Below are 57,671 nucleotides of genomic sequence, written 5' to 3'. Positions count from 1 at the left end.
GCGTCAGCTGGATGTCACCGGTGCCCGGCGGCATATCCAGTACCAGATAATCAAGATCCGGCCATAAGGTTTCCTGCAACATCTGCAGCAGCGCTTTACTGGCCATCGGGCCGCGCCATACCATTGCGTTATCGTCAGTGACCAGATAACCAATGGAATTCGTTGCCAGACCATGAGACATGATCGGTGCCATGTGGGTACCATCTGGCGAGGTTGGACGCTGGTTTTCCGCGCCAAGCATTGTCGGGATAGACGGACCATAAATATCGGCGTCCAGAATCCCCACCTTCGCCCCTTCTGCAGCCAGCGCCAGCGCCAGGTTCACGGCGGTAGAGGATTTACCCACACCACCCTTACCTGAACTGACGGCGATGATGTTTTTCACACCATTAATACCCGGCTGGTTTTTCACGCGTTTCAGCGTCGCGATGTTATGCGACAGTTTCCAGTCGATCGCTTTCGCACCGGTAATACGCAGCAGATCGGCGCTACATTGCTCTTTTAAGTCCTCAAACGCGCTATGCCAGACAAACGGCATGACCAGCTCAACGTGCAACGTGTCATCCATCCAGGCGACGTGGTGCAACGCTTTAAGCGTCGTCAGATTATGCTTCAGGGTTGAATGCTGAAAATTCGCCAGCGTCCCGGCAACCATGGCGCGCAGGGTCTCTGGTGATTTGGCCTGGGATTGTGCGTTCATCCCGACTCCTTTTTGTTGTTCTGAATATACAATAGTCACCAGGTAGTTTACTCCAACCGCAACAATTATTCATTTACGGATAAATGCCCTTATCGCTTGGCGCAGTAATTACCATTTTGGTACTATCAAAGCCCTTTTCACTACAAAAGAAGTAATTGCCCACTATGACTCAAGTCGCGAAGAAAATTCTGGTAACGTGCGCGCTGCCGTACGCCAACGGCTCAATCCACCTCGGCCATATGCTGGAGCACATCCAGGCTGATGTCTGGGTCCGTTACCAGCGAATGCGCGGCCACCAGGTTAACTTCATCTGCGCGGACGACGCACACGGTACGCCAATCATGCTGAAAGCACAGCAGCTTGGGATCACGCCAGAGCAGATGATCGGTGAAATGAGTCAGGAGCATCAGACTGATTTTGCAGGTTTTGACATCAGCTATGACAACTACCACTCGACGCACAGCGAAGAGAATCGTGAGCTGTCTGAGCTGATTTATACGCGCCTGAAGGAGAACGGTTTTATTAAGAACCGTACAATCTCCCAGCTTTACGATCCGGAAAAAGGCATGTTCCTGCCGGACCGTTTCGTTAAAGGCACTTGCCCGAAATGTAAGTCTCCGGATCAATACGGCGATAACTGTGAAGTCTGCGGCGCAACCTACAGCCCGACCGAACTTATCGAGCCGAAATCCGTCGTGTCTGGCGCAACGCCAGTGATGCGTGACTCCGAACACTTCTTCTTTGATCTGCCGTCATTCAGCGAAATGCTGCAGGCGTGGACGCGCAGCGGCGCGTTACAGGAGCAGGTCGCCAACAAAATGCAGGAATGGTTCGAATCCGGCCTGCAACAGTGGGATATCTCTCGCGATTCCCCGTACTTCGGTTTTGAAATCCCGAATGCGCCTGGCAAGTACTTCTATGTCTGGCTGGACGCGCCAATTGGCTATATGGGTTCATTCAAAAACCTGTGCGATAAGCGCGGTGACACCACCAGTTTTGACGAATACTGGAAGAAAGATTCCGACGCCGAGCTATATCACTTCATCGGTAAAGATATCGTTTACTTCCACAGCCTGTTCTGGCCTGCCATGCTGGAAGGCAGCAACTTCCGTAAGCCGACCAACCTGTTTGTACACGGTTATGTGACGGTGAACGGCGCGAAGATGTCCAAATCTCGCGGCACCTTCATTAAGGCCAGCACCTGGCTGAAGCACTTCGATGCCGACAGCCTGCGCTACTACTACACCGCGAAGCTTTCTTCACGTATTGATGACATCGACCTAAACCTGGAAGACTTTGTCCAGCGCGTTAACGCCGATATCGTCAACAAAGTAGTCAACCTGGCATCCCGTAACGCCGGCTTTATTGCTAAGCGTTTTGACGGCGTTCTGGCGGCTGAGCTGGCCGACCCGGCGCTGTATAAAACCTTCACCGACGCCGCAGCGGTGATTGGCGAAGCATGGGAAAGCCGCGAATTTGGTAAAGCGATCCGTGAAATCATGGCGCTGGCCGACGTGGCAAACCGCTACGTTGACGAACAGGCACCGTGGGTCGTGGCCAAACAGGAAGGCCGCGATGCCGACCTGCAGGCGATCTGCTCTATGGGTATCAACCTGTTCCGCGTGCTGATGACCTACCTGAAACCGGTTCTGCCAACGCTTGCTGAACGTGTTGAAGCTTTCCTGAACAGCGAACTGAGCTGGGATGCCATTGAGCAGCCACTGCTCGGCCACAAGGTCAACACCTTTAAAGCGCTCTACAATCGTATCGACATGAAACAAGTTGAAGCGCTGGTTGAAGCGTCGAAAGAAGAAGTGAAAGCAGCTGCTGCACCGGTTACCGGCCCGCTGGCGGATGACCCGATTCAGGAAACCATCACCTTTGACGATTTCGCCAAAGTTGACCTGCGCGTAGCGCTGATTGAAAACGCCGAGTTCGTGGAAGGTTCCGACAAACTGCTGCGTCTGACGCTGGATCTCGGTGGTGAGAAACGTAACGTCTTCTCTGGTATTCGTTCTGCGTATCCAGATCCGCAGGTCCTGATTGGCCGCCAGACCATTATGGTTGCCAACCTGGCTCCTCGTAAGATGCGCTTCGGCATTTCCGAAGGGATGGTGATGGCCGCAGGTCCTGGCGGGAAAGATATCTTCCTGTTAAGCCCGGATGAAGGTGCAAAACCAGGCCAACAGGTGAAGTAAATCAAACATCTCAAGCGCTGCAACTGCAGCGCTTTTTTTTGCTACGCAAGTGCTTCCTCTAATCTCAACCCCTGCTCCATTTTCGGACTGCTTCGTTGTTAATATTAGATTTATTCTATACTGCTCTGGTATCAAGGTAGTCTGAGCTCACCAGATTCGTGGACGTTATTATTTAACATCCGATATTCATGAAATGGAGTTTTACATGAAAGCGTTACAAAAATTATTTTTTCTCGCCGTAGCATCGATTGTGGTTTTTTCCCTGGCGGGATGTGGTGATAAAGAAGAGACAAAAACATTCAATGCCAACCTTAATGGTTCTGATATCACCGTCTCTTACACCTATAAAGGTGATAAAGTCCTGAAGCAAATCTCCGAAAGTAAAATTAGCTATGCGTCAGTCGGTGCCAGCAATAAAGAGGAGGCAGCAAAAGTATTCGACGCATTAAGCGCCAAATATCAAAACATTACTGGCATAGAAGAAAAACTCACCTATTCAGATACCTACGCGCAAGAAAATGTCACTATCGATATGGAAAAAGTTGATATAAAAGCGTTGCAGGCTATTTCAGGGATGAAGCTATCTGAAAACGCCGATAAAAACTTCAGCATGAAGCAAATGCAAACGGTAATGGAATCGGCGGGTTTTAAAGAAGTGAAGTAAACCATCGGCGACCCGATGTTAATCGGCGTCGCCCATTTTTTCTTTATGGCTTCGCGTTATGTACCCGTGATGTCAAACCACGCAGAAAATAACGCAGGAACTGATCGCCGCATTCGCGATAGTTCTTATGATCAGGTGCACGCATCATGGCGGTAATTTCCGGCATCGACACACGGAATTTCTGCTCGGTCATAATAGCCAGAATATCGTCGGTTTTCAGCGAAAAAGCGATACGCAGCTTTTTCAGCACCGTATTGTTATTAACACGACGCTCCAGCGCCAGTTCCGGTGCAGAATCATCTTTACCACGCAGATGATAAATCAGGCCGTTTAAAAAACCGGAGAGAATGATATCCGGGCAACGAACAAACCCTGCTTCATCTTCTTTTGTCATCCAGGTATCGAAACCTGCGGAGGTGGATTCCATGTCAGCGAGCGCAAGAATACGCACCATGTCGTTATTGTTCGCTTTTAGGGTGTAGCGCAGGCTACGAAGAATATCGTTACTTAGCATAGAGCCTTCAACTGTCGGTGATGCAATGGCGCGCAGTGTATCAGTTTTACAGTCCAATCGCCTCTTTTAGACTTTTAAGATAACGACGACTCACCGGAACGGTCAGTCCGTTACGCAAAATCAGTTCCGCCTGACCGTTGTCTTCCAGACGGATCTCCTGCAATTGCGCCATATTCACCAGATATTGCCGATGACAACGCAGCAGAGGAGTACGGCTCTCCAGCGTCCTGAGCGTCAACTCAGTGAAGCCTTCTTTACCATCGCTGCTCGTCACATACACACCACTCATGCGACTGCTGATAAACGCCACATCATCCATTTGCAGCAAATAAATCCGACTATGGCCGCTGCACGGAATAAACTTCAGTGCCTGCTGATTTTCTGGTAGCAGTGATACATCCTGCTTGGTGCGCTCCTGACGCAAACGGATCAGCGTTTTTTCCAGCCGTGTTTCTTCAATCGGCTTGAGCAGATAATCAAACGCATGTTCTTCGAAGGCTTTCACCGCATACTCATCAAAGGCGGTCAGAAAAACAATGTATGGACGATGCTCAGGATCAAGCATACCAACCATTTCCAGGCCGCTGATTCGCGGCATCTGAATATCAAGGAACAGAACATCCGGACGCAATTTATGCACCGCGCCAATGGCTTCCACCGCATTCGAACATTCACCGACAATCTCGATGTCGCTTTGCTCTTGCAACAGGATCCGCAGATTCTCCCGGGCTAACGGTTCGTCATCGACAATCAGCACTTTGATCATGCCAGTTCCTCCAGAGGAAGTCGTAAAGTGATTCGGGTAAAGCGGTCAGGTTCACACGCTACGCTGATGCCAAAATCATCGCCAAACCGCTCGCGCAGTCGTTTATCGACCAGATTCATACCCAGTCCACTGGCTTCTGAGGTTGGCTGATACAGCCCAGCATTGTCTTCAATATCCAGCATCAGATATTGCCCTTCGCGACGGGCGGTAATCGATACTTCACCGGTATCCAGTAACTGAGAAGTGCCGTGTTTGATGGCATTCTCCACGATGGGCTGCAGAGTAAAGGCGGGTAATTGCTGATGCGAAAGTTCTTCTGGCACCGTCAAGGTCACCTGAAGACGCGACTGGAATCGTGCCTTTTCAATTTGCAGATAAGCATTAACGTGTTCAATTTCATCGGCCAGCGTCACAATTTCCGACGGGCGTTTTAAATTTTTACGAAAGAACGTCGACAGATACTGCACCAGTTGGCTGGCCTGCTCGCTATCGCGTCGGATCACAGCTTTGATGGTGTTAAGTGCATTAAACAGAAAATGGGGATTGACCTGGGCGTGCAGGAGTTTTATTTCCGACTGCGTGAGCATCGCTTTTTGCCGCTCATACTGCCCGGCCAGAATCTGTGCCGAAAGCAGTTGGGCGATCCCTTCCCCCAGCGTACGGTTGATCGAACTAAAGAGGCGGTTTTTGGCTTCATACAGTTTGATGGTCCCCATTACCCGCTGGTTTTCACCTCGCAGAGGGATCACCAGCGTCGAGCCTAATTTGCATTGCGGGTGCAAAGAGCAACGGTAAGGAACTTCATTCCCATCGGCATACACCACCTCTCCGGTTTCAATCGCGCGTTGGGTATATGACGATGAAATAGGTTTTCCGGGTAGATGGTGATCATCACCAATACCGGTAAATGCCAGCAGTTTCTCACGATCGGTAATCGCCACCGCACCGATATCCAGCTCTTCATACAGCACCTGAGCAACCTTCATGCTGTTAACCTCGTTGAACCCCTGGCGTAAAATACCTTCCGTTGAGGCGGCAACTTTGAGTGCTGTGGCGGAAAAAGCGGAGGTATATTTTTCAAACATCGCCCGTTTATCGAGCAAAATACGCATAAACAAGGCGGCGCCCACGGTATTGGTTACCATCATAGGTGCGGCAATATTGCTGACCAACCGAAACGCATCGTCAAACGGACGGGCAATTAATAAGATGATCAGCATCTGCACCAGTTCGGCGACAAAGGTAATCGCCCCCGCAGTCAGCGGACTAAAGACTTTATCGGTACGACCACGACGGGTGAGCACGCTGTGCACCAGCCCGCCGAGCAACCCTTCCACAATGGTCGAGATCATGCAGCTAAGCGCTGTCATCCCACCCATAGAATAACGATGCAAACCGCCGGTAAGACCAACTAAGCCACCGACCACCGGGCCGCCAAGCAGCCCGCCCATCACCGCGCCAATAGCGCGAGTGTTAGCAATAGAGTCATCGATATGCAGCCCGAAATAGGTGCCTAAAATGCAGAAAATGGAAAAAGTAACATAGCAAAGCAGTTTATGCGGGAGTCGGATAGTCACCTGCATCAGCGGGATAAACAAACGCGTTTTGCTCATGAGCCACGCGATAACGAGGAACACACACATCTGCTGAAGCAGCAGCAACACCAGATTAAACTCGTACATACCCGCCAACCACACATCACTTAAAAGCGCGTAACATACATGGGCTGCGTGTAACTTTCTTTGAAGTGTTGCAAAAAAAGACGAATTTGTGAGAACGATCACTCGAAAGCGCGAGCATGGTTACAAATTCACCCATTCATAGATCAAAAAACAGACAAAACTACCTGGTTCGCAAAAGAGCGTCTAAAGTAAAACTGGGACCTCGCGAGCAAGAGTGAGACGACGATGGCGCTTTACACAATAGGTGAAGTGGCTTTGCTTTGTGATATCAACCCTGTCACTTTACGCGCGTGGCAGAGGCGTTACGGATTACTTAAACCGCAGCGGACAGACGGCGGGCATCGCCTGTTTAACGATGCGGATATTGACCGGATCCGCGAGATAAAACGCTGGATAAACAACGGTGTCCAGGTAAGTAAGGTTAAAATGTTGCTCAGCAATGAGAGCATTGATGTGCATAACGGTTGGCGTGAACAACAAGAGACGCTGTTGAGCTATTTGCAAAGTAATAATCTGCATAGCCTCAGACTATGGATCAAAGAGCGTGGCCAGGATTATCCCGCACAAACGCTCAACACCCATTTGTTCATTCCGTTACGCCGACGTCTGCAATGCCAACAGCCGATCCTGCAGGCGTTACTGGGGATCCTCGACGGCGTACTGATCAACTACATCGCGATTTGTCTGGCCTCAGCACGTAAGAAACAGGGGAAAGATGCTCTGGTGGTTGGCTGGAACATTCAGGATACGACCCGCTTATGGCTGGAAGGTTGGGTCGCCAGCCAGCAGGGATGGCGCATTGACGTCCTTGCCCATTCGCTGAACCAACTGCGACCGGAGCTGTTTGAAGGTCGCACCTTGCTTGTCTGGTGCGGCGAAAACCAAACGTCCGCTCAGCAGCAACAGCTGAATGAATGGCGCGCGTTAGGTCACGATATTTATCCACTCGGTATTTAGAGCCTGGCCCATTAGGGCTATTTTGCTTGCCATTTCGAACCAGGGCAGTGCTCAGACAACACTCAGAGAGTTTTGAACGCCCTTTAGGGCGGCCCGGAGGGTGAGCGTAGCGAATAATCCTCACGTACTACGTGTACGCTCCGGTTCTTCCGCGCTGGCCGTGTTCAAACTGTCTGCGCCAATAACACCTACTGGTCCAGGCTCTTAATATTCTATTAACAAACGTGTACAATCCTTGAATTCACATAAGGAGTGCATAATGAGCGCAGCTAAAATCGGTGTCATTACCCTCTTCCTGCTGATGGCCATCGGCGGTATCGGCGGTGTCATGCTGGCAGGCTATACCTTTATTTTACGTGCCGGGTAAGATGTCTCGCTAATTTCTCAAACCCGCGGTCAACAATTACCGCCGCCAGCGCGACCAGCAGCGCCCCCTGAATCACATAGGCGGTATTGAACCCACTCAGCCCGATAATAATCGGCGTACCCAGCGTGTTCGCCCCAACGGTTGAGGCGATGGTTGCGGTGCCGATATTAATAATCACCGACGTGCGAATCCCGGCCAGAATCACCGGGGCCGCCAGCGGCAACTCGACTTTACGCAGCCGCTGCCCCTGACTCATGCCCATTCCGCTGGCAATATCCATCACGCTGGGTGAAATTCCGCCGAGTCCCGCCAGCGTTGCCTGCAAGATCGGTAATACGCCATACAGGATCAACGCGATAATTGCCGGTTCAGGACCAAATCCCATCACCGGTACGGCGATCGCCAGCACAGCAACTGGCGGAAAGGTCTGTCCCACGGCGGCGATGGTTTCCACCATCGGCCTGAATTCCGCGCCCCAGGGCCGGGTTACAGCTATACCGGCCCCGGTGCCAATAAGTACGGCAATCAGGCTTGAAATCCCCACCAGGCCAAAATGGCTCAGTGCCAGCACCGCAAAACTTTCCTGCTGATACACGGGACGCGGTAGCGCCGGAAATAGCGCACTGAACAAGGCCTGACTATGAGGCAACCCAACTAACAGGACCAGAAACAGGACAATAAGCCATAACAACGGATCAGCAAGACGTTTCACGGGTCGGCATCTCCGAAAGCAAATCACGAAAATGAAGCGTCCCGCAGGACACCCCCTGCGGGGTCACGACCGGCAAGACGTCGCAACCGCGCGCTACGAACACCGACAACGCATCACGCAGCGTCATTTCATCTACCAACGGTTCACCGGCGGTGTGTTCACCGCGACGGATAAAATCCCCTACCGTGCGAAGCGACAACAGACGTACGCCCAGTTCACTACGGCCAAAGAATGTTTGCACGAATTCGTTCGCCGGTGCAGTCAGCATCGACAGCGGCGTGCCTTGCTGTACTACCTTTCCTGCATCCATCAGAACCAGATGCTCCGCCAGCCTTAGCGCCTCGTCGATATCATGCGTCACCAGCACAATGGTACGCCCGAGCAGACGATGAATACGCGTCATCTCCTGCTGCAGCGCACCGCGGGTGACCGGATCCAGCGCGCCAAAAGGCTCATCCATCAGCAGTACCTGCGGATCTGCCGCCAAGGCACGCGCCACGCCGACCCGCTGCTGTTGCCCGCCAGACAGCTGATGCGGATAACGATGGCGCAAACTTTCCTCAAGACCCAGCAGCGCCATCAGTTCGTCTGTTCGGTCATCAATACGTGAACGCGACCACTTTTGTAGCTGCGGCACCGTGGCGATGTTCTGCGCGACGGTCCAGTGGGGAAACAAGCCAATAGACTGAATCGCGTATCCCATGCGCCGCCTTAACTCCAGCACCGGCAGGCTGCGGATCTCTTCCCCAGCAAAGCGAATCTGTCCGCTGTCATGTTCAACCAGCCGATTGATCATTTTCAGCGTGGTGGATTTCCCGGAACCTGACGTGCCAATTAACACCGAAAAGCTGCCCTCCCCCAACCGCAGATTAAGGTCGTCAACGGCTGTTTGCTGACCATAGGTTTTACTGACATGGCGAAATTCAATCATTGTTTGTTACCTTCAACAGCGCGAGCCCTAAATCAAACAGCGCATCAATCAATACCGCCAGTACCACAACCGGGATCACGCCCAGCAACACTAAATCGACGGCGCTACTGAGCAATCCCTGAAAGACCAGCGCGCCAAATCCCCCTGCGCCAATCAGCGCAGCGATTACCGCCATTCCCACCGTTTGCACCATCACCACCCGCAAACTGCGCAAGAAGACCGGCAGCGCCAGTGGAAACTGCACCGAGACAAATCGCTGGAAAGTGCTCATCCCCATCGCTCGGGCGCTTTCCAGCACATCGCGTGGAACCTGATGCAATCCAGCTACTACGCCGCGCACCAGCGGTAACAGCGCATACAGCACCAACGCAATAAGCGCAGGCGTCAGGCCGGTTCCGGCGACGCCGAGTGAACCCAGCAAGGGAAAATGCTTCACCAACCCGGCAAGGGGCGCAATCAACAGGCCAAACAGCGCGACGGAGGGGATGGTTTGGATGATATTCAGTACTGCAAAAACCGGTCCCTGACGGGCGACAGAGAAAGCACACCAGATGCCCAGTGGTACGCCAATCACGAGTGCGGGCACCACGGTAGCGAACAGAATTGTCAGATGTTGTGCCAGGGCGTCGTTAAAAACATCCTGGCGGTTGGCATACTCTTTAAGAAGGGAAAGATCGTTAAACGTGCCGGAGAACAAAAGCACCAGCGGAAAAATGAAAATTTGCGCGTGCAAAAGCCAGCGCCATGACGCCTGTTCGGTGATGCGACGAATGGCGTCACTGGCGGCCAGCAGCATCAGTCCTAGCCCCAACCAGAACCCGCTGCCCAGGCTGGTTCTGGCCAGTGGACTTCCCGTCTGGGCCAGATACGTTGCCGTTGTTCCTGCGGTTACCAGCGCTGCTATAACCAGCAACTGGCTAATAACAAGCGTCAATATATTGCCGGGCTTTCCCGGTACAAAGCACAGAAGAAACAGTAGCAAACAGGCTACTGCCAATCCCCACGCCATGTCGGGCCGGATATCCCAGAGTTGGCGCCCCTCACCAGAGACCAGGCGATTAGGCGCATAGCTAATGAAAGGCAGTGCTGCCGCCGCGAAGGTAAGAAGTACCAGTAACAACAGCACCCGATTAACTGAAATCTTTGACAAAACAACCACCCGCTGCAAATTCCGTTACTTCACCCATCCTTTTTGCTTCAGGTAGTCTGCTGCGACTTTTTTCGCATCCAGCCCCTCCACGGCAATACTGGCATTCAGCTGCTGCAGCGTTTTTTCATCCAGGCTGGCAAAAACCGGTTGTAGCCATTCTCCCATTTGCGGGTAGTCTTTCAGCACCGATTCACGCACGACGGGTGCTGGCGCATAAATAGGTTGGACACCTTTTGGGTCGCTTAAGGTTTGCAGACCGAGCGCCGCAACCGGGCCATCGGTGCCATAGGCCATCGCCGCATTGACGCCAGAAGTCTGCTGCGCCGCCGCTTTAATCGTCACTGCGGTATCCCCCCCTGCCAGCGACAACAGCTGATTTTGATTCAGTTTGAAATCATAAGCTTTTTCAAATGCAGGCAGCGCGTCAGCCCGCTCGATAAATTCAGCAGAGGCGGCAAGTTTGAACGTTCCCCCGTCTTTCAGGTAACGGCCTAAATCAGCAAGGGACTCAAGCTTGTTCTTTTGCGCGATATCCTGGCGTACTGCAATGGTCCAGGTATTGTTGGCAGGAGCAGGCGTTAGCCAGACCAGCTTATTTTGCTCTGCGTCCAGCTTTTTCACTTTCTCGAATCCGGCCTGCGCATTTTTCCACGCGGGATCATTTTCATCTTTAAAAAAGAATGCGCCATTACCGGTATATTCCGGATAAATATCCAGCTCACCGGAGGTGATTGCCCCACGCACCACTGGGGTGGTACCCAGCTGTACTTTATTGACGGTTTTCACGCCATGGCTTTCGAGCACCTGCAAAATAATGTTGCCGAGCAGCGCCCCTTCGGTATCGATTTTTGAACCGACCGTGACGGGTGACGCGGCCTGTAAGGGCAGGCTTATCGCGGCTAACAGCGCCAGCGAACCCACCGATACTTTTGAGATTATCATGCTGTACTCCTCATCCTTTTGCGGCCCTTTTCAGAGACTTGAGGAAAAAGCATAGTCGAAAAATCAAGCCTTAACCTGGCTATTGGGTGGTAACGCTGAGAGTTATTAGCGGTAAGGCGATAATAAAATAAAAAAATCCGGCAACCCCAATATGAATTTGCCGGATGATACGATTTAGTCGGCCTGATAAGCATTGCGCCATCAGGCCTGCTGCATGAATTTACTCGTCAATTAAAGCAGTTCGAATTCGCCCTGCTTCACTCTGGCGGAATCCACACCGATAAAGACGTTAAACTTGCCAGGCTCTGCATCGTATTTCATCTGCTGATTCCAGAATTTGAGCGCTTCAATATCAATCGGGAAGCTGACGGTCTGGGTTTCACCTGGCTTAAGATTCACTTTTTCAAAACCTTTCAGCTGTTTTACCGGACGACTCATGGAGGCGGTCACATCCTGTAAATACATCTGAATCACCGTTGCACCTTCGCGCTTGCCGGTGTTGGTCACCTGCACGCTGGCCGTCACGGTTCCGTCACGCTTCATCGTCGGAGAAGAGAGCTTCACATCAGAAACCGTAAACGTGGTGTAGCTCAGGCCATAACCAAAGGGATACAACGGACCATTGGCTTCATCAAAGTAGCGCGACGTGTACTTGTTCGGCTTATCGGCGTTATACGGACGACCGGTATTGAGATGGCTGTAATAGACCGGGATCTGTCCAACAGAGCGCGGGAAAGACATCGGCAGCTTGCCTGACGGATTGTAATCACCAAACAGCACATCGGCGATGGCGTTACCGCCTTCCGTCCCGGCAAACCAGGTTTCGAGGATCGCATCGGCTTGTTGATCTTCCTTAACCAGCGCCAGCGGACGACCGTTCATCAACACCAGAACCAGAGGTTTACCCGTGGCTTTCAGCGCAGCAATCAGGTCACGCTGACTTTGCGGAATGGTGATATCGGTGCGGCTGGATGCTTCATGCGCCATGCCCTGCGCTTCACCGACTACCGCGACAACCACATCTGATTGCTTCGCGGCGTTAACGGCTTCATCGATCATCGCCTGCGGCGAACGCGGGTCAACCTTCACCGCTTCTTCATACAGGTTGAGGAAATCGACAATGCCTTTATCGTTGGTGATATTCGCCCCTTTGGCGTACAGCACTTTGCCCTGATCGCCGACGGCATTTTTAATCCCCGTCAGTACCGTTACCGACTGATCGGCAACACCAGCGGCGGACCAACTGCCCATCACATCACGCTTGCTGTCGGCCAGCGGACCGACAACCGCCACGGTGGCGGATTTTTTCAGCGGCAACGTTTCCAGACGGTTTTTCAGCAGCACCAGGCTTTCGCGTGCCACTTCACGCGCCTCTTTGCGATGCAAACGGCTTTCTGCGTTGGTGTCCTGTGGGTCAGATTCTTTGGCTCCCAGATGGCTGTACGGATCGTTAAACAGCCCCATATCATATTTCACGTTCAGCACGTGGCGCGCGGCGTCGTCCAGCTCCGCCATCGTCACTTTACCGGATTTAATCAAGCCCGGCAGATATTTGCTGTAATACTCATCGCTCATACTCATGTTGATGCCGGACTTGATCGCCACACGCACCGCATCCTCAGGATCGGAGGCGGTACCGTGCTTAATCAGTTCCTTAATCGCGCCGTGATCGGAAACGGTAATCCCCTTAAAGCCCCATTCATCTCGCAGCACGTCTTTTAACAGCCAGGCGTCTGAGGTTGCAGGCGTACCGTTTAGCGAATTAAGCCCCACCATCACCGCACCGCTACCGGCGTCCAGCCCGGCTTTATACGGTGGCATATAGTCGTTGAACAGACGCTGTGGGCTCATATCGACGGTGTTATATTCCTTGCCACCTTCAACCGCGCCATAGGCGGCGAAGTGCTTGACGCTGGTCATCACCGAATAGCGATCCGCCGGGCTTTTCCCCTGCATCGCTTCCACCATGGTTTTACCCATCGTAGCCGTTAAATACGTGTCTTCACCAAAACCTTCTGAAGCACGGCCCCAGCGCGGATCGCGAGAGACATCGACCATTGGGGCCCAGGTCATATTCAGACCATCATCGGCAGCTTCATACGCGGAAATACGGCCAACGGTTCTGACCGCATCGAGATTAAAAGAGGATGCCAGGCCGAGACTTATCGGGAACACGGTACGCTGGCCGTGCAATACGTCGTAGGCAAAAAAGAGAGGAATTTTCAGGCGGCTGAGTTCCATCACCTGATCCTGCATTTTGCGGATATCCTGGCGCGTGACGGTGTTAAAAATTGCCCCAACCTGCCCGTCTTTGATCATCTCGCGGATGGCTTCTTTCGGGTTATCAGGCCCGACGCTTATCAAGCGTAGTTGCCCAATTTTCTCATCCACGGTCATCTGTTTAAGTAAATCGGTAACGAATGCATCCCGCGCTTCTGGCGTCAGAGGATGGTTACCAAACAGCGTGTCCGCCAGCGCTGGTTGCAACGCCAGACTCACCGCGACACCTACAGAACATAGCCATTTCATGTTGATTCTCTCTTTATTTTTTCCCGACCAGGCAGCGAAAATATAACAAAAACCGCAGTTTGCCGTAAGACTAAACGGGAGTGATAAAGAAAGCTAAGGTTATTCTCCTAATTTTCAAAACCAGCGCGAATCAGTAGAAGACGAACCAGAGACAATATGAATGAGAAAGCGTATTGTCATACAAAGCGCTATGCTTGTTCCTGATATTGAGTCCCACCACAAGGAGTGGAGAATGTCTTCCATTACAACAGATAATAAAGCTTTCCTGAATGAACTGACCCGTCTGGTAGGTCATTCACACCTGCTCACAGACCCTGCTAAAACCGCCCGCTATCGCAAGGGATTCCGCTCCGGTCAGGGCGATGCACTCGCCGTGGTGTTCCCTGGCTCGCTTTTAGAACTGTGGCGCGTCCTCAACGCTTGCGTCGCCGCAGATAAAATTATCCTGATGCAGGCCGCCAACACTGGCCTGACCGAAGGCTCTACGCCGAGCGGTAATGATTACGATCGCGAGATTGTCATTATCAGCACCCTGCGCCTTGATAAGCTGCACGTCATCGGCAAAGGCGAACAGGTGCTGGCCTATCCCGGCACCACGCTTTATTCACTGGAAAAAGCGCTCAAACCGTTTGGCCGCGAGCCGCATTCAGTGATCGGATCTTCCTGTATCGGCGCTTCAGTGATTGGCGGTATTTGTAACAACTCCGGCGGCTCGCTGGTTCAGCGCGGTCCGGCATACACGGAGATGTCGCTGTTTGCGCGTATTGACGAGCAGGGTAAATTACAGCTGGTTAACCATCTGGGTATCGAACTGGGCCAGACCCCGGAACAGATCCTTAGCAAACTTGATGACGACCGTATCAAAGATGACGATGTGCGCCACGATGGACGTCATGCACACGATCACGACTACGTTACCCGCGTCAGAGATATTGAGGCGGACACGCCCGCTCGCTATAACGCCGATCCGGATCGGTTGTTTGAATCATCCGGTTGTGCAGGCAAGCTCGCGGTTTTTGCGGTGCGTCTGGACACCTTCGAAGCCGAAAAAAACCAGCAGGTCTTTTACATCGGTACCAACCAGCCAGAGGTGCTGACGGAGATCCGCCGTCATATTTTGGCAAAATTTGAGCATCTGCCGGTCGCCGGTGAATATATGCACCGCGATATTTATGACATCGCTGAGCAATACGGCAAAGATACGTTTCTGATGATCGACAAGCTCGGCACCGACAAAATGCCGTTCTTCTTCACCCTGAAAGGTCGCACCGATGCGATGCTGGAAAAAGTGAAAATTTTCCGTCCGCATTTCACCGATCGGGCAATGCAGAAATTTGGCCATTTGTTCCCCAGCCACTTACCCGCGCGCATGAAAAGCTGGCGCGATAAGTATGAACATCACCTGCTGTTAAAAATGGCCGGTGGCGGCGTGGCTGAAGCGCAAAACTGGCTAAGCGAGTTTTTCAAAACCGCTGAAGGCGACTTCTTTGCCTGTACGCCGGAAGAAGGCAGCAAGGCGTTTTTGCATCGCTTTGCGGCGGCTGGCGCGGCTATACGTTATCAGGCCGTGCATGCCGATGAAGTGGAAGATATTCTGGCGCTGGATATCGCGCTACGCCGTAACGATACCGAATGGTACGAGCATCTGCCTGCAGAGATCGACAGCCAACTGGTGCACAAACTCTATTACGGTCACTTTATGTGCTACGTCTTCCATCAGGATTACATTGTGAAAAAAGGCGTGGACGCGCATGCGCTGAAAGAGCAGATGCTGGAACTCCTGCGCGAGCGTGGGGCGCAGTATCCGGCAGAGCACAACGTCGGGCATCTGTATCAGGCGCCGGAAACCTTGACCCGTTTTTACCGTGAGAACGATCCCACCAACAGTATGAATCCGGGTATTGGGAAAACGAGTAAGCAGAAGTTCTGGAAAGAGTCGTAAACCAAAAAAAAGATAAGCGCCACCGGGCATGTTGCCGGGGGCGCTTCGCTTGCCCGGCCTACAGCCACATTAGTTTTGTGCAGGCCGGATAAGACGTCTTGTTTAATCGTTCTGTGCGGTTTGCTCGCCCGTCGCCGAACCTGCCGCCGCCATCTGCGCGGCTTTTTGCTTTTTATAGCTCAGCGCCGCCGCCGGAACCGGCATCACCTTGCCCGTTTCGATCCAGGTACGTAAACGGCTGGCATCGGCAAAGTGGGTATATTTACCGAACGCATCCATCACCACCAGCGCCACCGGTTTGTTATTGATCACCGTGCGCATCACCAGACAGTGTCCTGCCGCATTGGTAAACCCGGTTTTGGTTAACTGAATATTCCAGTTATCGCGGTATACCAGATGGTTGGTGTTACGGAATGGCAGCGTATAAGCCGGGTTGGCAAAGGTCGCCATATCTTCACGCGTGGTGCTTAACTGGCCAATCAGCGGATACTGCTTGCTGGCGATCAGCAGCTTAGTTAAATCACGAGCGGTCGATACGTTATGAATCGATAAGCCAGTTGGTTCCACAAAGCGAGTCTGAGTCATGCCGAGCGCTTTCGCTTTGGCATTCATGGCCTTAATAAACGCGTTATAACCGCCAGGGTAATGATGCGCCAGGCTCGCCGCCGCACGGTTTTCTGATGACATCAGCGCCAGCAACAGCATGTCTTTACGGCTAATTTCACTGTTCAGTCGCACACGAGAGTAGATGCCTTTCATTTCCGGCGTCTGACTGATATCAACTTTCAGTTTCTCATCCAACGGCAGTCGTGCATCAAGCACCACCATCGCGGTCATTAATTTGGTAATCGACGCAATCGGACGCACAAGGTCCGGGTGGTTCGAATAGATAACTTTGTTGGTATTCAGATCAACAATCATCGCGCTACCGGACGCTATCTCAGGTTGAGAAGCCGCTGCGGTAGTTGCCGTTTTAGCCACGGCTTGGGGTGCAAAAGGAACGGCCAGCACCAGGGCAAGGCTTAATAATGAAACTCGGAATTTCAGCATGATGAGATTTCTGATAATGGTTCACGCACGTCACAACGCACACCGCCAGAGACTAAGTATTATCTCAAGCTAGCTCAGGCATCATAGCGATCCAGCAGGTTTGCCGCCACAGGAGAATCGTCTCGAAATGCTGCGTTGCTGACTTTTACGTCAACAACGCAGCGCAGACAGGTTTATCCGTCAGAATAACCGATAGCCGTAACCCCACAGGATTACCGTAATCGCCAGCAGAACTTCCAGTACCAGCACACCGATCGCCAGCGTCGAACTGGAAAAGCTCAGGCCTTCCTCTTTAGAGATATTCAGGAACGTCGGTATGCCGAGATAAAGTAAATAGCCGGTGTAAAATAGCGCGATCGTTCCTACTAATGCACACAGCCAGACCAGCGGATAAAGTGCGACCAATCCGCTTAAAAACAGCGGCGTCGCGACATATCCTGCAAAGACCATACAGTGGGCCAACGACGGACGCTGCGGGTAATTACGTGCCATCCACCAGATAACCCGGCCCATGACAGCGACGCCTGCCAGCATGACCCCGTAAAACAGAATTGCCATCGCAAATCCGGTCAACAGAGATAACTTCAGGATATTGCCATCGCCAAAATTCCAACCGATTTGCGTTGTACCGATAAACGCGCAAACAACCGGGATTGCCGCCATCAGCAGTACATGGTGGGTATAGTGATGCGAAACACTTTCGTTTTCGCTGTTGATCACGTGCATTTCACGATCGGGATGGGAAAACAGCCCCCAGACATGGTTCATACCGCCCCCTTCTTGTCAGCTCCGGACCTCAACACTTCAAGTATAATTCAGCTTTTGATTATTTTATGTACACATGAAAAATACCGAAGCGCCGGGTTGTGCTTTTCCGGCATCAAATATTCATTGGGTGTATGCTATGACCAGTGGAGGTCATACAACGTATGGATATAACGCATTATGTTGCGCAATACGGCTATGCTGCGTTAATCATCGGCAGCCTGGCAGAAGGTGAAACCATTACCCTGTTAGGCGGCGTCGTGGCGCATCAGGGAGTCCTGAAATTCCCGCTGGTGGTGCTCTCGGTCGCGCTGGGTGGGATGATTGGCGATCAGTTGCTCTATTTACTCGGACGTCGTTTTGGCGGCAAAATTCTGCGTCGTTTCTCGCGCCATCAGGCGAAAATTCATTATGCGCAGAAAATGATCCAACGACGTCCTTACCTGTTTGTTGTCGGTACTCGCTTTATGTACGGCTTTCGCGTTATTGGTCCCTTACTGATTGGCGCCAGTCACCTGCCGCCGAAGATCTTTTTACCGCTGAATATTCTTGGCGCGTTTGTCTGGGCATTGCTATTTACCACCCTCGGCTACGTCGGTGGTGAAGTGATCGCGCCGTGGCTGCACAGCCTCGACCAGCATATCAAGCATGGCATCTGGCTGGTGCTGGTTATCGGGATAGTCGCGGGCGTCCGCTGGTGGATGAAACGTCGAAGCACGCGTAAAGCGCAATGAAGATGGCCCGACAGCGGAACACCGGCGGGCCGAACAATCAGGATGCGTGATAACCGCCACCCAGCGCGCTGGTCAACTGGATTGAGGCATCCAGCCACTGTCCTTGTAAAAGCAGACCGTTGCACTGCTCACGTAATGCCGGGATCTTTGCCTCGCTGACCCTGGAACCCGCAATAATACCTGCATTAAAGCGCGCCTGCGCCAGCCCCACTACGCGCTGAGCGTCATGTTCAATCTGCTGCTGATGCTGATTTTTCTGCGCCAGTGTTTCTACCTGCGATGCCGCACGTGCCACGTCATTCACCGCATCCACCACAGCTTTGTTGTAATTCGCCACCGTCAGGTTACTTTGCGCTTTCGTAATATCGAGATTCGCATTCAGTCTGCCGCTGTCAAAGATAGGCAGCGTCAGCCCGGCGGTTACACCCATTTGCTGCGCGGAATGGCGGAACAGGTCACTCAGATGTAACGCATCCTGTTGTAAAAATGCCATCAGATTCACATCGGGATAAAACGCCGCTTTCGCCGCATCAATGCTGCTCAGCGATGACTCAATGTACCAGTGTGCCGCCTGCAAATCTGGTCGACGGGCCAGAAGCGAGTAGCCCAATTGGGATGGGAGCTGACTTTCAACCACGGGCAGTTTGGTCGAATGGAGCTTCAGGGCAACGGACTGCGAGTTGCTCAACGCGCTTAGGCGCGCCTCAATCACCTTCATTTTACCGCTGACATCGTTCAGCTGCTGCTCTGTTTTGCTGGAATCGATATCGGTTTCAACACCTTCCACCGAAGAAGTGAGGCCGTTTTGATATAGCTGACGATCGACGGTTATCACATTTTGCTGCTCGCTTTCGATTTGCGTCAACACGGTTTTCAGCGCGGCCTGCGTCTGCCATTCCCAGTAAAGACGGGAGACACCGCTCGCCAGCAGCTGTCGGGTTTGCTCGCGCTCAGCCTCACGCGCCTTAACGGTCCCTATACGCGCAGTCACTTCGGCCCGATTCTTACCCCACAGATCCAGATTCCAGCCTGCAGTTAAACCAAAGGTACCGTTGGTGTACCACGGCCCCGTGGTTCCTGCTGCGGGATCGGTTATGGCGAAAGGTCCCATCAGCCCTTCGGCTGACATTTTCTGACGCTCAACGTCTGCGGAGAAGTCGATCTCCGGGCCATCCTGCGCTTCCACGGCCTTAGCCTGCGCCTCCGCCAGTTGAATGCGCTGTTCCGCGACCTGCATATCAGGAGAATTTCGCAACGTGCTGTCAATCAACGCATTAAGCTGGGGGTCGTGATATGCCTTCCACCACTGGCTGTCCGGCCAGCCATTTTTTAACGCGGCAGGCAATGTGGTATCGACATTTGCGGCAGGCGTCTGCTGTGACAGAGACTGGCGGTCATCATGCATCGGCGCGCAGCCAGACATCAGAACAAAAAGCGGCAACAATGCCGTCGTGACAAACACAGAATTACGATTCATGGAGATATACAGGTAAGAAAAGATGTGCAGAGATTACGACTTGTCGCTGTTGCTTTTTTAGTTACGCGTGGCAATACATCTTTGGCAATAAAAATATATAATCAGAAAAATATACACCTCGTGAATAATATAGATTAAATAATTTTAATAATTAATGGATGGAGATGTTATGTCACAGAATATCTATGACGATCCTGAGTTCTTTGCCGGATATGCCACGCTGGATCGTTCAGTAAAGGGACTCGACGGTGCGCCAGAATGGCCGACAATACAAGCGATGCTCCCCTCTCTTCAAGGCAAAAACATTCTTGATTTGGGCTGTGGATATGGTTGGTTTTGCCGCTACGCGCGCGATAATCAGGCAGCCAGCGTAATGGGACTGGATATTTCACAAAAGATGTTAACCCAGGCACACAGTATGACTCAGGGTAATGGCATCGTTTATCAGCGTGAAGATCTCGAAACGCTAACCCTGTCCCCAAATTCTTTTGACCTGGTTTATAGCTCGCTTGCCCTGCACTATTTGCACGATATAGAACGATTATTCGTAACCATTTACCAGTCATTAACACCAGGCGGTATGTTAGTTTTCTCTGCCGAGCATCCAATTTATACCGCACCGCTTAATCAGGGCTGGATAAAAGATAAAACCGGGCAGCTGTCCTGGCCGGTTAATCATTATCAGCAGGAAGGTGAGCGCATCAGTAACTGGTTTGCTGAAGGCGTCAAAAAACAGCACCGTAAGCTGGCGACCTGGATTAATGCGCTGATTGCCGCCGGATTCGAGATCGTTTGTCTCGATGAATGGGGACCTTCCGGGCAACAGATTGCTGAAAACCCGGCTTTAGATGAAGAAAAAGAGCGGCCGATGGTGTTTCTGCTCAGCGCACGTAAACCAGCATAACAACGCCCCCAGGCAGAATGATTGATACTTTCCTATACTCAATCTGAACTTACCAAAAAAAGGAAAGTTAATGAAAATTCTGCTGTGGGTAATTCTGATTATTTTTCTGATTGGGCTATTGGTGGTAACAGGCGTGTTTAAGATGATTTTCTGATGTCGTCATTTCGCCCAGGCCTGATAGCAGAAATCTCAGGCTATTATTCTCTCTGATGCCGGATGGCGGCGTAAACGCCTTATCCGGCCTACTGGAGCTGAGATCAGGCAGTAATCTCGATAGCCTGAATCGCTCGTGCGATATCCGGCGAATTATTTAACGCACGAATTTCCTGAAACAGTTCTGTTGCCTCTGAATATTCTTTGCGCAAATACCCTAACCACTGCTTAATCCGCGCTACATGATACAGCCCGGTGTCCCCCTGCTTTTCAAGGCGGGTATATTTTTGCAACAGCGTCACGACTTCAGGCCACGGCATACGCGGCTCGTTGTATTTCACCACGCGGCTCAGGTTCGGAATATTTAATGCGCCACGTCCGATCATCACCGCATCGCATCCGCTGATGGCCATACAATCCTGGGCGCTCTGCCAGTCCCAGATTTCGCCATTCGCAATAACCGGAATGGTCAGCCGCTGGCGGATCTCGCCAATCGCCTGCCAGTTAATATGTTCGGCCTTGTAGCCCTGCTCTTTGGTTCGGCCATGCACCGCCAGTTCGCTGGCACCGGCCTGCTGGACGGCATCGGCAATTTCAAACTGCCGGTCGCTGTTGTCCCAGCCCAGACGAACTTTCACCGTCACCGGAAGATGAGCCGGGACCGCCTCACGCATAGCTTTTGCGCCCCGGTAGATAAGCTCAGGATCTTTCAATAACGTTGCGCCACCGCCGCTACCGTTCACCAGCTTCGACGGACAGCCGCAGTTCAGATCGACACCGTACGAGCCCAGTTCTACCGCGCGTGCGGCATTCTCCGCCAGCCACTGCGAATACTGTCCTAACAGCTGAATGCGAACCAACGTGCCGGATGGCGTCCGGCTGTTATTATGCAGTTCCGGGCAGAGTCGATGAAATACTTTTGCCGGCAGGAGCTGATCCACCACGCGCACAAACTCGGTGATGCACAGATCGTAATCATTCACTTCAGTCAGCAGCTCGCGCACCAGTGAGTCGAGCACGCCTTCCATCGGCGCCAGTAAAACACGCATATCGTCACCCGCAAAAAAAGAGGCGCTATGGTAGCGCCTCCGTTCGGGAGATTAAAGAGGCTCAGCGCGGCAACAGGCAGTTATCTTCTTTCCAACCGTACAGCCATTCCATACCGCGATAAAACTCCGCCTGCGATTTGTCTTTCCACAGCAGATTACGCACCTGCCGCTCGACGCCTGCGGCATGGTAGACACGGCCCATTTCACGCGTTGACCAGACGATGCGTGCGGTACGCGGAATACGCACCGACTCATACAGCGCAAAGGCAGCAGCCGCATCGCCATCACACTGCTGTAGCGCTTTACCGAGCGTTACCGCGTCTTCCAACGCCATACAGGCACCCTGCGCCATATATTGCGCCACCGGGTGCGCGGCGTCTCCCACCAGCGTGATGCGGTCGGTTCCCCATTTTTCTACCGGCTCGCGGTCGGCGGTGGACCAGCGCCGCCATGATGTCGGTTTATCCAGCATCTGGCGCGGGCGCGGATGGATACCCGCAAAATAGGAGAGCACTTCCTCTTTGCTGCCATCCTTCACGCCCCACTCTTCCTGCTGACGACTGTGGAAGGTCACCACCAGGTTATACTGCTTACCTCCGCGCAGCGGATAGTGCACCAGGTGACAGTGTGGTCCGGCCCACAGCACCGGTGCGTTAATGCGTAAATCTTCCGGCATATCATCACAATCAATCACGGCGCGATAGACCACGTGTCCGGTAACCCGTGGCGCATCGCCAATCAGAGACTGACGAACGACCGATTTTACACCGTCACAGCCCACCAAAATATCCGCCGTCCAGCTGTTGCCGTGCTCATCAAATACCGTCACGTCATTCTCTGTCTGGCGAATATCAACCACGTTAGTTGAAGTGCGATACTCAACGTTAGGATGCACCAGCGCCGCTTCCCAAACGCTGGCGTGAATATCAACCCGATGGATAACCGCATAAGGACCGCCAAAGTGATCGCGGAACGCCTGCCCGGTTTCAATGCGCACAACCTCTTTTGCGTTTACCGCATCCATCATCGTGATGTGATCGGTAAAAACAGCACGCTGACGGGCGACTTCCCCCACGCCAAGGCTGTCCAGAGCAGAGAATGCATTCGGCCCGAGCTGAATACCCGCGCCAATTTCACCAATCTCGTGCGCTTTCTCCAGCAACATCACTTTAATGCCCTGACGGGCCAGCGATAGCGCGGTTGCCGCGCCGCCAATCCCGCCACCCACGATAATTGCGCGTGTCACTTTAGCCATTGTCGTTCTCCTTATCAGGCTGGAATTTTATCTTGTTGATTCTCGGGCGCGGCGGCGATAAACGCCGGAAGCTGAGTACAGGCATCATATACCGCCTTACAGCGCGGATATCCGCTCAGATCGCAACCCATACGTAACGCATTCGCCCACTGTGGGATCAGACAGCAATCCGCCAGCGTCGGCGCATCACCTACGCAGAACTTACCCGAATGACTCTGGCGCAGCATCTGTTCCACCGCGCTTAACCCTTGCTGGATCCAGTGTGCATACCAGCGTTTTTTATCTTCTTCACTGACCTTTAACTCTTCGCTCAGGTAGCGCAGTACCCGCATGTTATTCACCGGGTGGATATCACAGGCGATGGCATAGACAATTTCCAGCACCTTACTGCGCACCGGGAAGTGGGCTGGCAGCAGCGGCGTTTGCGGAAAGTGGCCATCCAGCCAGTCAATTATTGCCAGCGACTGCCCAAGTGATTCTCCGTCATCGGTCACCAGCGTCGGCACCAGTCCCACCGGGTTCATCCGTCGGTAGGCCAGTTCGTTCTGCTGACCAATGCGAATGTTGACGCCCACCGTCTGGTAATCCAGCCCCTTCAGCGCCAGCGCAATGCGCACCCGATATGACGCCGAGCTATTAAAGAAACTGTACAGCTTCATCATCCACCTCAGACAATCTTCACGGCGATGGGGGTTAAACCGTCTACGTTTCCGGTGATCACATCCCCTTTCACTACCGCCCCCACGCCTTCAGGGGTACCGGTGTAGATCAGATCGCCCGGCTGCAGTTCGAAGAAGCCAGACAGATAGCTGATGGTTTCATTCACAGACCAGATGAGGTGGCGAATATCGCTACGCTGATGATCGTCGCCGTTGACCTGCAACCAGATTGGCGCATGGTTAACATCCACACTTTCGCTGGCTTTATGCAGCGGCGCGATGGGCGCGGAGAGATCAAACGCTTTGCCAATTTCCCACGGACGCCCCATCTGGCGCATCTCCATCTGCCGATCACGGCGAGTCATATCCAGACCGGTGGCATAGCCCCAGATATATTCGTGCGCTTTTTCCAGCGGAATATCACTGCCCTTTTTGCCAATCGCCACCACCAGCTCTATCTCATAGTGATAGTTATCGGTTTGCGATGGGTACGGCAGTTCGAGGGTCTGACCAGCCGCCACCGGGACTACCGCATCGGCAGGTTTACAGAAAAAGAACGGCGGTTCGCGATCCGGATCAAAGCCCATTTCACGGGCATGAGCGGCATAGTTACGGCCCACACAGTAAACTCGGCGCACAGGAAATTGTTCATCACAGCCAACAACCGGAACGGTAACAGGCGCTTGTGGTTCAAATACGTATTGCGTCATTTTCTCTCTCCCAAATTAATAACGTGCTTCGCGGAACAACCCCAGCGCTTCCTGAACCGGTCTGTCCGAAAAACTGAATAAGACGGTATCTTCGCGGGTCTGGAACGACACGCCGTGCCAGGTCGGCACCACAAAGATATCTTTTGGCGAAAAGTTGAAGGTCTCATTGCCGATGCTGACCTGCCCACTTCCTTCCACCACGTGGTAGATAGTGCTGTCGGTGGTACGCGCCATTCGTGAGGAAAAGCCCTGCGGCAACAGTTGCAGGAAGGTTCCCATTGAAGGCATGGGATAACCGCCGGTTACCGGGTTGACGTAACGCATCTTGTAACCGTCCCATTCATCGGCGTCACCCATGCGGGTCAGGTCATGCAGTGCCTCACGGCTGCGATCGTAGCGATAGTTAAAAATCGGCGATGAGTTACCTTTCTGATGACGCAGCGGCAGCATATTGGCCGCGTAGCGCGGTAAATAATCCCCTTCCTTGCGCGTGACCGGCTGCTGATCTTCCGGGTAGTCTTCCGCAAAGCCACAGCCCAGCAGGTTCACCAACGGCAGGTCCAGACCGTCCAGCCACACCACCGGTTCACTGCCCGGATTGCCGTGATCGTGCCAGCGCCACTGCGGCGTCAGAATAAAATCGCCTTCATGCATCTGGGTGCGCTCGCCATCCACGGCGGTAAATGCCCCTTTCCCTTCGACAATAAAGCGCAGCGCAGACTGGTTGTGGCGGTGACTCGGCGCAACCTCGCCCGGCATAATTAACTGCAATCCCGCGTACAGCGTTGGGGTGATTGAAGACTGTCCGCGCAGCATTGGGTTTTCCAGCACCAGCACGCGACGAATCGCCTCTTTCGCGCCAATCAGATTGCCACTTTCTAACAGTAGTGGACGGATCTCCTGATAGTTCCAGTACGCTGGCGCGCAATGTGCGTTCGGAGTTGGCGGCACCAGACGATGCAGCGACTCCCACAGCGGGGTCAGATTCTGCCCGGAAATATGCTGGTAAAACTGCTGACGGCTGTTCTTAACATCCTGATTCAGTTCAGACATAGGGATTCTCCTTATTCATTCACAACACCTGCGCGAGGCAGAGTATTCGAGGCAGAGGCCGACTGGCGGATAACAACCGTCAGCAGCGTAAGCATCACCGCGCTGATGGCCGCCGGGACGGCAATAATGAAAAACAGGTTATCGAATGAGAAATTCATCGCCATCATCACGCCGCCGGAAAGCGAGCCGACAATCGCGCCGCAGCGTCCCACCGCATTAGACCAGCTGACGCCCGTCGCCCGGCTTTGTGTCGGATAAAGCGTGGCGGTTAACGCATTAAGACCAACCTGAGAACCGCTGATACCAATGCCGGTGCCAAAAATGGCCAGCGCCATCAGCCACAGGCCGTTCTCACTCAGACCAATCATGACGATGCATACCGCGCCCAGCGCATAGCTCACGGCCAGCACGCGGAAAGGATTGTATTTATCCATCAGCACGCCCAGCGCCAGCGCGCCAAGCGTACCGCCAATCTGGAAGGCAGCGGTCACCCAGGAGGCATGCTGCAGATCAATTCCACGGTGGTTTAACAGCGTTGGCATCCAGCTGGAGAGCAGATAAATAATCAGCAAGCTCATAAAGAACACTACCCATAGCATCAGGGTAATGGGCAGCTGTCGCCCGACGAACAGCTGGCGAATGCTGCCTTTAGCAATTGCGGCGCCCTCGTTGAGATAAAAATGGGTATTGTCATAACGTTCCCAGGTGATGGCGCTAACGGTTCTGGCAATCACGTTTTGCGGCAGCTGACGACGAACCTGCCAGCGTGGGGATTCCGGTAGCGCAAACAGCAGGGCCACAAACAGCATCAGCGGTAGAACGCCTCCCAGCACCAGGATGCCGTGCCAGCCAATCACCGGCACCAGCTGCGCGCTGACGATGCCGCCCATTGCCGATCCCAAGGTGAATCCGCAGAACATCATGGTGACCAGTGCCCCACGCCGACGCGCTGGCAGGTATTCAGACGTCATGGTGATGGTATTTGGCATTGCGCCGCCCAGACCTAAACCGGTCAGGAAGCGCAAAATAACCAGCGTTTGTAGATCGGGTGAAAAAGCCGAGATCAGACTTAGCGCACCGAACAATGCCACGCAGAGTTCTATCACTCGTTTGCGGCCAAAACGGTCGGACAGCGGGCCACAGAGCAGCGCGCCAGCGGTCAGCCCCAGCAGACCTGCACCAAACAGCGGTGCCAGATCGCCAGCAGTCAGCTGCCAGTGAGTGCGAATATCGGGTGCGATAAAACCAATCGCCGCGGTATCAAATCCGTCAAGCATGACAACCAGAAAACAGCAGATAATAACGCGCCACTGGGTCTTACCGACGGGGGCGGAATCGATCAGTGCTTGTAGATCACGTTGTTGAGTCATAGTGAATGCCTCAGTGCAGGTAGAGTAGATGTCTGTTTTGTTTTAGGTATGTTGCGACTTTGTATGTTTGGAGATGAAATGTACAATGGCTTTTCATGCAGAGGCATAACCTGGAGGTTATAGCAAATGGCAAACTGGGCGCAGAAACTGAAGTTGCAACACCTGCAAACGCTTATCGCGCTGGGCGAACAGGGAAATCTGACGCACGTCGCCCGGATGATGAATATCACCCAGCCCGCGTTGTCGAAATGGTTATCACAGCTCGAAGATGAGATTGGCATCACGCTCTTTGAACGTCACAGTAAAGGCTTGCGTCCTTCCGAAGGCGGCAAGTTGCTACTGCAGCATGCCCAACGCCTAATCAATGATATGGAACGTTCGCAGTATGAGATCGCCCGTTTTAAGCAAGGCGGCCTTGTAGGGAGTCTGAAGATTGGCTGCTCGCCAGTAGCGACCGACTGTGTTTCTCAGGCAATACTGGGGTTGCTTAAAGAGTTACCAACCCTGCATCTTAATATTGAAGAGAAAGTGATGACCCCGCTGCTGCACGATCTGCTCGCGGGTTCGGTGGATGTCGTCGTCGGTCGCGTCGGTGGCCGGGCGCTTCAGTTGCCGCTCAATTACCAGGTGCTGTATACCGAGCCGGTCTGTTTCGTCGCCCGTCCCGATCATCCCCTGGCAAAATATCCCCTGCTCACCTGGCACGATCTGGCGAACTGGCGCTGGATTGTCTGGCCGACAGGAACCCCTATCCGGATAAGCATTGATAACGCGCTGGTTGATAACGGTGTCATGTTGCCGGAAAACATCATTGAATCGGCATCGATCAACGTCAGCACCAATCTGCTGCAAAGTAGCGACATGATCTCTATTCTTTCTTTGCGTCTGGCACAAAGGTATGCCGCCCAGGGACAGCTGGCTATCCTGAATCTGCCGAAGATTGAACAAAAAGGCAGCGTCGGCGTATTCTGGCGCAACAACGAAACGCCGACTACCGCCCTGAATCGTTTTTTGTATTATCTGGCACAGGTTTAGCGCGGAGAGTTAGGGCCATCGCCCGATGTTCCAGATATCTATTTCCTCTATGCTTAGAATTCATGATGTGATCGGTAGCACGTTTTTAAGTTTAATTGTATGATGAATGAGTCTCGTCAAGGGTTTCAACTATGAGCAAAGCACTGAACGTTATCTGGCAATATTTGCGCGCATTCGTCCTGATTTATGCCTGCCTCTATGCAGGTATTTTTCTTGCATCGCTACTCCCTATCACCATTCCGGGCAGCATTATCGGCATGCTGATCCTATTTGTCTTACTGGCTTTGCAGGTGTTACCGGCAAAATGGGTTAACCCTGGCTGCTACGTGCTGATTCGTTATATGGCCCTGTTGTTTGTCCCGATTGGCGTGGGGATCATGCAGTACTTTGACCTGCTCCGCGCACAATTTGGTCCGGTGGTGGTGTCTTGTACCATCAGTACGCTGGTCGTTTTCCTGGTGGTGAGCTGGAGCTCGCACATTGTGCACGGTGAGCGCAAAATCGTTGGGCAAAAAGAGGCTAAAGCAAAAAAATGATGTCGTATATATGGTGGTCGTTACCTCTTACGCTGGCGGTATTTTTTGGCGCACGTAAGCTGGCAGCTCGCTTTAAAATGCCTTTGCTGAACCCTCTGCTGGTGGCCATGGTGGTAATTATTCCCATTCTGCTGCTGACCGGTATTCCCTATGATCACTATTTCAAAGGCAGCGAAGTGCTGAACGATTTGCTGCAACCTGCCGTGGTTGCGCTGGCCTATCCGTTATACGAACAGTTGCACCAGATTCGCGCCCGCTGGAAATCAATCATTGCTATCTGTTTTGCCGGCAGCGTTGTGGCGATGGTTACAGGTACAACAATCGCCTTGTTGATGGGCGCATCGCCGCAAATTGCCGCGTCAATCATGCCAAAATCGGTCACTACACCTATCGCTATGGCCGTGGGTGGCAGTATTGGCGGTATTCCGGCTATCAGTGCCGTTTGCGTCATTTTTGTCGGCATTCTCGGGGCAGTATTTGGTCATACGTTGCTTAATGCGATGCGTATTCGCACCAAGGCCGCTCGTGGGCTGGCAATGGGCACCGCGTCGCACGCCCTGGGCACCGCACGCTGTGCGGAACTGGACTATCAGGAAGGTGCGTTTAGCTCACTGGCGCTGGTCATTTGCGGCATTATTACCTCGCTGGTAGCCCCGTTCCTGTTCCCGATTATTCTGGCAGTGGTGGGTTAACCTTCATTTTTTAGCTATTTATTTGCGATGCGTTGCACATTTTTCATTTAAGTTTCATAAGTTGCATACACAATGAGATTTGGATCACATATAAAGCCATAACAGGCCCGTAAACTACGATTCCATTACATTGTTATGAGGCATCGCCATGCATCCACGTTTTCAAACTGCTTTTGCCCAACTCGCGGATAACTTGCAATCAGCCCTGGCCCCTGTTCTGGCGGATGCACATTTCCCCGCCATGCTGACTGCTGAGCAGGTCTCTTTGCTGAAACGCGAATCGGGACTGGACGAAGACGCGCTGGCATTCGCTCTGCTGCCGCTGGCTGCGGCCTGCGCACGTACTCCGCTATCCAACTTCAACGTTGGGGCAATTTCTCGCGGCATCAGCGGCAACTGGTACTTCGGTGGGAACATGGAGTTCCTGGGCGCGACCATGCAGCAAACCGTTCATGCTGAGCAAAGCGCCATCAGCCACGCCTGGCTGCGCGGTGAAAAAGGGCTCGCTGCCATCACCGTCAACTACACGCCGTGCGGCCATTGTCGCCAGTTTATGAACGAACTGAACAGCGGACTGGATTTACGTATTCATCTGCCGGGACGTGCACCACACGTGCTGCGCGATTACCTGCCAGATGCCTTCGGCCCGAAAGATCTGGAGATTAAAACGCTGCTGATGGACGATCAGGATCACGGCTTCGCGCTGCAGGGCGATACGTTGACTCAGGCGGCAATCACCGCTGCCAACAGATGCCATATGCCGTACAGCAAATCCCCAAGCGGCGTGGCGCTGGAGTGTAAAGATGGTCGTATTTTTAGCGGCAGCTATGCTGAAAATGCCGCCTTTAACCCGACCCTGCCACCGCTGCAGGGCGCGTTAAACCTGTTGAATCTCAACGGTTATGATTATCCAGATATCCAACGTGCTGTACTTGCTGAAAAAGCCGACGCGCCATTGATTCAGTGGGATGCAACCTCCGCCACGCTGAAAGCACTGGGCTGCGACAATATAGAGCGCGTACTTCTGGGTTAATCGACTCAATAACGCCAGTTCGTAGGCCGGATAAGGTGTTTACACCGCTATCCGGCACTATGCGCAATGCCTAAAATCCCCTCAATCAGACTGCTGTTTCTTGCGCTACGTCTTCCGGTACAGTAGCCTGATTGAAATTCCATCCAAATAACGAGTTTTCTGCATGTTAAAGCGCGTGTTTTACAGCCTGTTAGTCCTGCTAGGCTTGCTGCTTTTGACTGTGCTTGGACTCGATCGCTGGATGAGCTGGAAGACGGCTCCCTACATTTACGACGAACTGCAGGATTTACCCTACCGCCAGGTAGGTGTGGTTCTGGGCACGGCGAAGTATTACCGCACCGGCGTCATCAACCAATATTACCGTTACCGCATTCAGGGCGCATTGAACGCCTATAACAGCGGGAAGGTAAACTATCTGCTGTTAAGCGGCGATAATGCCCAGCAAAGCTACAACGAACCCATGACGATGCGTAAGGATCTGATTGCCGCAGGCGTCGATCCCGCTGACATCGTGCTTGATTACGCAGGGTTCCGGACACTCGACTCCATCGTGCGTACCCGCAAGGTCTTTGATACCAACGATTTCATCATTATTACTCAACGATTCCACTGTGAGCGCGCCTTGTTTATTGCGCTGCATATGGGTATTCAGGCCCAGTGCTACGCCGTACCTTCGCCAAAAGATATGCTCACCGTGCGGGTACGTGAATTTGGCGCCCGTTTTGGCGCACTCGCCGATCTCTACATTTTCAAACGTGAGCCCCGTTTTTTAGGTCCACTGGTGCCCATCCCTACTATGCATCAGGTACCGGACGATGCGCAGGGGTATCCGGCGGTCACGCCTGAACAATTACTCGAATTACAAAAGAAACAAGGAAAATAAGCATGGAAGGAAAAACGATCTTTATCGTTATTGGCGTACTGATGATTGTTCTCTGGACGTGCAGAGAAGGCCTGAAGGGACTACGTTCCGGTATCGTCGAGAAAACAGTGAAAGGTTCGCAGACGCCAATGATCATTTCTCGCGCTAAAGAACCCAGCACTTACTGGAGCTATATCATCGTTTATTTCGGTATGGCCATTGGTGCACTGTTCACTGGTATCTGGTTACTCTTTATCAAATAAAAAAACCGATGCAGAACGCCTCTGCACCGGTTTTATTTTTCTCTTCCCAGATTACTTCTTACGCGCGTACTTCAGTGAGTCCAGCGCGACCGCGAAGATAATAATGCCGCCCTTGATAATATACTGCCAGTATGGGTTCACGCCGATGTAGGTCAAACCGTAGTTGATGACGGTGAAGATAATCACACCGGTCACTACGCCAAACACGGTACCTACCCCGCCGCTGAACGACACGCCGCCAACCACGCACGCCGCAATCGCATCCAGCTCATACATAAAGCCGAGGTTGTTGGTCGCTGAGCCGATACGCCCGGCTTCGAGCAAACCGCCGAAGGCATAAAACACGCCAGACAACGCATAGATAATCAGCAGGTTCAGCGCAACGTTTACCCCGGACACTTTCGCAGCTTCCGGGTTTCCGCCGATGGCGAAAATGTTTTTACCGAAGCGGGTCTTGTTCCACAGCACCCACACAAAAGCCACCGCAATCAGCGCATAGAAAGTGATGTAGGAGAGTCGGAAACTGCCCAGTGCAATAAAGCCCTGCGCAAAGGTTGAGAATCCGCTGTCAAAGCCAGAAATTGGCGATGCGCCGACGAAGTCGTAGTACAGGGAGTTGATCCCGTAAACGATAATCATCGTACCCAGTGTGGTAATAAACGGTGTTACGTTCAGATAAGCAATGATAATACCGTTCACCAGACCGATAATGGCGCCAATCACGCAAACAATCAGCACCACTACAATGATTGGCATCGTCGCCATTTCCGGGAATACCTTGTTGGCATTCTCCATCGACTGCAACAGAGTTGCCGCCACCACTGCCGCCAGGCCAACCTGACGCCCCGCCGACAGGTCGGTCCCTTGGGTAACAATCAGTCCAGCCACACCCAATGCGATAATAATACGCACCGAGGATTGCGTGAGAATATTACTCAGGTTCAGTAAGCTTAAGAAAGTGGGATCCTGGAAAATAATAATCGCCAGCAAAACCAAAAGAACAACGTAAATTCCGCCTTCTTTCAGGTAAGTAAGAAAACTTTTCTTATTTAACGCACTCATGAGGAGCCCCTAATCTTAAAGGTGCAAAGACGCAAGACGGAGGATTTCGTTTTGCGTTGTTGTTTTAGTGTCAACAATTCCAGCAACGAGACCATTGCTCATCACCAGAATACGATCGGTAATACCCAGCAGCTCCGGCATTTCAGAGGAAATAATAATAATCCCCTTATCCTTTTTCGCGAGTTCGGCAATCAACTGATAAATTTCAAATTTCGCGCCAACATCGATTCCACGCGTCGGTTCATCCAGCATCAGAATTTCTGGCTGGGTTAATAACCAACGACCAATAACCACCTTTTGCTGATTACCGCCAGAAAGTGAACCGATTTGCGTACGATGACCCGGTGTTTTTACCCTCATGGAGTCAATTACCCACTGGGTATCACTCTTCATGCGGGAATTATCCAACAGACCAACTTTGTTTTTATAGTTTTGGATATTGGAGATTAACGAGTTAAAACCAATGTCCAGATATGCATAAATACCGGTTGAGCGGCGCTCTTCCGTGACCAGTGCAAAACCATGGTTGATGGCTTCATTTGCACTGTGGTTATTAATTTTTTTGCCGTGTAGCGTAATCGTACCTGATGATTTCTCACGAATACCAAAAAGCGTTTCAACGATATCCGTGCGTTTTGCGCCTACCAGACCTGCAATCCCAAGAATCTCCCCTTTGTGCAAATCAAACGAGATATCACGAATCGACGGCTGGCGCAGCGAGGTCAGGTTACGCACTTGCAGAATAACTTCACCAGGTTTGTTTTCTTTATCCGGAAAACGTTGGTTCAGTGAACGTCCGACCATCATGGCGATGATCTTATCCATATCCAGCCCTTCCAGCGGCTGGGTCGCAATCCACTGACCGTCGCGTAGTACGGTAATTTCATCGCACAGCTGGAAGATTTCTTCCATTTTGTGAGAGATATAAACAATACCGCATCCACGCTCTTTCAGCTTACGGATGATGGTGAACAGATGGTTAACTTCTTTTTCAGTTAACGATGAAGTTGGTTCATCCATGATGACGATTTTGGCGTCATAGGAGAATGCTTTCGCAATTTCAATCATCTGCATTTGTGAAACGGATAATGTACCGACGCGCGCACGCGGATCGATATCAATATCCAGTTCATCAAATATCGCTTTGGTATCGCGGTACATTTTTTCCTGATCGACAAACATGCCTTTGGTGGGATAGCGTCCCAGCCACATGTTGTCCATCACAGAACGTTGTAATACCAGGTTTAATTCCTGGTGTACCATCGAAATACCATTTTCAAGCGCTTCTTTAGCAGAGTGAAAATCGATTTCTTTACCCTGAAATAAAATACTGCCGGAATCTTTTTGATAGATGCCGAAAAGACATTTCAATAATGTTGATTTCCCCGCTCCATTCTCTCCCATTAGGGCGTGAATAGAATGCGGGCGAACTTTTAAATTGACATTATCAAGCGCCTTAACGCCGGGGAAGGACTTGTTGATGCCGGTCATTTCCAACAAGTATTCGCCTGACGACTGAGTATGTGTGCTGACCATAATTATACCTTGTTGGCCTTGCAGAGTGCATTATTAAGGGCGCAATGAAATTGCGCCCACATACGGAGTATTTATTTGTTGGTGAACTCTGCCAGATTATCTTTATCGACACCTACGTACGGAACGCGAACAATCTTGTTCTCAATTTTCCAGTTAGTGCCATCTGCCGCACCTTTGCCGTCAGCCAGGTTTTTCGCCAGATCGAAGGTGGCTTTCGCCTGGTTGTTGGCATCGTTCAGGACGGTACCGGCCATGGCGCCAGATTTCACCAGAGCCAGCGCTTCAGGCAGCGCATCCACACCAAATACCGGTACGCTGGTTTTGTTGTGCGCTTTCAGCGCTTCAACTGCACCCATTGCCATCGCATCATTGTTAGCGATAACCACTTCAATTTTGTTCGCGTTTGGACCAGACATCCACGCATCCATCTTATCTTTCGCCTGAGCGGTATCCCACATTGCAGTATCTAACTGCAGCTGCTCAGTTTTAATGCCCTTGTCGTTCAGCTCTTTAATCACGTAAGTAGTACGCGCTTCAGCATCCGGGTGTCCCGGCTCGCCTTTCAGCAGAACAAACTGAATTTTGCCGTCTTTGTTCAGGTCCCAGTTCGGGTTAGCTGCCCAGTGTTTGGCAATCAAATCACCCTGAATAATGCCGGACTCTTTAGAGTCGGTACCGACGTAATACGCTTTGTCATAGCTGTCCAGCGCTTTACGAGAAGGTTCTTTGTTGAAGAACACGATCGGTACGTTCTGTCCGCGTGCTTTTTCAATGACCGTGCCTGCAGCTGCCGGGTCAACCAGGTTAATCGCCAGTGCTTTAACGCCTTTAGCCAGCAGCACGTCGATCTGATCGTTTTGTTTGGACTGGTCGTTCTGCGAGTCGTTCATCAGCAGCTGTACATCTGGTGCCGCTTTGGCATCTTTTTCAATAGCCTTACGTACTACAGACATAAAGTTATCGTCATACTTATAGATAGTCACACCAATGCGGGTATCAGCAGCGTGCGCAGCCGCGCCTAATAACATGCTTGCCATTACAGCAGACAGGGTCAACACCTTCTTATTCATGGTATCTCCGGTTTTATTATGCAGGGTAGTACTTGAGATAAATGCTCGGCAGGCAGAACGTTACTGAAGTGTTACTGAACGCCGAAGCTCACTTTTAAAAAATATTTCTTCCGTGTCTGGCAACGCTCCAAAAACAGGCTTTAATTTTTGCTTAAGGCACCTATACCTCGATGAAAGTGATTATTCACCGTTACATAGTAGTTACAGCGCAACAAACAGTGTCATCATAGCTATCGCATTGTTAATATACTGTGAATTTACTCACATATTGAAAGCGGTTACATCGCGCAACGTTATGAGTTAGTGATCGGTGCCGCATTCTGCCGCAGCGCTACTGAATGGCGACGCACCAGCGTTGGCATAAAACAATGCGACGCCTGCGGATCCAACGTGCCAGCCGCCCCCTGTAGCGCAAGCTCCGTCGCCATTTTTGCCATTGAAGCAATGGGATAGCGCACAGTGGTTAGCTGCGGATCGGTGTAACGCGCGATGGGAATATCATCGAAGCCAATGATAGAAAGGTGTAATGGAATAGCGATGCCGTTATCTTTTAGCGCGGTCAGCGCGCCGGCTGCCATATTGTCGTTATAAGCGAAGACCGCCGTCAGTTGTAAGTTACGCCCCAGCAGTTCCACCATCGCGGACTCTCCGCCCTGCATATCGGGCGAACCGGTGCCGACCCAGCTTTCTGCCGCAACAATCCCCTGCTCTTTCAGAGCAGTTAACCACCCTTCTTTGCGCATGGCGTCATCTTCAATGCGGTGGCTTGATGCCAGATAACCGATGCGTTGATGACCATTATTTAGCAGCATTCGGGTAGCCATTTTGGCACCGCTGATGTTATCCAGGCAGACGCAACGGTGGGCGTAGCCAGGAACAAGGCGGTTGATCAGTACCATGCCGGGGATTTGATCCATAAACTCGGCCAGTTCCCGATCGCTCAGCGCTTTAGAGTGTACAATCAGCGCGTTACAGCGTTGGCGAATCAACACCTCAATGGCATGACGTTCTTTTTCCGCCTCATGGTAGCTGTTGCCAATCAGGACATACTTCTGATGCTGCTGAGCAACCATATCCACGGCTTTTACCAGCGCGCCAAAAAACGCATCTGATACATCCATGACGACAACACCAATCGTGTCGCTTACCTGCGTCGCCAGCGCTTGTGCGTTGGCATTAGGTCGATAGCCAAGCTGAGTGACTGCCTTCATTACCGCTTCACGCGTATCGGGACTCACCAGCGCACTGTTGTTCAGTACGCGGGAAACGGTCGCTACAGAAACGCCAGACTGCCGTGCCACATCACGAATGGTTACCATATTCACTGCCCTGTTTTAGATTGCGGCTGCCCGCAGACACCCCAGGCTGGGTATTTTGTCAGCACAATGAAACGGACTGCGTGAGTGATGTCACAGGAATGAAAGCGCTTACATCCATTTTGTTAATGAATGTGATCCAGATCGTTATCTGGATGTTCGTGGTAATGATGTCCCCGAAGCACGCAGGGTTAATTGACGCCACAGCCATTCCACCGGGCCCTGCCGGTAGAAACGCAGCCATATGACAGAGAAAAGTAAGTTAATCGCCCAGACCGGGATGACGAAAAGCAGCAGCTCCAGCCGGTCAAATTTCATAAATAAACCGGCCTGATAAAACAACGTGGTGCAGATTAAGGTCTGTAACAGATAGTTGGTTAATGCCATGCGACCCACACAGGCGACGGCAATGACCCATTTTAAGCGACTAAGCTGTGGCCAGAAACCAAACATCAGCGCGGCATAACCAATGGTCTGCAACGGCGCCCCCAGTTCTCGCGGAGCTTGCAACAGGAAGGCACACCAGCGGTAGGCCCAGTCCAGTTGCCACTGGGCGATGATAGCAGGCAGGTTAATCGCCATGCCGATAATAACCAGCAGAACGCCAGTGCGTCGATAATGCTGCAAACTGTACTGCCCTTTTAGCCAGCCGCTACGCATTAATGCCGCGCCGAGCAGCATCATCCCCGCCAGTTGCCAGCCATATTGCGCACCTAACGCCAGCAAGCTATTGGACATCATATCCACGCGATTACTGATTGCTTCCATTCCGCCGTTCACTTTCCAGTATTTTTCATACAGCAACGCTGAAGCATCCGGCGTCCAGGCCCGGCTGGTTTCGCTCCCGGAGATCACACCCAACAGCAGCAATACACCAACGCCCGCCAAATAAAGCACCACGCCGGTGTTAAACAAGCTTTTCACCGACGGCGCATCCCGGATCAGCCGCCAGCAAATCAGGCCGATCAAGCCATATGCCAGCAGGATATCGCCATCCCAGAAGAGTAAACCGTGAATGAATCCCAATAGCACCAGCAACGTAAGCCGCGACTGGATCCAGCGTTTACCACGCGGGAGCAGCATTTGCAGACCAGCACCAAACAGCAGAGCAAACAGGGTAAGGAATTTTACCTGCGCAAAGAGATCGAGCAGCGCCCAGGTCCAGGCGTCAGATAAGGTAATGTCGCCATACCAGGCGGGATTGAGGTATGCCGCCTTCGGCAGGCCAAAGGCGCTAATATTGAGAAGCAGGATACCAAGAATGGCAACGCCACGAATAAAATCCAGCGTGACATTACGCTCCATGGTTCCTGCCCTAATCAGTTGTGATGACGTACTGCGCGCAGGAATTCCTGACGCGTGTTCTGGCTGGACTTAAACAATCCGCCAAGAGAAGTGGTGGTGGTCGCACTGGTCGCATCGCGAATGCCGCGCGCTTTCACACAGTAATGCACCGCATCAATCGATACCGCCACATTATTCGTCCCGAGCAGCGTTTGCAGCGCGGTGAGAATTTGCTGGGTCAGACGTTCCTGTACCTGCGGACGCTGTGCAAAGAACTGCACAATGCGGTTAATCTTCGACAGACCAATGACCGAATCTTTCGGAATATACGCCACCGTCGCTTTGCCATCGATAGTGACAAAGTGGTGTTCGCAGGTGCTGGTCAGCGTGATATCGCGGACCGTGACCATCTCGTCCACCTTCATTTTGTTTTCAATGACGGTGATTTTCGGGAAGTTGGCGTAATCGAGACCAGAGAAAATCTCATCGACATACATTTTCGCAATGCGATGCGGAGTTTCCATCAGACTGTCATCGCTCAAATCGAGATTGAGCAATTGCATAATCTCGGTCATATGGCCAGAGATAAGACGTTTGCGTGTTTCGTTATCCATCTCTTGCACAGGTGGGCGCAGCGGGGTTTCGAGACCACGCGCAACCAGCGCTTCATGAACCAGTGCCGCTTCTTTACTGAGTGATGACATTTCTTCTTCTCCTGCAGGTGGGGCGCCTCTGCCCTGCATGGGGCAAAGTTTTTAGGCTGTGTCACAGCCAGAACATTGTGCGTGAGGCGGCGCACATAATCCAGTATTCACCGTGATAATTATTGAAATTGGCACAGCCTTTCAGCGTCGCTGATTTCACTTGTCTTTCAGCCCGGTGACGTCGAGTGTTAATGTAAAGTTATATAGATGATGAAGTATGTTTGCTCAATGCGGAAGTGAAAGTTACTCACAGTGCTATGAATAATCTGTATTATGATGAGTTCGCAAACACATTCAGGTTCAACACAACAAGGAGCCACGCATGGAAATGCTTGAAGAGCACCGCTGTTTTGAAGGCTGGCAGCAACGCTGGCGTCACGACTCCACCACGTTAAATTGCGCCATGACCTTCAGTATTTTTCTTCCACCACCCCGCGATAACGCTCCGCCTCCGGTGCTGTACTGGCTGTCGGGCCTGACCTGCAATGATGAAAACTTCACCACCAAAGCAGGCGCGCAGCGCATTGCAGCTGAGCTGGGTATTGTTCTCGTGATGCCGGACACCAGCCCGCGCGGCGAGCAGGTTGCCAACGATGATGGCTACGATTTAGGTCAAGGGGCAGGATTTTACCTCAATGCCACCCAGCAGCCGTGGGCAACGCATTTTCGTATGTATGACTATCTGCGTGATGAGCTTCCGGCACTGATTCAGTCGCAGTTTAACGTCAGCGATCGCTGCGCCATCAGCGGACACTCCATGGGCGGCCACGGCGCATTGATTATGGCGCTGAAAAATCCCGGGAGATACACCAGCGTTTCCGCCTTTGCGCCGATCGTAAACCCTTGTCGTGTTCCGTGGGGTGAGAAGGCTTTTAGTGCTTATCTGGGCGAAGATAAAACACAGTGGGCAGAGTGGGATAGCTGCGCGTTGATGCTGGCCAGCAAACCCGCAGACGCGATCCCGACGCTAATCGATCAGGGAGACAGCGATCAGTTTCTTGCCGATCAGTTGCAGCCCGCGGTACTAGCCGAAACTGCCCGTCAGACCGCTTGGCCAATGACGCTACGCATCCAGCCTGGTTACGACCATAGCTATTACTTTATTGCGTCGTTTATTGAGGATCACCTGCGCTTCCACGCCCAGTATTTGCTGAAGTAATCACCAGTAAAGAGTGTTTTCTATTGCCGCGCTGTAGCTCATCTCTTCTGATTGCGGCGCGGATGCTTTACGATTTAGATCGGCCGCCTGTTGGCGTACCTGTAATCGCCCCACGCTCTCACCGCCTTCATGACCTTCGTTAAAATTACGCACTTCAGACTCGAATAAGATTGCATCCAGATGGTGCAACTTATTCAGTGCCCGCAGCAGGGAGATAAGCGTGTCCAGATTGAGGCCGCCGCCTTTCTCAATGCGTTTAATGGTCGCAATGCCCACCTGTGCGCGGTCAGCAAGCTGCTGCTGCGTTAGCGCCAGAGAAATCCGCGTTTCTCTGATGCGAGCGCATAATGACAAGATGATTTCATCATTATTCATGGTGTTATATTTCATGCCGCCCTCCCCGATTCTTTGGCTGAATTTTCCCAAGGCAGCCGTGATACGTTTCACGGTACTTCGCACTCATGTCTTTACCCGTTTCATACATGGCTGCAATCACCTCATCGAGCGAAACACATGGCTCGCTGACACGGCTCATCGCCATCGTTGCGGCATTAATCGCTTTTACGGCCGAAATCGCGTTTCGTTCGACACAGGGAATTTGTACCTGCCCGCCAACCGGATCGCAGGTCAGCCCGAGATGGTGCTCCATGGTGATTTCTGCAGCATTCAACACCTGAGCAACTGACGCTCCCATCAGTTCCGCTAATCCGGCCGCGGCCATCGAACTGGCCACACCGATTTCTCCCTGACACCCGACTTCAGAACCTAAGATAGACGCGTTTTGTTTGAACAGTAGCGCAATGGCGCCAGCAGTGAGGAAAAAGCGGATAACCGATGCGCTATCCAGCTTACAGACAAACTTATCGTACCAACTGAGGACCGCTGGGATGATACCGCAGGCACCATTGGTCGGCGCGGTCACCACTCGCCCTCCAGCGGCGTTTTCCTCGCTGACGGCAATCGCAAACGCATTTACCCAGTTGAGGTTGGTGAGAAAGTCGTTAGCAGAGGGTTTCATTACCAGTAATTTATAGAGCGAGCAGGCCCTGCGCGGAACCTGATACGAGCCAGGCAGTAGTCCTTCAGTATGCAGACCACGATGGACTGCCTGCTGCATTATCGCCCAAACATGCGCGAAATAGTCGTGCAACGCCGCCTGAGAATGCATCTGTAACTCATTTTTCATCATTAACGCCGCAACGGATAATCCATTACGCTGACACTGCGCCTGCAGCTGCGCGGCAGTTTGAAACGCAAAAGGAAATGCGTTTTTTTGCGCGGTTCTCTCGGGCACCGACTCGCCGGGTTTGCGAACCTGGCCGGCGCCGGTTGAAAACCATGTTTCTTCATACAAGGTAAAATAATCATCCCTGGCGCGAAACGTCATCGCGTAGGGATGACCAGAATGCGGTTGTTGATTCGGCTTAATCGCGACCGTCACGGTAACTGAAGGAGAAAGCGTCAGGGTGCCGTCCTGTTCAGCACGTTTAATGAGATCCATCTGTTGGCGTAATTCAACATCATCCGGCTGATTGCCCAACAGCCCCAGATAAAGAGCGATATCAACGTTATGACACTTGCGGCTTAATGAAAGCGCGCCATATAGCTCAACCTCGATCTCTCGCGTTAGCGGTAAGATCTCCTGTAGCTTTAATTGTGAAATGAAGTTAAACGCGGCACGCATTGGCCCTACTGTTCTTGAACTGGAAGGCCCAATGACGACTTTAAAAATATCAATACAACTTTCCATTTTAGACCCATCCCTGTTAGTCAAAATAGAATATACCGCCAGTAGCAACAGACCGTGACGTGTATATCAAAAACGATACCTTTCAGACTTTGTTTATTTATTGGTATAAAAAACAATACTATTTTAGCTTTTTTTTAACATTCACATCTGTGATAAAGCTGGATTCAATCGTCACTCCCCACTATTACAATAACCTCAGTTTACAGGAGTGACAAAATGGCAATTATTTATTTTATTAGTGCAAAAGATACTGAAAAACTTCAGGCATGGCTGCACAATACGTTTTTAAATACCGAGACCAAACAATTTCCGTGCGCACTGGAACAGTTGTCTATAGCCGCATTCAATAAACCGTATTTAAAATTATCAATACCCGATGAAATATTCACCGATGACATATACAAGAAACTAAGGGCTACATCGTTCACTAAGCAATTTGATTTTTTCCTTAAACCACAAAAGATCCCGAAGAACGGAATCATCGCCTTTGACATGGACTCGACGTTTATCGAGGAAGAAGGTGTGGATGAGATAGCCCGCGCGCTAGGCATCAGCGATCGGATAACGGAACTGACACAGCAGGCGATGGAAGGAAAACTGGATTTCAATAGCAGTTTCACCCGACGCATCGGAATGTTAAAAGGGGCGCACATAGATGTCATCAATGCCGTATGCGATCGGATGACGGCCTCTCCCGGCATCACCACCATTTTGCCATTCCTCAAGCAGAAAGGTTTTAAAACAGCAATTATTTCCGGCGGCCTGGATATTTTCACCCACCGCTTACAACAGAAATATCAGCTGGATTATGTATTTTCCAATACTGTTGAAGTCAGGGATGGCATGCTGACTGATAATATTTCCACGCCAATCATGAACTCAGAAAATAAGAAAAAAACATTGGCCGAACTTGCCGACTCTCTGCTGATACATCAGCATAACATTATCGCCTGCGGTGATGGCGCCAACGATATTCCCATGCTCACGTATGCTGGCACAGGTATTGCCTGGCAAGCAAAGCCCGCGGTCAGGGATTTAATTACCAATCAGATTAACTTTCACGGATTCGAGTCGCTTTTGTTCTTTATCGAAAATGGATTATAACCCCACGAGCACTGTCTGAAGGGAAGATCATATGAGCTTGAAATCATTTATATTCAGCCATGCTGATAAGCCGGTTGTAAAAGAAAAAAAAGAGATTGACCATACTTACAAAAAATTCAGGATAGAGATTATTAGCTCGGTTTTTATCTCTTACGCCGTCTTTTATTTAACACGTAAAAACTTCTCAGCCGCCATGCCGGCCATGCTGTCAGATACCGCTCTGACCGCAGAAGATTTTGCCATCATGTCTTCACTGTTTTATATCCTGTATGGCTCAATGAAGTTTGTTGGCGGTATGCTGGTTGATAAAATCAATCCGAAAGCCATGACCGGCCCGGTGCTCATTGGCGTGGGGATCGTTAATATTCTGTTTGGTTTTTCCGACAGCGTTGCCGCGTTTTATGTGTTGTACAGCCTCAATGCTATCCTCCAGGGCACCAGTTTTCCGCCAATGGCAAAAATCATGGCATCCTGGTTTTCCAAGAATGAACGCGGGCGTTGGTGGGCGGTCGTTGAAGCGGCGCATAATATTGGCGGTAGTCTCGCCCCACTGCTGACAAGTTTCGCGATTGTCTGGAGCGGTAGCTGGAAAATGGGTTTTTATGTACCGGGCGCGATCTCCTTGCTGATGGGGGTCATTGCGCTCTTTACAATTAAAGACCGTCCCGGGACCTTAGGTTTGCCTAACGTAGGTGAATGGCGCAAGGATCCAACAGAGCTAGCCCAGGTTAAAGCCAGCCCGGTTAACCTCTCCTTTTGGCAGATTTTCGTTAAATATATTCTAATTAACCCGTTGGTGTGGATTATTATCATTGGCGATATGTCGGTTTATATTGCCCGCACCATCCTCAACGACTGGCCACAAATTTACTATTCTCAGGTACATGGCTGGAGCCTGATTAAAGCCAACTCGATTATCTCGTGGTTTGAAGCCGGAGGACTTGCCGGAGGTTTACTGGCAGGTTACTTATCGGACTTTATGTTCAAAAGTAACCGCTGGATGACAGGATTAATATTCGCATTAATGCTCTGCGTGTGTATTACCTTAATCCCACTGGTTCAGGATACTTCATATACCATTACGGCCATTCTCTTCACCATTATGGGTTTCGCCCTGTACGGCCCGCATATGCTTTTTGCCGTAGGTTGTCTGGACGTCACTCACAAAGATGCGGCGGGATCGATAACCGGCTTCCGAGGATTGTTTAGCTATGTTGGTGCGGCGCTAGCGGGCGTACCGGTGATATTAGTGAAGAACAGTTGGGAGTGGTCTGGAGTCTATCTCTATGCCGTGATCGCTATCCTGTTAACCACCTTGTCACTGGCCTTACTCGCCAAATTCCATCGGTTATAAGTAAGCCATAACAGGACAGCGGTGCAATTGCCGCTGTCCTTCAGCCTGGTTCTTCCAGCATCAAACAAGATTCCCACCCTCTTCATTTCTCCATCATTCCTTCACTTTTTCTCCTTTTTTCTTCCCCCACTATCTTATTGATTAAAAAAGTATTTCACCCCAAACCATATCAAACACAAATGATTTCTATTATCATTTGTGTTTACAAATATTCATACTTTTGTACAATCCCCCCGCTTCTTTACTGAAAAGAGTCCTTAAAAGACAAATACATACAATTGTCATGGCCTTTCACATGACGCGCAGTTTGATTCATTTAAATGGAATGATACAAATGACTATACCTCACGTTAAGGCTGTAGCTGCCGCAGTATGCGTCGCCTGCCTCCCATCACTCGGCCATGCCGCTGAACAAGACACCGTGGTCGTTACCGCTACCGGTTTCGAGCAGAAAATTCAGGATGCCCCGGCTTCAATATCTGTTATTACCAAGCAGCAGATTGAGGACAAAGCCTATCGAGATGTCACCGATGCGCTAAAAGATGTCCCTGGCGTCGTCGTCACTGGCGGGGGGAGCAGTAGCGATATCAGTATTCGCGGTATGGCTTCGCAATACACGCTCTTCCTGGTCAACGGTAAACGCATCAGCACCCGCGGTACACGTCCTAACAGCGACAACTCAGGTATTGAGCAAGGTTGGCTGCCGCCGCTGGAATCCATCGAGCGTATCGAGGTAATCCGCGGCCCGATGTCATCCCTCTACGGCTCCGATGCGATGGGCGGCGTCATTAACGTCATCACCAAAAAAGTGTCGAATACTAAAGCCTGGACCGGCTCTTTGCACGGCGATGCCACTTTCCAGGAAGACAGAGACTCCGGCGATATTTACCAGACCAACGCCTATGCGTCTGGACCACTGATTGACGGATTACTTGGCGCGAAGGTGACCGGATTATTCTCCCACCGCGCGGAAGATGAAATCGTAAATGGCTACAATGAACAGCGTATGCGTAGCGGGGGATTAACCCTGAACTTTACGCCAGATGATAAAAACGACATCGATTTCGATTACGCACGTGAATTGCAGGATCGCGACAGTACGCCGGGCAAATCCATGGCCGAGGAAAACTGCCGCAACGGAAGCTGTAAGCCCAACAGTAAAAGCGAAAACAAGTATGTGCACACCACGTACTCAATAACCCACAGCGGTTATTACGACGACTTCAACTCCACCAGCTATGTCCAGCAGGAAGAGACCGACAACCCCGGTCGCCAGATGAAATCCTACAACACGATTTTCAATAACCAGAACCAGGTATTCCTTGGGGCGCACACCCTGACGTTGGGCGGGCAATACCGTTATGAAAAACTGCGCGATAATGGCAACCAGCTGCAAGCGGCTGATGGACTGAACAAACTGACTCGCTGGAGCTGGGCGCTGTTTGCTGAAGATGAATGGGCCGTTACCGATACCTTCACGCTGACCGGCGGTCTGCGTATGGATAAGGATGAAAACTACGGTGACAACTGGACGCCGCGCGGCTATGGCGTATGGCATCTGAGCGATCAGTGGACCTTAAAAGGCGGCGTTTCCGCGGGCTATCGCGCACCGGATCTGCGCCAGTCTTCTGCCAGTTGGGGACAGGTCACCGGCGGCGGTCGTCTGAACGGAATCATTGTCGGCAACCCGGATCTGAAGCCGGAGAAAAGCCTCAGCGAAGAGATCGGTTTACTGTGGGATAACGGCAACGACCTCAACGCAGGCGTTACGTTGTTCAATACCGACTTTAAAAACAAAATCACCGAAGTTCGCCGTTGTAACAGCAGTTCCGATCCGGCCTGCACCATCGGCGGCACCCATTATGACTTCGTCAGCGATCGCGTTAACGTCGATAAAGCCAATATGCGCGGCGTAGAATCCACCTTCGGCTGGAAAATAACCTCTGACGTCAACTGGACCGCGAACTACACCTACACAGAATCTGAGCAGAAAAGCGGTCAGTTCTCAGGCCAACCGTTGAACAAAATGCCGAAGCATATGTTTAACACGACACTGGACTGGCAGGCTACGCAGGATCTCGGTTTCTGGAGCCGTCTGAATCTGCGCGGGAAAACGTCTGAATACCTGAGCCGTACCTCCATGGCACAGGGCACCCCGTCCTATACTCAGGTCGACGTTGGTTTACGTTACTATGCTACCAAGGATCTGTTGATGACCGCTGGCGTGTATAACGTGCTGGATAAACAAATCGATTACGATACCTACGACACCGTCCTTGATGGACGTCGTTACACGGTTGGCATGACTTACAGCTTCTAAGTTAGGCGCAATAAAAAACCCCGGCACTCATCATGCCGGGGTTTTTGTTATGCTTTTTTATACTGTTACTTCTTTACGCGGCCCGGGAATTTCATTTCGCTGTAGCGAACAAAACGGGTTCCTTTGGTCAGCTTATAGCCAAACCAGATAATCAGGAACAGCGGGATACCGATATAGGTCGCCATCACACCGCCCCAGTCAATGCTGTCTTTCAGGAACGCTTCGTAGTTCTGACCCAGGGTGATAATCAGGCACAGCACAAAGGCGAAGATCGGACCCAGCGGGAAGAAGCCAGAACGGTACGGCAGATCCTTCACATCGTGCCCCTGCAGCACATAACCGCGACGGAAGCGATAGTGGCTAATAGCAATCCCCAGCCAGGCGATAAAGCCCGTCATCCCGGAAGTATTCAGCAGCCACAGGTACACGGTCTGGTTGCCAAACATTGAAGTCAGGAAGCACAGCCCCGCCACCACGGTGGTCGCATACAGCGCGTTACGCGGTACGCCGCCACGAGACAGTTTGCCGAAAATACGCGGCGCTTTACCGTCACATGCCAGGGTGTAAAGCATACGCGTGGAGGCGTACATCCCGGAGTTACCTGCGGACAGCACCGCCGTCAGGATAACTGCGTTCATCACCGCTGCCGCAGACAGCAGACCCGCATGCTGGAATACCAGCGTGAACGGGCTAACGCTGATGTCTTTTACATCGTTACGCAGCAGGCTTGGATCGGTATACGGAATGATCAGGCTGATAATCAAAATTGCGAACACATAGAACAGCAGGATTCGCCAGAATACCTGACGTACCGCACGTGGAATGTTCTTTTCAGGATCTTCAGATTCGCCAGCCGCGATACCGATAAGCTCTGTCCCCTGGAAGGAGAAGCCGACTATCATCGCCACGCCAATCATCGCAGCAAAACCACCGGCAAACGGTGCATCACCGGTCGTCCAGTTGCTCCAGCCCACCGGCTGAGCGCCTTTGAAGATACCGAAAATCATCATCACGCCAACCACGATGAAGATAATGACGGTGGTAACTTTGATCAGTGAGAACCAATATTCCGCTTCACCAAACCCGCGAACGGAAATGTAGTTCAGCAGGAAGATAACGCCGAGGAACAGCGCACTCCAGATCCAGCCCGGCGTGTCCGGGAACCACCAGCTCATCACCAGCTGTGCGGCCACCAGGTCAACGGCAATCGTTACCGCCCAGTTGTACCAGTAGTTCCAGCCCAGCGCGAAGCCAAAGCCTTCTTCTACGTAGTTCTGACCGTAGGTGGAAAACGAGCCGGAAACCGGCATATAGGCAGCCAGTTCACCGAGGCTGGTCATCAGGAAGTACACCATCAGACCGATCAGAATATAAGAGAACAACGCGCCACCTGGACCCGCTGCAGAAATAGTTGCACCAGATGCAACGAAAAGACCTGTACCGATGGAACCTCCAATGGCAATCATCGTCAGGTGACGCGCCTTCAGTTCACGACGTAGCGTGGGCGCTTCTGTGGTTTTAGTTTCGGAAACCATGTGAAAATGCTATCCATCCAAAAAATGAGGCGCGATTGTAGCAGACGAAATGGCATTCTTCCGGCACAAATACGCTGTTATAAGAGACCTTCATGACTGGCCGCGGATTATAAGTAAAGCAGAAAATATGCGGTGTAAGGCGGTTAAGTTATAACCGCCGTTCTACAGAGAGGTGACATTACGACAGTAAGCGCCCTATTCGCCCAGCTCGACCTGATCGCTGTAATGTAAAAAACGCGTAATGGCATTGGAGATGTGTTTTTGCCTGTGATGCACGCGCCAGAGAGTACGGACTAAACGCGGCAGCGGCACGGGAACTTCGCTCAGCGTTCCCGCCTGCAACTGCTCCGCAATAACCCGACGCGACAAGCAGCTGATCCCGAGACCATGACGCACCGCATGCTTAATGGCCTCGGAGTTACCCAACTCCATTGCCATCTGAAATCTCGGCAGATGAGACAGCAGCAGGTAATCCACCAGTTCGCGGGTACCCGATCCTCGTTCACGCAGGATCCACGGCGAAGCAGCCAGCTTTTCCAGCGTAACAGGCCCCTTTGTGAGCGGTGACGACGGTGCGGCAAACACCACCAGCTCGTCTTCCAGCCACGGTTCAGAAATAATTTCAGTACTGTGACAAGGCCCTTCGATCAGTCCGATATCTACCCTAAAATCCAGCACCGCATTAATCACATCCTGACTGTTACCCACGCTCAGCTCGAGCGGCAAATCAGGAAAATCCTGCCGATAGCGGGCGATCATAGCAGGCAAGATATAGTTACCAATGGTGCTACTGGCATAGACCCGAATGGCACCATTATCTTCGCGAAAAAGCTGTTCGATTTCGGTTGTTTGCTCAAGTAACGCCAACGCTCGTGGGTAGAGCAAACGCCCGTGCTCGTTGACCACCAGTCGTTTACCGACACGGTCAAACAGTTGCACGCCGAGTTGCCCTTCCAGATCGGTAAGTGCCGCACTCACCGCCGACTGCGACAATGCCAGCATGACAGACGCCTGGGTCGTTGAACCGCTTTTTAGTACCTCAGCAAACACTTCAAGTTGTCGCAGGGTGATATGCATAGTCGTTTTCCACCGGATATCCGTTACTTATACCCTAAATAATTCGAGTTGCAGGAAGGCGGCAAGAGAGTGCATCCCCGGGAGCGTACTTAAGTACGTGACTGGGGTGAACGAGCGCAGCCAACGCACATGCAACTTGAAGTATGACGGATATACCACTTATATAGATTAATTATAAATATATAATCAATTTTATTTTTAAACCACTTCGCCGTACTCTTTTACCCAGATAAAGGAGAAGGATATGACAGAACTCACCTTGCAGACTCATCGTCGTACAGCGTGGCATTTTATTCCGGGGCTTGCCCTGAGTGCAGTTATCACTGGGGTTGCCTTATGGGGTGGATCTATTCCCGCCGTCGCAGGTGCCGGGTTCAGCGCCCTCACCTTAGCAATCTTGTTGGGGATGGTCCTCGGCAACACCGTCTATCCGCACATCTGGAAAAGCTGTGACGGCGGCGTGCTGTTTGCTAAACAACATCTATTACGTCTGGGGATCATCCTCTACGGCTTCCGCCTCACCTTCGCGCAAATTGCTGACGTCGGCGTTAGCGGTATCGTGATTGATGTGTTAACGCTGAGCAGTACCTTTATGATTGCCTGTTTCCTGGGGCAAAAAGTGTTTGGTCTGGACCGCCACACCAGCTGGCTGATTGGCGCGGGGAGCAGCATTTGCGGTGCCGCCGCCGTGCTGGCAACCGAGCCGGTAGTGAAAGCGGAAGCCAGTAAGGTAACCGTCGCTGTCGCCACCGTGGTGATCTTCGGTACCATCGCTATCTTCCTGTATCCGGCAATGTATCCGCTGCTGGCACACTGGTTTAGCCCAGAAACCTACGGCATTTACATTGGTTCCACCATGCATGAAGTGGCGCAGGTAGTGGCTGCCGGGCACGCCATTAACCCGGATGCAGAAAACGCCGCGGTTATTGCCAAAATGCTGCGCGTCATGATGCTGGCACCGTTTCTCATCCTGCTGGCAGCTCGCGTTAAACAACTGTCTCCGGCTACGGGTGGTGAGAAAAGCAAAATCACTATTCCATGGTTTGCCATCCTGTTCATTGTGGTCGCGATTTTTAACTCGTTCCACCTGCTGCCGCAGTCGGTTGTGAACATGCTGGTAACGCTGGACACCATTTTGCTGGCAATGGCAATGGCTGCACTGGGGTTAACCACTCACGTTAGCGCACTGAAAAAAGCCGGTGCCAAACCGTTACTGATGGCCCTGCTGCTGTTTGTCTGGTTGATTGTCGGTGGTGCTGCGATTAACGTCGCTGTCCACGCCCTGATGGCATAAACGATCACGACTCACCTCCATTAACCCGCTATACTCTCCCTTTTTGTATTTGAGTATGGCGGGTTAAATTTATGAAATACATCGGAGCGCACGTAAGCGCCGCTGGCGGTCTGGCTAACGCCGCTATTCGAGCCGCAGAAATCGAAGCGACCGCATTCGCCCTGTTCACCAAGAATCAGCGCCAGTGGCGTGCCGCGCCGCTGACCACCGAAATCATTGATGATTTCAAATCTGCCTGTGAGAAGTACCACTACACCTCTGCACAAATCCTGCCTCACGACAGTTACCTGATTAACCTCGGTCACCCGGTCAGCGATGCGCTGGAAAAATCGCGTGATGCGTTTCTTGATGAAATGCAACGCTGTGAACTGCTTGGCTTATCCCTGCTGAACTTTCACCCTGGCAGCCATTTGATGCAGATCCCGGAAGATGAGTGTCTGGCGCGCATTGCCGAATCCATCAACATCGTCCTCGCTCAGACCCAGGGCGTTACGGCAGTTATCGAAAATACCGCCGGACAAGGTAGTAATCTGGGATTCAAGTTTGAGCACCTGGCCGCCATTATCGACGGCGTCGAAGATAAGTCCCGTGTTGGCGTTTGTATTGATACCTGCCACGCTTTCGCGGCGGGTTACGATTTGCGTTCCGCAGAAGAGTGCGAAAAAACGTTTGCGGAATTTGAACGTATTGTCGGTTTCAAGTATCTACGCGGTATGCACCTGAACGACGCCAAGAGCGCGTTTGGCAGTCGCGTTGACCGTCATCACAGCCTGGGTGAAGGCAATATTGGCCATGATGCCTTCCGTTGGATTATGCAGGATAATCGTTTTGACGGTATTCCAATGGTGCTGGAAACCATTAATCCGGATATCTGGGCCGAAGAGATCGCCTGGCTGAAAGCCCAGCAAACAGAAAAAGCAGTGGCGTAACGATCTCCGCGCGCCAGACAAGCTGGCGCGTATCAAGTGAGCGTAACCAGATCCTCTGGCATATGGTTGTACAAAATCCGCCAGAAATGCTCAGCCGTTTTATTCAAACGGGTATCCATTCGGTAAATATAGGCCTGAATTGGCACCATCAACTCCGGCGTGTCCAGACAAACCAGGCGCTTATCGCGCAATTCGTTCACGATCGTCCACGCTGGCAGCCAGGCGATACCATGACCATCTAATGCCATATTCTTCAATAGCTCACTCATCGAAGACATAAACAGCGTACGCGCCGAAATACTGCCCACCTCCGCCAGGTGACGGTTAACCAATCTTCCCATGTAGGAAGTGCTGGTATAGTTCAGAATCGGCACCTGCGGCTGATAGATATCAAACAACGCCTTACCCTGTGCATCCGCAGCACAGACGGGATACAGCTCAGACTCAAAAACCTTCAAGCCGCAGAAAGGTGACTGCATTAAGTCTTCATCGCGAAAGGAGATAATAAAATCACTTTTCCCCTCGCGCAGCGTATTCACCGCCTGGACTACGTCAATCGCTTCGACGTGGTAAACAAACTCCTCGCCCCATGCCGACATTGAATGTACTAATCTGGGCAACATCGTCAGCGACAAAGAATGTGCCGCCGCTATTTTGATATTGGGAACGCCAAGCAGGTTGTGACCACTTAGCTCATCTAAATTGCATTCCAGTTGTTGCAGCAGGCTACGGGTCTGCGAATGGAATAACTTACCCTCCTCCGTCAGCTGCAGTGGACTCGTCGTACGGTCAAACAGCAGCACCCCAACAGCGGATTCGAGCGCCTTGATCCGCCGGCTAAATGCCGGTTGGGATAGGTTGCGCTCCTCCGCGGCCTGGGAAAAATGACGACACGCTTCCAGCGTCAGAAAATCATATAACCATTTTGTCTCGATATTTTTCATGCCTGTCACGCGGATGTTTAAATATGTCGATTAGTCTTAAGCATCATGCCTGAATATTCCCGGAGATGATATTCAACATCAGTATCTGGTGATTCGTTTTTTGCATAATGCCTTCGTTTTTGACATTAACATGTTTCTTTACTCATCGACCACGACCGCTCACCCACCGCGTAACGTCGGGCCTCTGGCTGATTGCCGGCCAGCTGAGGTGGTAAAAGACATCACACTCATGCGTTTTTTGCATTGAACCAAACATTATTGCATTTCTCCTCACGACACTCTGCTGTTAAACATAAGCACCAGATAGACACCAGCTCTGAATATTAAATATCGGTAAATAGAGGTATATATCGTGAAAGGTTTAATTGGCGTACTTGGTGGTATGGGGCCTGCTGCAACCGTCGATCTTTTTAATAAATTCGTCACCTTTACCGCAGCGCAACGCGATCAGGAACATATCCCATTAATTATTTCATCCATCCCTGATATTCCAGACCGAACTGATGCGTTAATGCATCATGGTCATTCCCCACTTCCGGCAATGCGTGATTATATGCACAAACTGGAAGATGCTGGTGCGGAGTGTATTGTGATCCCCTGTAATACCGCCCATTTTTGGTTTAATGAATTAAAAGAGTGCTGTCATACAGAGTTACTCAGTATCGTTGAAACAACCATGAATGAGGTCAAAAACTGCGGAAAATCACGTATCGGTTTACTTGCTACTAACGCCACCCTTTACATGGGACTCTACCAAAAAGGCATAGAATCTCTTGGTTTAACCTGCATCAGTCCTGATTCATCCGGTCAGGAAAAGGTCATGGAAAGTATTTATTGCTTAAAAGCCGGCGACCTTAAGCGGGCACAAACGCTGATGAATGAACAGGCTGAAGTGCTCTTCTCACGCGGCGCACAAATCATTGTACTGGGATGTACTGAAGTCCCCGTCATTCTTGCCGACGCAGTCAGAAAGTCTCCAGATAAATATATTGACTCAACCGGATCATTAGTTCGCGCCGGTATTAAATGGTACGAAAAACGAGTTGGCAAACATCATCTTCTGGCGCAATAACAGCCATTACCAGATTAATAAAGCATTAAACAACCACTTATTTTAATAACAAATTATTCTCTGGCGGAGGCCATTATGGTTTGGTTAGAAATTATCGTCGTGTTGGGTGCAATATTTTTTGGTATCCGCCTCGGTGGAATAGGTATCGGTTTATGCGGTGGTCTGGGGCTGGCTATTTTAACGTTGGGATTTGATCTGCAAATTGGCTCGCCACCCGTTGACGTTATCCTTATTATTATGACAGTTGTCGTGGCAGCATCGGCGCTACAGGCCGCAGGAGGTATGGATTATCTGGTTCGTGTTGCCGGTAATTTCATGCGGCGTAACCCTAAATATATCAATATTATTGCACCGATTATCACCTGGTCGATGACCATAATGGCCGGAACAGGGTTCATTGTATTTTCTACCCTGCCAGTGATTGCCGAAGTCGCCAAAGAGTCCGGTATCCGCCCTTCTCGTACGCTCGCCGGATCCGTAGTCGCCTCCCAGGTGGCGATATCCGGTTCGCCGATCAGTGCCGCAATGGCGGCGATGCTGACCATTATGGAGGGCAACGGTATCACCTTTATTCAGGTCATGGCGGTATGTCTACCAGCTTCGTTTGTCGCCGCGATGGTTGCCGCTTTTATCGCCTCACGTCAGGGATGCGAGCTTCAGGATGATGAAGTCTATCTGGAACGCCTGCAAAAAGGATTAGTGCGTAAATATGAAGGGCAAAACAGCACCACGCCGGGTGCCAAACTCTCGGTCGCCCTGTTTATGCTGGCAACGGTCGTCATCGTTATTCTTGCCGCCTGCCCGCAGCTACGCCCTGGATTCGATGCAGGCAACCCAATGAATACCCGGGATATCATCATTATCTGTATGTTGGCTGCCGCTTGCCTGGTGGTGGTGTTATGCAAAACATCAACCGATGCTATTGTCCTGACATCCACGTTTAGATCAGGGATGAGTTCACTGGCGGTCATTCTCGGGATTGTTACACTGGGAACGACCTTCATTGATGCCCACTTAGCGGAGATTAAGGATATCGCAGGCGATATTCTACGGGCTTATCCCATGCTGTTGGCACTGGTGCTGTTTGGTACCTGTGCGCTTCTCTACTCGCAAGGCGCCACCACGCCGCTGATCATCCCTCTGGCCGTTGCGCTCGGCGTGCCTACATGGGCAATTCTGGCCTCCTATGTGGCGGTAACCGGGGTGTTTGTTCTACCAACATACCCGACTTCGCTGGCGGCAATGGAGTTCGACACCACAGGGACAACGCGCGTGGGCAAGTATGTCTTAAACCATCCGTTTATGCTGCCAGGACTGGGTGGGATCATTGCTGGCGTTGCCTTTGGTTTTATCATCGCGCCAATGATTACCTGACCCGTTTTATTAAGGCTGGATTGATTATTGTGGCGATGCTGCAACGGTATAGGTAAAAGCATAAAAAAGGGGCAGAGAATTCTCTGCCCCTGGTATTGACGTTAAATCAGGCCGCCTTTGCCACAACCTCAGCTTCCGGGCGCTTCAGCACCGCGTAGGAGAGACCGGCTACCAGCGTACCGGCAATAATTGCCAGCAGGTATCCCAACACCGGCGTGATTGCACCTGGGATTAACAGGACAAACAGCCCGCCGTGTGGCGCCATCAGCTTCGCGCCCACCGCCATCGAGATAGCCCCGGTAATCGCACCACCAACGATACAGCAAGGCAGAACGCGCATTGGGTCACGGGCAGCGAACGGGATTGCCCCTTCGGTGATAAAGCACAGGCCCAGTACCAGCGCAGCTTTTCCGCCTTCCTGCTGCGCTTTGTCGAACTTACGACGCGCAACCAGCGTTGCCAGACCCAGAGCCAGCGGAGGTACCATACCCGCAGCCATGATGGCCGCCATCGGCGCATAAGTTTGTGTACTCAGCAGACCCACACCGAAAGCATACGCCGCCTTGTTAACCGGACCACCCATGTCGGTACACATCATGCCGCCAAGAATCGCGCCAAGCAGCACCGCATTGGCCGTACCCATGGTTTGCAGCCAGTGAGTCAAACCTTCCAGAATACCCGCCACCGGTTTGCCGATCAGGTAAATCATGGCCAGGCCAACCACCAGGCTTGAGAACAGCGGAATGATCAGGATCGGTTTCAGCGCTTCCATACTCTGCGGGAGTTTCAGCTTCGTGCTGATAAGCTTCGCCACATAACCGGCAAGGAAACCAGCAATAATCCCGCCAATAAAGCCGGAACCGGTGCTTACCGCCAGCATACCGCCGATAAGACCCGGCGTCAGACCCGGACGGTCAGCGATGGAAAACGCGATATAACCTGCCAGTACCGGCACCATCAGCGCGAAGGCTGAACCACCGCCAATCTGCATCAGCGCCGCCGCCAGCGTACCCTGCTCTTTAAACGCTTCGATACCAAAAGCGAACGAGAGTGCAATACACAGGCCGCCAGCAACTACCATCGGCAGCATATAAGAGACGCCCGTCAGCAGGTGACGATACGCCCCCGCGCTCTCTTTCTTACTTTCGGTTGCTGAAGTCTGCGCTTTACCGGTTGGCTGGTACGGTGTTGCTTCTTCCAGCGCTTTGTCCAGCTCCTGCTTTGTTTTCTTCAACGCAAGACCGGTAGAGGTGCGATACATCGGTTTGCCGGCAAACTTCGCCAGATCAACTTCAATGTCAGCTGCCACAATCACCAGATCAGCCTGAGCCACCTCTTCCGGCGTAATAGCGTTACCTGCGCCAACAGAACCTCGGGTTTCAACCTTCACCCACCAGCCACGTTTTTTCGCTTCAGTTTCAATCGCTTCAGCGGCCATAAACGTATGAGCAACACCGGTCGGACACGCCGTCACCGCCACCACGCGTTTTGGACCACTGCTGGCCACAGGTGCTGTTGTAACCGGGGCGCTGTAGGGTTTTGCATGGCCTTTAGCTTCGCTAAGGAAGAGTTCAGGATGCGCAACCGCACGACCAATGTCGCCCAGCCAGACTTTTTTGCCATTCAGCGAACTGTCGGCAGGAAGCGTATCGCCCAGAACAATTGCCAGTTCGGCATCATTCGGATTATCAATAATTTCCAGATGTGCTTTCTGTGCCGCCGCTCCAAGCAGGGTTTTCGCCATGTAAGCGCGAGCCTGGCCGAGATTAGCGTCAATAATCAGCAGCGTTTTCATTATGCCTCTCCTGCTGTCAGTTAAACGGTTTTAAGTCGACACGCGCCATCATTGCGGCCAACTGAGGACGATCGGTAATGCCTACATTACTTTGGCTTACCGCCAGGGCGGCAACAGCCGTCGCCAGACGCAGGGTATGTTCGCTGGACTCACGCATCAGCAGGCCGTAAATCAGACCGCCAACCATTGAATCACCCGCACCGACGGTGCTGACCACCTCAACTGACGGCGGTTTAGCAATCCACTCGCCTGAGGCGTTAACCCACAGCGCACCTTCCGCGCCGAGTGAAATCACCACATGAGCGATCCCCTGCTCGCGAAGCGCATGCGCCGCTTCAATCACATCTTTCATTTCCGGCAGCTTACGACCGGCCCAGATTTCCAGTTCGCGACGGTTTGGCTTCACCAGCCATGGCGCCGCTTTCAGACCTGCTACCAACGCTTCACGACTACTATCAAAGATAATGCAAGGACACTGACTACGCAGGCGCGTCATCCAGTCGGTGAAGGCTTCCGGGCTCACGCCGGTTGGCAAACTGCCGCTGACGCACACCATGTCGAACTGGCCCAGCCAGCTCAGCGAATCATTTACAAAGCGTTCCCAGTCAGCCGGGGTGACTTCAAAGCCGGAGAAGTTGAAGTCAGATACTTCACCGTCTTTTTCGGTCAGCTTGACGTTAATACGGGTACGGCCCTGCACGACCTGAAAACGGTTGGCAATGCCCAGCTCGCTGAACAACTGCTGAAAACCATCCTGGTTGTCTTTACCCAGGAAGCCACCCACAGTGACATCGATACCTAAATCCTTCAAAACCTTAGCGACGTTGATCCCTTTCCCTGCCGCATGCAGACCGGTGGTTTTAACCAGGTTCACTTCACCGCGTTCAATTTCCGGGCAGAAACCCACCAGGTCGTAGGCCGGGTTAAGGGTGATAGTAGCAACACGTCTGCTCATTACGCGCCCTCCCCAAGACCTGCTGCGATGGCTTCGCCAATCGCCTTCAGCGCCTGTTCAGCATCTTCGCCCTGTGCAGTAAAGCGCAGGTGATGTCCTTTCTTCACGCCTAACGCCACAACTTTCATCAGACTGCGTCCATTCGCCGGCTTGCCGGTTCCATCAAGATTTGTCACGGTAATTTCACTGTTAAATTGTTTAATCGTATTCACCAGCATGGTGCCCGGGCGGGCATGTAAACCATGCTCATTGCGCACAATAAATTCGGCGCTCAGTACATCATCAGTTAAGGCGTCATCGCTGGTCAGCAGCGCCAGCACCGTTGCCGCATCAGCTTTCAACAAACGGTCAGCTTTATTATTCAGCAGCAGATCGCCAAGGCG

At 51.8% G+C, this 57,671-nt stretch carries 54 protein-coding genes (2 of these 54 cut by a window edge); 22 read left to right on the top strand and 32 right to left on the bottom strand.

Features of this window, described 5'->3' with window-relative positions:
• Positions 1-700, bottom strand: partial view of an iron-sulfur cluster carrier protein ApbC gene (gene apbC, locus OGY71_RS13995; RefSeq protein ID WP_286613419.1) — the 5' portion only. 410 nt of this gene lie to the left of the window's left edge; the window shows 700 of its 1,110 coding nt (coding positions 1-700); its start codon is at positions 698-700; its stop codon lies beyond the left edge, outside the window.
• Between the two features lie 164 nt (positions 701-864).
• On the opposite strand from apbC, the gene metG reads away from it, so the two are divergent.
• Both metG and OGY71_RS13985 read left to right on the top strand, forming a co-directional pair.
• Positions 865-2,898 (top strand): methionine--tRNA ligase, encoded by a 2,034-nt coding sequence (metG, locus tag OGY71_RS13990; protein ID WP_003834451.1) that lies wholly within the window; start codon positions 865-867, stop codon positions 2,896-2,898.
• 205 nt (positions 2,899-3,103) lie between these two features.
• Positions 3,104-3,562, top strand: a complete 459-nt coding sequence (locus OGY71_RS13985; protein WP_003834453.1) for a YehR family lipoprotein — start codon at positions 3,104-3,106, stop codon at positions 3,560-3,562.
• A 43-nt stretch (positions 3,563-3,605) separates the two neighbouring features.
• Here OGY71_RS13985 and OGY71_RS13980 read toward each other — a convergent pair whose 3' ends face one another.
• The 3 genes from OGY71_RS13980 to OGY71_RS13970 are packed head-to-tail and all read right to left on the bottom strand — an operon-like array spanning position 3,606 to position 6,524.
• Positions 3,606-4,076 (bottom strand): YehS family protein, encoded by a 471-nt coding sequence (locus OGY71_RS13980; protein ID WP_003834454.1) that lies wholly within the window; start codon positions 4,074-4,076, stop codon positions 3,606-3,608.
• A gap of 46 nt (positions 4,077-4,122) precedes the next feature.
• Positions 4,123-4,842: a two-component system response regulator BtsR gene (btsR, locus tag OGY71_RS13975; protein ID WP_003834456.1), complete on the bottom strand. Its 720-nt coding sequence runs from the start codon at positions 4,840-4,842 to the stop codon at positions 4,123-4,125.
• The gene (locus OGY71_RS13970) at positions 4,839-6,524 is read right to left on the bottom strand and encodes a sensor histidine kinase (protein ID WP_003834458.1); all 1,686 of its coding nucleotides are present in this window, start codon (positions 6,522-6,524) and stop codon (positions 4,839-4,841) included. The genes btsR and OGY71_RS13970 overlap by 4 nt, the downstream gene beginning before the upstream one ends.
• A 225-nt stretch (positions 6,525-6,749) precedes the next feature.
• Between OGY71_RS13970 and mlrA the strand changes: the two genes are divergently transcribed.
• On the top strand, positions 6,750-7,481 hold the full coding sequence (gene mlrA / locus OGY71_RS13965; RefSeq protein ID WP_125112584.1) for an HTH-type transcriptional regulator MlrA: 732 nt from the start codon (positions 6,750-6,752) through the stop codon (positions 7,479-7,481).
• A gap of 259 nt (positions 7,482-7,740) precedes the next feature.
• The gene (locus OGY71_RS13960; RefSeq protein WP_003027354.1) at positions 7,741-7,848 is read left to right on the top strand and encodes a protein YohO; all 108 of its coding nucleotides are present in this window, start codon (positions 7,741-7,743) and stop codon (positions 7,846-7,848) included.
• Here OGY71_RS13960 and OGY71_RS13955 read toward each other — a convergent pair.
• The 5 genes from OGY71_RS13955 to bglX form a co-directional block, all read right to left on the bottom strand.
• Positions 7,829-8,560, bottom strand: coding sequence for an ABC transporter permease (locus OGY71_RS13955; RefSeq protein ID WP_003834464.1), 732 nt, complete (start codon positions 8,558-8,560; stop codon positions 7,829-7,831). The genes OGY71_RS13960 and OGY71_RS13955 overlap by 20 nt on opposite strands.
• Entirely contained in the window at positions 8,544-9,491 is a 948-nt protein-coding gene (locus OGY71_RS13950; protein ID WP_149335149.1) for an ABC transporter ATP-binding protein, read from the bottom strand. Before OGY71_RS13950 ends, OGY71_RS13955 begins: the two co-directional genes overlap by 17 nt.
• Positions 9,484-10,650, bottom strand: coding sequence for an ABC transporter permease (locus tag OGY71_RS13945; protein ID WP_275145692.1), 1,167 nt, complete (start codon positions 10,648-10,650; stop codon positions 9,484-9,486). The genes OGY71_RS13950 and OGY71_RS13945 overlap by 8 nt, the downstream gene beginning before the upstream one ends.
• A gap of 15 nt (positions 10,651-10,665) precedes the next feature.
• Positions 10,666-11,583, bottom strand: a complete 918-nt coding sequence (osmF, locus tag OGY71_RS13940) for a glycine betaine ABC transporter substrate-binding protein OsmF (protein ID WP_063940510.1) — start codon at positions 11,581-11,583, stop codon at positions 10,666-10,668.
• 231 nt (positions 11,584-11,814) lie between these two features.
• Complete coding sequence (gene bglX, locus OGY71_RS13935; RefSeq protein ID WP_003834471.1) at positions 11,815-14,112, bottom strand: beta-glucosidase BglX; 2,298 nt, start codon at positions 14,110-14,112, stop codon at positions 11,815-11,817.
• 232 nt (positions 14,113-14,344) lie between these two features.
• Between bglX and dld the strand changes: the two genes are divergently transcribed.
• Entirely contained in the window at positions 14,345-16,054 is a 1,710-nt protein-coding gene (gene dld / locus OGY71_RS13930) for a D-lactate dehydrogenase (RefSeq protein ID WP_063940511.1), read from the top strand.
• A gap of 102 nt (positions 16,055-16,156) precedes the next feature.
• Here the strand turns inward: dld and pbpG are convergent, their stop codons facing one another.
• Both pbpG and OGY71_RS13920 read right to left on the bottom strand, forming a co-directional pair.
• The gene (gene pbpG / locus OGY71_RS13925; protein ID WP_003027363.1) at positions 16,157-17,104 is read right to left on the bottom strand and encodes a D-alanyl-D-alanine endopeptidase; all 948 of its coding nucleotides are present in this window, start codon (positions 17,102-17,104) and stop codon (positions 16,157-16,159) included.
• A gap of 180 nt (positions 17,105-17,284) precedes the next feature.
• The gene (locus OGY71_RS13920) at positions 17,285-17,872 is read right to left on the bottom strand and encodes a Yip1 family protein (protein ID WP_003834475.1); all 588 of its coding nucleotides are present in this window, start codon (positions 17,870-17,872) and stop codon (positions 17,285-17,287) included.
• A gap of 161 nt (positions 17,873-18,033) precedes the next feature.
• Here OGY71_RS13920 and OGY71_RS13915 point away from each other — a divergent pair, with 161 nt between their 5' ends.
• On the top strand, positions 18,034-18,603 hold the full coding sequence (locus OGY71_RS13915; RefSeq protein WP_003834476.1) for a DedA family protein: 570 nt from the start codon (positions 18,034-18,036) through the stop codon (positions 18,601-18,603).
• A 37-nt stretch (positions 18,604-18,640) separates the two neighbouring features.
• Here the strand turns inward: OGY71_RS13915 and mdtQ are convergent, their stop codons facing one another.
• Positions 18,641-20,080: a multidrug resistance outer membrane protein MdtQ gene (gene mdtQ / locus OGY71_RS13910; RefSeq protein ID WP_063940513.1), complete on the bottom strand. Its 1,440-nt coding sequence runs from the start codon at positions 20,078-20,080 to the stop codon at positions 18,641-18,643.
• A gap of 169 nt (positions 20,081-20,249) precedes the next feature.
• Between mdtQ and OGY71_RS13905 the strand changes: the two genes are divergently transcribed.
• On the top strand, positions 20,250-20,984 hold the full coding sequence (locus OGY71_RS13905; RefSeq protein WP_003834481.1) for a class I SAM-dependent methyltransferase: 735 nt from the start codon (positions 20,250-20,252) through the stop codon (positions 20,982-20,984).
• Between the two features lie 70 nt (positions 20,985-21,054).
• Positions 21,055-21,138, top strand: a complete 84-nt coding sequence (yohP, locus tag OGY71_RS23315; RefSeq protein WP_015572324.1) for a small membrane protein YohP — start codon at positions 21,055-21,057, stop codon at positions 21,136-21,138.
• 103 nt (positions 21,139-21,241) lie between these two features.
• Here the strand turns inward: yohP and dusC are convergent, their stop codons facing one another.
• The 6 genes from dusC to mhbT form a co-directional block, all read right to left on the bottom strand.
• Positions 21,242-22,186, bottom strand: a complete 945-nt coding sequence (gene dusC / locus OGY71_RS13900) for a tRNA dihydrouridine(16) synthase DusC (RefSeq protein WP_286613418.1) — start codon at positions 22,184-22,186, stop codon at positions 21,242-21,244.
• Positions 22,187-22,247: 61 nt separating this feature from the next.
• A complete protein-coding gene (locus tag OGY71_RS13895; protein ID WP_063940515.1) occupies positions 22,248-23,441 on the bottom strand; it encodes a 3-hydroxybenzoate 6-monooxygenase in 1,194 nt (397 codons plus the stop codon).
• Positions 23,442-23,455: 14 nt separating this feature from the next.
• On the bottom strand, positions 23,456-24,100 hold the full coding sequence (gene maiA, locus OGY71_RS13890) for a maleylacetoacetate isomerase (RefSeq protein ID WP_286613417.1): 645 nt from the start codon (positions 24,098-24,100) through the stop codon (positions 23,456-23,458).
• Between the two features lie 8 nt (positions 24,101-24,108).
• Entirely contained in the window at positions 24,109-24,810 is a 702-nt protein-coding gene (locus OGY71_RS13885; protein WP_063940516.1) for a fumarylacetoacetate hydrolase family protein, read from the bottom strand.
• Positions 24,811-24,825: 15 nt separating this feature from the next.
• Complete coding sequence (gene gtdA / locus OGY71_RS13880; RefSeq protein WP_206159683.1) at positions 24,826-25,863, bottom strand: gentisate 1,2-dioxygenase; 1,038 nt, start codon at positions 25,861-25,863, stop codon at positions 24,826-24,828.
• A gap of 11 nt (positions 25,864-25,874) precedes the next feature.
• Positions 25,875-27,233 carry a 3-hydroxybenzoate transporter MhbT gene (mhbT, locus tag OGY71_RS13875; RefSeq protein ID WP_286613416.1) on the bottom strand — a complete coding sequence of 453 codons (1,359 nt, stop codon included), beginning with the start codon at positions 27,231-27,233 and terminating at the stop codon, positions 25,875-25,877.
• Between the two features lie 126 nt (positions 27,234-27,359).
• Between mhbT and OGY71_RS13870 the strand changes: the two genes are divergently transcribed.
• The 6 genes from OGY71_RS13870 (at position 27,360) to OGY71_RS13845 (ending at position 31,654) form a co-directional block, all read left to right on the top strand.
• Entirely contained in the window at positions 27,360-28,268 is a 909-nt protein-coding gene (locus OGY71_RS13870; protein ID WP_286613415.1) for a LysR substrate-binding domain-containing protein, read from the top strand.
• Between the two features lie 131 nt (positions 28,269-28,399).
• Positions 28,400-28,804 (top strand): CidA/LrgA family protein, encoded by a 405-nt coding sequence (locus OGY71_RS13865; protein WP_003834497.1) that lies wholly within the window; start codon positions 28,400-28,402, stop codon positions 28,802-28,804.
• Positions 28,801-29,496 carry a CidB/LrgB family autolysis modulator gene (locus OGY71_RS13860; RefSeq protein ID WP_003027380.1) on the top strand — a complete coding sequence of 232 codons (696 nt, stop codon included), beginning with the start codon at positions 28,801-28,803 and terminating at the stop codon, positions 29,494-29,496. The genes OGY71_RS13865 and OGY71_RS13860 overlap by 4 nt, the downstream gene beginning before the upstream one ends.
• Before the next feature lie 148 nt (positions 29,497-29,644).
• Positions 29,645-30,529 carry a cytidine deaminase gene (gene cdd / locus OGY71_RS13855; RefSeq protein WP_003834500.1) on the top strand — a complete coding sequence of 295 codons (885 nt, stop codon included), beginning with the start codon at positions 29,645-29,647 and terminating at the stop codon, positions 30,527-30,529.
• A gap of 163 nt (positions 30,530-30,692) precedes the next feature.
• The gene (gene sanA / locus OGY71_RS13850) at positions 30,693-31,412 is read left to right on the top strand and encodes an outer membrane permeability protein SanA (RefSeq protein WP_003027383.1); all 720 of its coding nucleotides are present in this window, start codon (positions 30,693-30,695) and stop codon (positions 31,410-31,412) included.
• A 2-nt stretch (positions 31,413-31,414) separates the two neighbouring features.
• Complete coding sequence (locus OGY71_RS13845; protein ID WP_003834502.1) at positions 31,415-31,654, top strand: DUF2542 family protein; 240 nt, start codon at positions 31,415-31,417, stop codon at positions 31,652-31,654.
• Between the two features lie 51 nt (positions 31,655-31,705).
• Here the strand turns inward: OGY71_RS13845 and mglC are convergent, their stop codons facing one another.
• The 6 genes from mglC to folE all read right to left on the bottom strand — a co-directional run bounded on the left by mglC (position 31,706) and on the right by folE (position 38,626).
• A complete protein-coding gene (gene mglC, locus OGY71_RS13840; protein ID WP_003027393.1) occupies positions 31,706-32,716 on the bottom strand; it encodes a galactose/methyl galactoside ABC transporter permease MglC in 1,011 nt (336 codons plus the stop codon).
• A gap of 15 nt (positions 32,717-32,731) precedes the next feature.
• Positions 32,732-34,252, bottom strand: a complete 1,521-nt coding sequence (mglA, locus tag OGY71_RS13835; RefSeq protein ID WP_003027396.1) for a galactose/methyl galactoside ABC transporter ATP-binding protein MglA — start codon at positions 34,250-34,252, stop codon at positions 32,732-32,734.
• A gap of 71 nt (positions 34,253-34,323) precedes the next feature.
• A complete protein-coding gene (gene mglB / locus OGY71_RS13830; RefSeq protein ID WP_125112596.1) occupies positions 34,324-35,322 on the bottom strand; it encodes a galactose/glucose ABC transporter substrate-binding protein MglB in 999 nt (332 codons plus the stop codon).
• 293 nt (positions 35,323-35,615) lie between these two features.
• Positions 35,616-36,641, bottom strand: coding sequence for an HTH-type transcriptional regulator GalS (galS, locus tag OGY71_RS13825; RefSeq protein WP_032943995.1), 1,026 nt, complete (start codon positions 36,639-36,641; stop codon positions 35,616-35,618).
• 144 nt (positions 36,642-36,785) lie between these two features.
• Entirely contained in the window at positions 36,786-37,943 is a 1,158-nt protein-coding gene (yeiB, locus tag OGY71_RS13820; RefSeq protein WP_063940519.1) for a DUF418 domain-containing protein YeiB, read from the bottom strand.
• Positions 37,944-37,957: 14 nt separating this feature from the next.
• Positions 37,958-38,626 (bottom strand): GTP cyclohydrolase I FolE, encoded by a 669-nt coding sequence (gene folE, locus OGY71_RS13815; protein WP_003027410.1) that lies wholly within the window; start codon positions 38,624-38,626, stop codon positions 37,958-37,960.
• A gap of 322 nt (positions 38,627-38,948) precedes the next feature.
• Between folE and fghA the strand changes: the two genes are divergently transcribed.
• Complete coding sequence (gene fghA, locus OGY71_RS13810) at positions 38,949-39,785, top strand: S-formylglutathione hydrolase (RefSeq protein WP_003834512.1); 837 nt, start codon at positions 38,949-38,951, stop codon at positions 39,783-39,785.
• Here fghA and OGY71_RS13805 read toward each other — a convergent pair whose 3' ends face one another.
• Positions 39,786-40,175, bottom strand: coding sequence for a helix-turn-helix domain-containing protein (locus tag OGY71_RS13805; RefSeq protein ID WP_087878893.1), 390 nt, complete (start codon positions 40,173-40,175; stop codon positions 39,786-39,788).
• Positions 40,165-41,535, bottom strand: a complete 1,371-nt coding sequence (locus tag OGY71_RS13800; protein WP_286613414.1) for an L-serine ammonia-lyase — start codon at positions 41,533-41,535, stop codon at positions 40,165-40,167. Before OGY71_RS13800 ends, OGY71_RS13805 begins: the two co-directional genes overlap by 11 nt.
• A 216-nt stretch (positions 41,536-41,751) precedes the next feature.
• Between OGY71_RS13800 and serB the strand changes: the two genes are divergently transcribed.
• From serB to OGY71_RS13785, 3 genes are all read left to right on the top strand, one after another.
• Entirely contained in the window at positions 41,752-42,639 is an 888-nt protein-coding gene (serB, locus tag OGY71_RS13795; RefSeq protein ID WP_286613413.1) for a phosphoserine phosphatase SerB, read from the top strand.
• Between the two features lie 31 nt (positions 42,640-42,670).
• Complete coding sequence (locus OGY71_RS13790) at positions 42,671-43,993, top strand: MFS transporter (protein ID WP_286613412.1); 1,323 nt, start codon at positions 42,671-42,673, stop codon at positions 43,991-43,993.
• Positions 43,994-44,327: 334 nt separating this feature from the next.
• Positions 44,328-46,313: a ligand-gated channel protein gene (locus OGY71_RS13785; RefSeq protein WP_003834514.1), complete on the top strand. Its 1,986-nt coding sequence runs from the start codon at positions 44,328-44,330 to the stop codon at positions 46,311-46,313.
• 65 nt (positions 46,314-46,378) lie between these two features.
• On the opposite strand, the gene lysP is transcribed toward OGY71_RS13785, so the two are convergent.
• Both lysP and yieE read right to left on the bottom strand, forming a co-directional pair.
• Entirely contained in the window at positions 46,379-47,848 is a 1,470-nt protein-coding gene (lysP, locus tag OGY71_RS13780; RefSeq protein ID WP_003834517.1) for a lysine-specific permease, read from the bottom strand.
• 195 nt (positions 47,849-48,043) lie between these two features.
• On the bottom strand, positions 48,044-48,925 hold the full coding sequence (gene yieE / locus OGY71_RS13775; RefSeq protein WP_286613411.1) for a DNA-binding transcriptional regulator YeiE: 882 nt from the start codon (positions 48,923-48,925) through the stop codon (positions 48,044-48,046).
• Between the two features lie 244 nt (positions 48,926-49,169).
• Here yieE and OGY71_RS13770 point away from each other — a divergent pair, with 244 nt between their 5' ends.
• A complete protein-coding gene (locus OGY71_RS13770) occupies positions 49,170-50,219 on the top strand; it encodes a YeiH family protein (RefSeq protein WP_043016967.1) in 1,050 nt (349 codons plus the stop codon).
• A gap of 71 nt (positions 50,220-50,290) precedes the next feature.
• A complete protein-coding gene (gene nfo, locus OGY71_RS13765) occupies positions 50,291-51,148 on the top strand; it encodes a deoxyribonuclease IV (protein WP_003834523.1) in 858 nt (285 codons plus the stop codon).
• A 32-nt stretch (positions 51,149-51,180) separates the two neighbouring features.
• Here the strand turns inward: nfo and hypT are convergent, their stop codons facing one another.
• Positions 51,181-52,092, bottom strand: coding sequence for a hypochlorite stress DNA-binding transcriptional regulator HypT (gene hypT / locus OGY71_RS13760; protein ID WP_020996669.1), 912 nt, complete (start codon positions 52,090-52,092; stop codon positions 51,181-51,183).
• Between the two features lie 352 nt (positions 52,093-52,444).
• Here hypT and cuyB point away from each other — a divergent pair, with 352 nt between their 5' ends.
• Positions 52,445-53,164 carry a cysteate racemase gene (gene cuyB / locus OGY71_RS13755; protein WP_020996671.1) on the top strand — a complete coding sequence of 240 codons (720 nt, stop codon included), beginning with the start codon at positions 52,445-52,447 and terminating at the stop codon, positions 53,162-53,164.
• A gap of 75 nt (positions 53,165-53,239) precedes the next feature.
• Entirely contained in the window at positions 53,240-54,538 is a 1,299-nt protein-coding gene (locus OGY71_RS13750) for an anaerobic C4-dicarboxylate transporter (RefSeq protein WP_286613410.1), read from the top strand.
• 106 nt (positions 54,539-54,644) lie between these two features.
• On the opposite strand, the gene fruA is transcribed toward OGY71_RS13750, so the two are convergent.
• The 3 genes in view from fruA to fruB are tightly spaced (at most 16 nt apart) and all read right to left on the bottom strand, a layout consistent with a single transcriptional unit that may run on beyond the window.
• The gene (gene fruA / locus OGY71_RS13745) at positions 54,645-56,333 is read right to left on the bottom strand and encodes a PTS fructose transporter subunit IIBC (protein WP_003834542.1); all 1,689 of its coding nucleotides are present in this window, start codon (positions 56,331-56,333) and stop codon (positions 54,645-54,647) included.
• Positions 56,334-56,349: 16 nt separating this feature from the next.
• A complete protein-coding gene (fruK, locus tag OGY71_RS13740; protein ID WP_003834544.1) occupies positions 56,350-57,288 on the bottom strand; it encodes a 1-phosphofructokinase in 939 nt (312 codons plus the stop codon).
• Positions 57,288-57,671: the 3' portion of a fused PTS fructose transporter subunit IIA/HPr protein gene (gene fruB / locus OGY71_RS13735; RefSeq protein WP_003834546.1), read on the bottom strand. It continues 747 nt past the right edge of the window; the window shows 384 of its 1,131 coding nt (coding positions 748-1,131); the start codon falls outside the window, past its right edge — the gene reads right to left on this strand; the stop codon is at positions 57,288-57,290. The genes fruK and fruB overlap by 1 nt, the downstream gene beginning before the upstream one ends.

The organism is Citrobacter sp. Cpo109 (assembly GCF_030332565.1).
In the GTDB taxonomy this organism is placed as follows: domain Bacteria; phylum Pseudomonadota; class Gammaproteobacteria; order Enterobacterales; family Enterobacteriaceae; genus Citrobacter; species Citrobacter portucalensis.
This window is presented reverse-complemented; position numbering and strand designations above follow the sequence as displayed.

Bases quoted from the DNA above. Each gene is read 5' to 3' on its own strand.
- metG (WP_003834451.1), top strand. From the start codon at position 865: ATGACTCAAGTCGCGAAGAAAATTCTGGTAACGTGCGCGCTGCCGTAC.
- OGY71_RS13985 (WP_003834453.1), top strand. From the start codon at position 3,104: ATGAAAGCGTTACAAAAATTATTTTTTCTCGCCGTAGCATCGATTGTG.
- OGY71_RS13980 (WP_003834454.1), bottom strand. From the start codon at position 4,076: ATGCTAAGTAACGATATTCTTCGTAGCCTGCGCTACACCCTAAAAGCG.
- btsR (WP_003834456.1), bottom strand. From the start codon at position 4,842: ATGATCAAAGTGCTGATTGTCGATGACGAACCGTTAGCCCGGGAGAAT.
- OGY71_RS13970 (WP_003834458.1), bottom strand. From the start codon at position 6,524: ATGTACGAGTTTAATCTGGTGTTGCTGCTGCTTCAGCAGATGTGTGTG.
- mlrA (WP_125112584.1), top strand. From the start codon at position 6,750: ATGGCGCTTTACACAATAGGTGAAGTGGCTTTGCTTTGTGATATCAAC.
- OGY71_RS13960 (WP_003027354.1), top strand. From the start codon at position 7,741: ATGAGCGCAGCTAAAATCGGTGTCATTACCCTCTTCCTGCTGATGGCC.
- OGY71_RS13950 (WP_149335149.1), bottom strand. From the start codon at position 9,491: ATGATTGAATTTCGCCATGTCAGTAAAACCTATGGTCAGCAAACAGCC.
- osmF (WP_063940510.1), bottom strand. From the start codon at position 11,583: ATGATAATCTCAAAAGTATCGGTGGGTTCGCTGGCGCTGTTAGCCGCG.
- bglX (WP_003834471.1), bottom strand. From the start codon at position 14,112: ATGAAATGGCTATGTTCTGTAGGTGTCGCGGTGAGTCTGGCGTTGCAA.
- dld (WP_063940511.1), top strand. From the start codon at position 14,345: ATGTCTTCCATTACAACAGATAATAAAGCTTTCCTGAATGAACTGACC.
- pbpG (WP_003027363.1), bottom strand. From the start codon at position 17,104: ATGCTGAAATTCCGAGTTTCATTATTAAGCCTTGCCCTGGTGCTGGCC.
- OGY71_RS13920 (WP_003834475.1), bottom strand. From the start codon at position 17,872: ATGAACCATGTCTGGGGGCTGTTTTCCCATCCCGATCGTGAAATGCAC.
- OGY71_RS13915 (WP_003834476.1), top strand. From the start codon at position 18,034: ATGGATATAACGCATTATGTTGCGCAATACGGCTATGCTGCGTTAATC.
- mdtQ (WP_063940513.1), bottom strand. From the start codon at position 20,080: ATGAATCGTAATTCTGTGTTTGTCACGACGGCATTGTTGCCGCTTTTT.
- OGY71_RS13905 (WP_003834481.1), top strand. From the start codon at position 20,250: ATGTCACAGAATATCTATGACGATCCTGAGTTCTTTGCCGGATATGCC.
- yohP (WP_015572324.1), top strand. From the start codon at position 21,055: ATGAAAATTCTGCTGTGGGTAATTCTGATTATTTTTCTGATTGGGCTA.
- dusC (WP_286613418.1), bottom strand. From the start codon at position 22,186: ATGCGTGTTTTACTGGCGCCGATGGAAGGCGTGCTCGACTCACTGGTG.
- OGY71_RS13895 (WP_063940515.1), bottom strand. From the start codon at position 23,441: ATGGCTAAAGTGACACGCGCAATTATCGTGGGTGGCGGGATTGGCGGC.
- maiA (WP_286613417.1), bottom strand. From the start codon at position 24,100: ATGAAGCTGTACAGTTTCTTTAATAGCTCGGCGTCATATCGGGTGCGC.
- OGY71_RS13885 (WP_063940516.1), bottom strand. From the start codon at position 24,810: ATGACGCAATACGTATTTGAACCACAAGCGCCTGTTACCGTTCCGGTT.
- gtdA (WP_206159683.1), bottom strand. From the start codon at position 25,863: ATGTCTGAACTGAATCAGGATGTTAAGAACAGCCGTCAGCAGTTTTAC.
- mhbT (WP_286613416.1), bottom strand. From the start codon at position 27,233: ATGACTCAACAACGTGATCTACAAGCACTGATCGATTCCGCCCCCGTC.
- OGY71_RS13870 (WP_286613415.1), top strand. From the start codon at position 27,360: ATGGCAAACTGGGCGCAGAAACTGAAGTTGCAACACCTGCAAACGCTT.
- OGY71_RS13865 (WP_003834497.1), top strand. From the start codon at position 28,400: ATGAGCAAAGCACTGAACGTTATCTGGCAATATTTGCGCGCATTCGTC.
- OGY71_RS13860 (WP_003027380.1), top strand. From the start codon at position 28,801: ATGATGTCGTATATATGGTGGTCGTTACCTCTTACGCTGGCGGTATTT.
- cdd (WP_003834500.1), top strand. From the start codon at position 29,645: ATGCATCCACGTTTTCAAACTGCTTTTGCCCAACTCGCGGATAACTTG.
- sanA (WP_003027383.1), top strand. From the start codon at position 30,693: ATGTTAAAGCGCGTGTTTTACAGCCTGTTAGTCCTGCTAGGCTTGCTG.
- OGY71_RS13845 (WP_003834502.1), top strand. From the start codon at position 31,415: ATGGAAGGAAAAACGATCTTTATCGTTATTGGCGTACTGATGATTGTT.
- mglC (WP_003027393.1), bottom strand. From the start codon at position 32,716: ATGAGTGCGTTAAATAAGAAAAGTTTTCTTACTTACCTGAAAGAAGGC.
- mglA (WP_003027396.1), bottom strand. From the start codon at position 34,252: ATGGTCAGCACACATACTCAGTCGTCAGGCGAATACTTGTTGGAAATG.
- mglB (WP_125112596.1), bottom strand. From the start codon at position 35,322: ATGAATAAGAAGGTGTTGACCCTGTCTGCTGTAATGGCAAGCATGTTA.
- galS (WP_032943995.1), bottom strand. From the start codon at position 36,641: ATGGTAACCATTCGTGATGTGGCACGGCAGTCTGGCGTTTCTGTAGCG.
- yeiB (WP_063940519.1), bottom strand. From the start codon at position 37,943: ATGGAGCGTAATGTCACGCTGGATTTTATTCGTGGCGTTGCCATTCTT.
- folE (WP_003027410.1), bottom strand. From the start codon at position 38,626: ATGTCATCACTCAGTAAAGAAGCGGCACTGGTTCATGAAGCGCTGGTT.
- fghA (WP_003834512.1), top strand. From the start codon at position 38,949: ATGGAAATGCTTGAAGAGCACCGCTGTTTTGAAGGCTGGCAGCAACGC.
- OGY71_RS13805 (WP_087878893.1), bottom strand. From the start codon at position 40,175: ATGAAATATAACACCATGAATAATGATGAAATCATCTTGTCATTATGC.
- OGY71_RS13800 (WP_286613414.1), bottom strand. From the start codon at position 41,535: ATGGAAAGTTGTATTGATATTTTTAAAGTCGTCATTGGGCCTTCCAGT.
- serB (WP_286613413.1), top strand. From the start codon at position 41,752: ATGGCAATTATTTATTTTATTAGTGCAAAAGATACTGAAAAACTTCAG.
- OGY71_RS13790 (WP_286613412.1), top strand. From the start codon at position 42,671: ATGAGCTTGAAATCATTTATATTCAGCCATGCTGATAAGCCGGTTGTA.
- OGY71_RS13785 (WP_003834514.1), top strand. From the start codon at position 44,328: ATGACTATACCTCACGTTAAGGCTGTAGCTGCCGCAGTATGCGTCGCC.
- lysP (WP_003834517.1), bottom strand. From the start codon at position 47,848: ATGGTTTCCGAAACTAAAACCACAGAAGCGCCCACGCTACGTCGTGAA.
- yieE (WP_286613411.1), bottom strand. From the start codon at position 48,925: ATGCATATCACCCTGCGACAACTTGAAGTGTTTGCTGAGGTACTAAAA.
- OGY71_RS13770 (WP_043016967.1), top strand. From the start codon at position 49,170: ATGACAGAACTCACCTTGCAGACTCATCGTCGTACAGCGTGGCATTTT.
- nfo (WP_003834523.1), top strand. From the start codon at position 50,291: ATGAAATACATCGGAGCGCACGTAAGCGCCGCTGGCGGTCTGGCTAAC.
- hypT (WP_020996669.1), bottom strand. From the start codon at position 52,092: ATGAAAAATATCGAGACAAAATGGTTATATGATTTTCTGACGCTGGAA.
- OGY71_RS13750 (WP_286613410.1), top strand. From the start codon at position 53,240: ATGGTTTGGTTAGAAATTATCGTCGTGTTGGGTGCAATATTTTTTGGT.
- fruA (WP_003834542.1), bottom strand. From the start codon at position 56,333: ATGAAAACGCTGCTGATTATTGACGCTAATCTCGGCCAGGCTCGCGCT.
- fruK (WP_003834544.1), bottom strand. From the start codon at position 57,288: ATGAGCAGACGTGTTGCTACTATCACCCTTAACCCGGCCTACGACCTG.